Raw genomic sequence first — 56,578 nt, forward strand, 5'->3', positions numbered from 1 at the left:
CTTCCAGCAGCAAGATATCATAGAGCCTCACGAAGGCCGGCAGCTCAGCGAGCATCTTCTTACGCACTTTCTTCCGGCCAAGTCGCTGTTGCAAGGCGTTGAAGCTGGCCGCGCCGCCTGCCTCGCCGCCTTGGACTGAGCCGCGCACTATCAATTCGCCATCGACCACGGCATCGATTGGCAAGACATCAAGCAATTCGGGGAAGGTCGCCGAGATATCATCGCCAGAGCGGGAATAGAGCCGCGTTTCGCCATTCACCCGCACCAATTGCACGCGAATGCCGTCCCATTTCCATTCTGCGGCATAGTGAGTGAGGTCCAATTCCTCGTCTTCTAGCGGATGGGCGAGCATGAATGGTCGGAACATCGGCCGGTTGGTGACATCCGGCGGATCACCGCCATCGGCAGCCCAGGCGAACAGCTCCGCATAGGGCGGCTCCAGCGCGTGCCAATATTCCTCCACCTCCTCGACCGAGACATCGAAGCTTTGCGCGAACGCCGTCTTCTCGAGCCGGGCGGAGACCCCGATCCGCATGCCGCCAGTCGCAAATTTGATCAGAGCAAAGCGGCCGTTCTCATCGAGCCGGTCGAGCAGTTTGGGCAGTTCGGTGGGGGCGCTGGAGCGGGTGAGGGCGGAGAGCGTCTCCACCACCTCCGCAATGCTGGGTGACTTATCAGCAGAAGCACTGCCTTCTGGCCACAGCAGGCTCGCGGTCTCAGCTGTATCACCAACGAAATCGCGGCTCAGCGTCCATAAGACCGGATCGACGCGCTCTTTTAGAAGGTTGCGGAACGTGTTTGCCTTCACCGCTGGAAAATCAACTGATCCCGTCAGAGCCGCTAATGCCCATCCGCGATCAGGGTCGGGCGTCTCACGCAAATAGGCCGCGATCAGCGCCAGCTTGCGATTGCGGCTGGTCGTATAGACAAGTGCATTGAGGAGGGCGGCGAATTCTTCCACCTATTCGCCCTCTTCCTCGCGCCCGATCATTGCCAGCGCGCGGGCTTTTCGTTGGCCCAGTTCGCACCACCGCAGCAGCGCCTCTTCGCGGCCATGAGTGATCCAGGTTTCCGCTGGATTCACCTCTCCGATGGTGTCGGTCAGCTCGTTCCAATCGGCGTGGTCAGAGATGATCAGCGGCAATTCAACGCCGCGTTGCCGCGCCCGGCCGCGTACCCGCATCCAACCGCTCGCCATGGCGGTAATTGGGTCGGGCAGCCGCCTCGACCAGCGATCGTTGAGTGCCGCCGGTGTCGCGACCACAATGTGCCCGCGCATATCATCCTTGTCCGCATCCGCGACTAGCCGCAGCTTGCCCAGATCCACGCCATGCTCTTCATAGAGGTGGCACATCTTCTCCATTGCGCCGTGGAGATAGATCGGCTGGTCATGGCCCGCCGCGCGCAGTTCTGCGATCACGCGCTGCGCCTTGCCCAAAGCATGGGCGCCCACCGCGACGCATTGGTCCGGATTGGCGGCCAGTACACCAAGCAGTTTGGCCATTTCCCGCTCAATTGGTGGGTGAACGAACACGGGCAGACCAAAGGTCGCCTCGGTGATGAACACGTCACATGGCACCACTTCGAACGGAGCGCATGTGGGGTCGTGACGCCGCTTGTAATCACCGGTGATTACCACTCGCTCTCCCGCATGCTCCAGCAGGATTTGCGCGCTGCCCAGCACATGGCCAGCCGGAATGAAGCGCGCCTTTACGCCGCCAGGCAGGCTGATCGTTTCGCCATATTGCACCGGCGTGGCCTTGGAGGGCATCTCTCCCTCACCGTTCTCGATACCAGTGCGATAGCGCAGGGCCATGATCGCCAATGTTTCCGGCGTGGCGATGGTTTCGCCGTGTCCGCCGCGTGCGTGATCGGCATGGCCGTGGGTCACCAGCGCTCGGTCAACCGCGCGGCCGGGGTCGATCCAGCAATTGGCAGGGGCGATTTGCACGCCCCAGGGCTCAGGCTGGATCCATGAGAATGGGTTGCTCATGGCTTAGATACGAAAAAGGGCGCGAACCGTATGCTGGCGCGCGCCCTTTCCTTTAATTTTGTGCAGCTTAGCCCTCGCTATCGCCGCCTCCCGTGTCGCTGCCGCCCGTATCGCTACCAGAGGCCTCGGGCTTGGTATCGCTGCTATCCTTTGCAGGCGGTGCCTTTTTTGCCGCGGGCTTTTTCTTCGCTGGCGCCTTGCGCTTCGGCTTGGCCTTGGGCGGGGCGGGGGTGAGCTCGAAGGTTGGCTTGCCGTCCTTGATCCCAACATGCACTTCACCGCCATCGGCCAGCTTACCGAACAGCAGCTCTTCGGCGAGCGGTTGCTTGATCTTATCTTGTAGCAGACGGCCCATTGGCCGTGCGCCATAGAGCTTGTCATAGCCCTTGTCGGCCAGCCAATCGCGCGCATCACCGTCAAACTGGATGTGCACGTTTTGCTCGGCCAGTTGCAGTTCGAGTTGCAGGATAAACTTGTCGACCACGCGGGCAACAGTGCTCTTGCCGAGATAGGCGAATGGCACGATCGCATCCAAACGGTTGCGGAATTCCGGCGTGAACATCTTCTTCACTGCCTCGCTGCCTGCATCTTCCTTAGACACGTCACCAAAGCCGATGCCCTGGCTCGCCATGTCGGATGCGCCGGCATTGGTCGTCATAATCAGTACGACATTGCGGAAATCGACCGTTTTGCCGTGGTGATCGGTCAGACGGCCATTATCCATCACCTGAAGCAGGATGTTGAACAGGTCCGGGTGAGCCTTCTCGATCTCATCGAGCAGCAGGACACAGTGCGGGTTCTGATCAACCGCATCGGTTAAAAGGCCCCCTTGGTCGTAACCAACATAGCCCGGAGGCGCACCGATCAGGCGCGAAACGCTGTGGCGTTCCATATATTCCGACATGTCGAAGCGCTTCAGCTCAATGCCCATGATCGAGGCGAGTTGACGCGCAACCTCGGTCTTACCAACGCCGGTTGGACCGCTGAACAGGAAGCTGCCGATTGGCTTGTCCGGATCGCGCAGACCAGCGCGGGACAGCTTCATGGCCGTCGAAAGGCGGTGGATTGCCTCATCTTGGCCAAACACGACGTGCTTCAGATCGCGTTCGAGGTTCTCGAGCGCCTTCTTGTCGTCCTTGCTGACTGATTTCGGTGGGATGCGCGCCATAGTTGCGATCACTTGCTCAATCTCGCGCGCAGTGATCTTCTTCTTGCGGCGGCTGGGCGGCAGCAGCATTTGCATCGCGCCCACCTCGTCGATCACGTCGATAGCCTTATCCGGCAGTTTGCGATCATTGATATAGCGCGCCGACAGCTCGACCGCAGTCTTCAGCGCGTCGGGCGTGTATTTCACATTGTGATGCTCTTCAAAGGCGGTCCGAAGCCCTTTGAGGATCTTAATGGTGTCTTCCACCGTCGGCTCATTCACATCGATTTTCTGAAACCGGCGCAGCAGCGCGCGGTCCTTTTCGAAGTGATTTCGGAATTCCTTGTAGGTGGTTGACCCGACACAGCGGATGGTGCCGCCGGACAGGGCCGGTTTTAGCAAGTTAGACGCGTCCATCGCCCCGCCGCTGGTCGCGCCTGCGCCGATAACGGTGTGAATTTCATCGATGAAGAGCACCGCATGCGGCATCCCTTCAAGCTCGGTCACAACCTGCTTCAAACGCTCCTCAAAATCACCGCGATAGCGCGTGCCAGCCAGCAAGGCGCCCATATCGAGTGAGTAGATCACCGCCTCGTTGAGCACTTCTGGCACTTCGCCTTCGACGATTTTGCGCGCAAGTCCCTCGGCAATCGCGGTTTTACCAACGCCGGGATCGCCAACGTAAAGCGGATTGTTCTTGCTGCGGCGGCACAGGATTTGGATTGTCCGATCAACTTCCGGTCCGCGGCCAATCAGCGGATCGACTTTCCCGGCCTCCGCCTTGGCATTGAGATTGACGGTGAACTGATCGAGCGCGGTTTCTTTCTTCGCCGCTTCGGCAGGCTTCTCGCCGCCTTCCGGCTGCGGTTCGTCAGAACCCTGAGCAGATTTCGCCTCCAGTTGGCGGCCGCCCTTGCCAATGCCGTGGCTGATATAGCTCACCGCATCGAGCCTGCTCATATCCTGCTGTTGCAGGAAATAGACCGCATAGCTGTCGCGCTCAGAGAACAGTGCGACCAGCACATTGGCGCCTGTGACCGTATCCTTGCCTGAGGATTGCACATGCAGAATGGCGCGCTGAATCACTCGCTGAAAACCAGCAGTTGGCTGCGGATCGGCCTCTTCCTCTGTTTTAAGTGATTGATATTCCTGATCAAGATACTGCTTCACGACCTCGCCAAGCTCAGCCAAGTCAACCCCGCATGCGGCCATCACCTGGGCTGCGTCTTCATCATCGATGAGCGCGAGCAACAGATGCTCCAGCGTGGCATATTCATGTCGCCGCTCCGACGCATGGCCAAGCGCATGATGCAGCGTTTTCTCTAGGTTCTGGGCAAAACTGGGCATGGGTCTGATTGTCTCTGGCTTTAGGCTTTAAACTGTTTGGCTAGCTGTTGATCTGCGCGAAAGCGCAGATCGGGGCGTTTGCAGCATATATGGGACGCCCTTTCATAATTGCGACTCTGCACATAGGCTAAACCCACAAGACGGCATAAATCGGGCGAGCGGTTCTGGGATAGACCTATCCGCCGGGCTTCTTAAACAACGCATCGGCCGCTTGCATATGCGCGGCTGTCTTTGCGGAATGAGAAGAAACTCGAGCGATTTCAGCTTCTAACAGAGCAATTCGCTCGTCCAATTCGTCTTGTGAATAGGGCGCCAAATCTTCCGCTGCGAGCTTGCTCGCGGCGTCTCCTTTTGTGCGTGGCAGGTCTTCTTCTTCCATATTGGTTCACAACATCGCAAGCGGGACGGCTTGCTGTCAATCCGCGCCATCGTTAATCGCCACCACTACCGAAGTTTCTCGCGTCTGACCCGGGGCAAGGGGCAGGCCAATGAAGCGTGGCAAGGGGCGAACACGATGGTCGATCACAATTCGGCGGCACTTCCGCAGCATATGCAGGCGATTGGTTTCGAGGCGCCGGGCGGACCCGATGTCCTGACGCTGGGGCAAGTGGACGTTCCGCAGCCTGGTCCACAAGACGTTCTGATCCGTGTGGCTTTTGCCGGGGTCAATCGGCCCGATTGCATTCAGCGCTCTGGCAATTATCCCGCGCCTGCTGGGGCCTCACCGATCCTTGGGTTGGAGGTTGCGGGCGAAGTGGTGGCGGTGGGGACTGATGTTCCCCCAGAAATGCTAGGCAACAGGGTTGCGGCGCTCACGCCGGGCGGCGGATACGCGGAATATTGCACCGCCCCGTGGCAGCATTGCTTGCCTGTGCCTGATGATATGCCCTTGGAAAAGGCCGCTGCTTTGCCAGAGACATTGTTCACGGTGTGGCACAATGTGTTTGAACGCGGTCTGGCATGCGATGGGGAGCGTCTGCTGGTGCATGGCGGTACCTCTGGCATTGGCACCATGGCGATCATGCTGGCCAAGGCATTTGGCGCGGAAGTGATCGTGACCTGCGGCGATGATGAGAAGTGCACCGCCGCGCGCGAGATTGGCGCGGATTTGGCGATCAATTACCGCTCGGAAGACTTCGTCGAGGTGATCAAGCAGCACACCAATGGCGAGGGCGTGAACATCGTGCTCGACATGGTTTCGGGCGATTATGTCCCGCGCAATCTCAAATGCCTGGCTGAGGATGGGCGGCATGTCACCATCGCGATCCTTGGCGGTGCCAAGGCAGAGATCAATATGGCGTTTGTGATGATGCGCCGCCTTGTGCTGACCGGATCGACCCTGCGGCCGCGCTCTGATGCATTTAAGTCGGCGCTGGCGGAAGAAATCGCGCGCCATGCCTGGCCATTGTTCGTGAGTGAAGAACTAGCCCCGATTATGGATCAGACTTTCCCCCTGGCAGAGGCCGCCGCGGCCCATGCGCGGATGGAAGCGGGCAATCACATTGGCAAAATTGTGCTGGAGGTGTGCGGTGGCTGAAACCTATCACTTGCACGAGGACCCTCGCAGCAGGAATTGCTTTAAAATCAAGCTGACCGCAGCGCTCGTCGGGCATGACATCACTGCAACTCAATATGACATTCTGAAGGGCGAAACTCGCACGCCAAGCTTTCTTCAGAACATCAATGCCAATGGCCGCATCCCGGTTCTTCAAATCCACGGAGGACAAGGCACACGCTTTCTGCCAGAGAGTAATGCGGCATGCTGGTATCTGGCTTCGGGCTCACCGCTCATCCCGCCAGACCGTTTTGCCCAAGCTGATATGCTGCGTTGGATGTTTTTCGAGCAATACAATCACGAGCCCAATGTCGCGACTCTGCGATTTTGGCTGGCAATTGTGGGCGAAACCAACCTGTCTCCAGAGCAGTCCGCTCAAATTGAGGCCAAGAGGGCTGCGGGCGAAGCGGCGATTGCGCTGATGGATCAACAATTGGGCGAGTCGGCATTCCTGTGCGGGGATGATGTGACTTTGGCCGACATTGTCTTGTTTCCATATACCCATGTCGCAGACCAAGGCGGGATCGACCTTGAGGGTTTCGGCCATGTTCGCGCCTGGATTGACCGTATCCAAGGATTGCCAGGCTTTACGCCAATGGATTGAAGCTCTGATGGGTGAGTTTTAGCGCTCAAGCCATGCCCTTATCCTGAGGAATTGCAGACTGAATTGCGAACCTGGCGACTTCATATGCTGAACTCGCTTGCTCAATGCCGCGCAATTGCCTATCTACGGTCTCGCAACGGCCGCTCCGCAAGGGGCGGCCCTTTTAATTTTTAACGGAGTTTGCCTCATGGCCAAAGCGCCAAAGGAACAACCCAAGCCGCTCATGCCGCATGCGACTGCCACTTGGTTGGTCGATCACACGGGTTTGTCGTTTGAACAGATCGCGGAGTTTTGCGGTCTGCACATTCTCGAAGTTCAAGCGATGGCGGATGATCTTGCGGGTAGCAAGTACACCGGCCGCGACCCGGTTCATGCCGGTGAGCTGACCCAAGACGAAATCGACAAAGGTCAGGCAGACGCCAATTACGCCTTGGTGATGCAGAAGGCGCCGGTCGAAGTGACTCGGACCAAAGGCCCGCGCTACACGCCAGTGTCAAAGCGTCAGGATAAGCCAGATGGGATCGCTTGGATCCTGCGCAGCCACCCAGAGGTGTCCGATGCGCAAATCTCGAAGCTAATCGGGACGACTCGCAACACGATCGGCGCGATTAAAGAGCGTTCGCACTGGAATATTCAAAACATTCAGCCGAAAGATCCGGTAACCTTGGGCCTGTGCTCGCAACGAGAGCTTGATGCGGTTGTTGCCAAAGCGGCCAAGCGCGCCGGCGTTGTTGCGGAAGAAGTGCCGACAGACGGCGATGATCGCAGCGACAAGGAAAAACTGATCGAAGAGCTGCGGGCAGAGCGTGACGCCAATGTCAAAGCCGCCGCAGAAGCTGCGCAAGAGGCGGAAGCCGAAGCATGGCTGGCCGCAAAGCGCGAAGCAGAAGAGAACGGCGATGTTGCACAGACGGTGCCTGGCTACGCAGAGGAGCCAGCGGCTGAGCCGGAGCCAGAGCCTGGTCCCGCAGCCGAAGAAGAAGAGACCAAGGACGACTGATCTCGCGCCATTTGGCTTTGGCGTTTTAGTTTGAGCCATGATGAAAGGCCGCCTGCAGGATAACCTGTGTGGCGGCCTTTTCGTATTCGCTGCGCATTTCACGCGGTAGCGACCAAAATGGCTCAAAAAGATACTGCGCACCGCGTAGAATCGCTTGTGACTTTTGGTCGGATACGTCATGCTACTGACATGAATGTCAATAACGCGCCGTATCACCATCCCACCCCATGGGATCTCGCAATTTGAGCTAATGAGCTTGCCAGCTCTGCTCGAACGCTCGGTTCGTAGTGATCCGAGCGCGCCCTTGCTGCATTTTTTGGGCCGCACGTTCTCTTATCGAGAGATTTTTACCGAGGCTCAGCGGTTCGCGGCGGGCCTTCAAGCAATGGGTATCGAAAGGGGCGACCGGGTCGGCCTGTTTCTTCCCAATGTCCCGATCTACGCCTCGGCCTATTATGGGGCGATGATGGCGGGCGCGATCGTCGTGAACTTCTCGCCACTCTACTCGGTTGAAGAACTGACCTGGCAAGTTGAGGATTCCGGCACGCGCGCGCTCGTAACGCTCGGCGTTCCAGAGCTTTATGAAACTGCTTCCAAAGTGCTCAGCGCCTCTGCGCTCGAAACGCTGATCGTCGGCTCGCTGCCTGATATGCTCACCGGTCTGAAGAGCCTCGCGCTAAAGACCCTCAGCCGCAGTAAGCTCGCCAAGGTTGAATTCAGCGCAAACGTGAAAAGCTGGGCCGAAACGCTTGGTGCATGGGATTGGAGCAGTTGGGAAGCGGGAACACCTTCGACCTTGCCGGTGATTGATCCAGCCGAGGATTTGGCGCTGCTGCAATACACCGGCGGTACGACCGGGCGGCCCAAAGGCGCGATGCTGGGCCATGCGCAGCTCGCCACAAACGCTCAGCAAGTCGCCGCAATCAACCCATTTGGCAAAGGTTCGGACGAGGTGTTCATGGGGGCACTGCCGTTCTTCCATGTCTTCGCCAACACCGCTTTGCTTAATCACGCAGTCGTGAGCGGAGCTTCAATTGCGATTGTGCCGCGATTCGAAACTAAGCAGGTGCTGCAAACCATCCAGAAATACAAAACTACGGGCTTTCCCGGCGTCCCAACCATGTTTCAGGCGCTGCTCGATCATCCAGATCTCGCCAAAACTGACGTGTCCTCACTTAAGGTCTGCATTTCTGGCGGCGCGCCGATGCCAGCGCCGGTTCATGCCAAATTCGAAGAAGTCACCGGCGTGCGCCTGGTCGAGGGTTATGGCCTCACCGAAAGCTCCGGTGTCGTGTCGGTCAATCCCTACGCGGGCACGCGCAAACGCGGTACCATTGGCCAAGTTGTGGCGGGCACCCAGATCCTACTGCTGGACAAGGAAGACCCAGCCAAACTCGCGCCGGCGGGCGAACCCGGTGAACTCGCCATTTCCGGCCCGCAGATTATGCGCGGCTATTGGAACCGGCCAGAGGCGGCGGCGGACGTATTCATTGAGCATAATGGCAAGCAATGGCTGCGCACCGGCGATGTTGCGACCTTTGATGAGGACGGTTTTCTAAAGATCGTCGACCGGATCAAGGATATGATCGCGGTTGGCGGGTTTAAGGTTTTCCCGAGCCAGGTTGAGGACGTCATTCTCGAAAACGATGCGGTGAAGGAAGCACTCGTGATCGGCATGCCTGACGACTATAAGGGCGAAGTGCCGAGGGCCTTCGTGACTTTGGCAGACATCGGCGCTAATTCGGAGAAAACCGCGGTGGAATTGCGCGATTGGCTGAATGGCCGGATCGGCAAGCACGAGCGGGTCGACAAAGTCGTGATCCGCGATGAATTACCCAAGACGATGATTGGCAAGCTCGACCGCAAGGCCTTACGAGCCGAAGTGATCACTTAGGAGCGCGCTCACCAAGCGCGATCTGGCTTTAAGCCGCCTTAAACAAAAAGGCCCCGGAAAATCCGAGGCCTCTTGCTATCGTTTGAATGTGTCGCAGCTCGCTTATTGCGCGATCTTCAGCTGCGGCTCTTCATCGCCGCTTGGCTTGGTACCGCCAGCTTTGGGCGCGGCCGGCTTTGCTTCAGGCTTGCGCCGATCGTTTGGGGCAAAGCGGCCGTCAACCTGAGCGCCTTGCTCAATCGTCAGTGCATCATAATGCACATCGCCTTCGATTTGCGCGCTCTTCAGGATCACCAATTCGCGAACATTGATTGAGCCTGTTACGCGGCCAGAAAGGCGCGCGGTCTCTGCCATGATCCCGCCGGTTACCAGCGAAGTTTCGCCTTGAACCAGCGAGGTGCATTTGATGTCGCCCTCAACCGAGCCATCGACGTGAAGGTCAGCAGAGGCGGAAACATTTCCTTTGATCGAAACGTCAGAACCGATCACCGAAAACGTTGAAGAATTGGATGGCATGGATTTTCCTCGGGGCTTGTCTTGAGGGTTAGTTTGAGGCGGTGCGGGCTGATTTGGCTCCGCGGGCTTCTTTGAGAACATTGGGGGCGGTCTCCAGGAAAGGGCGCGGATTTACCGCGTGGTCATTGATACGCACTTCAAAGTGCAGATGCGGTCCGGTCGAACGGCCAGTGCTGCCGATTGCGCCGATGGTTTCACCAGCGGCAACTTGCTCGCCTTCGACAGCATCAAACCGCGACATGTGAGCATAGCGTGTCATCATGCCATTGCCATGGCTTACTTCAACCACTTTGCCATAGCCAGACTTACGGCCCACGAACGTTACGACGCCTTTGGCCGCTGAATAGATCGGTGTTCCAGATGGCCCTTTGAAATCAAGGCCGCCATGCATCGCGCCGCCGCCGTTGAAGGGGTCGCGGCGATAGCCAAAGCCTGATGAAACTGTGGTTTTCGACAGATCTGTTGGCGTAAATTGCGGGACTGATTCCAGGCCGCGTTCAAGCGCTGCCATGCGGGCAAGACTTAGGCCGAGGCGTTCAAACCGTGGATCAATGCCGCCATCAGCAGAGGTGGCGAGGATTTCCAGCGGACCACCCATCGCTTCAATATCGGCGCTATCAACCATCGACTTGGGATCAAGGCCGAGTTTGCGAAGTGCATTCTGCGTGCGTTTGGCGCGCTCATCAGCAAATCGTGTTACTCGCTCGACATAAGCCAATTGGCGCGCTTCGATTTTGGCCAATGTCACTGCTTCGGGGAACGAAGCGCTGACTTTTTCGATCATCTCTGTCGTTTCAGAGGTCGAATCGGTGACCGTGCCGCTGGTATCTTTCACATCAGCGGGCAGCGCCTCGGTCATTTGTTCGATGAAATTTTGCCGCGCAGTCAAATCTTCTGCAACGGCGCTCAGATCATCGCCATATGTATCCAAGCGCTCTTGCGCGGTGGCCACTTTGGCTGCGTTTTCGAGTAGAGAAAGCCGGTCCACATCTGCCTGATATTTAGACCATGCCATGGCCGCCATTGTGACGGCCCAACCAACAACCAGCACCACGATTGTCGCCGCTGCAATTTTCTGCATGCGCGATGTGAATGTGATGAAGCGGACCTGACCTTGCGAGCGCATAAAGAACTCACGGTCAGGAAACCACTTATCCAGCTGGTCACGCCAGCTGGCGGTGGAACCTTCTTTTAGCAAGGCGAACCCTTTTTTCTCTCTGCCCCAATTCAATTGATCGCGGCGCTACCAAGCGGGCTGCCTAAGGTCGAGATCTAAGTGTTAACGGACCGGGCGAAGTGTGAACTTAACGCGATGAAACGTTCATCTGGGTGAAATATTACCGCTAGGCCGCCGTTTTCCGTGGGTTATCGCCTGGGGATTCGCACTGAGAGAATCGCCCAAATTGGACGATTTCGGCTTGCATTTACGCCCGATTCGCTTGGGTTTAGACCTTGACGTCAGCGGACCTGACAGGGCTGTTTCACAGTGCTATTACCGCTGGATTATGACAGCAATTTCTCCCACTTTGCCTCAGCAAGTCAGCGCTAATGAAATCGTCACAGAGCTGGCAAACTCAGCCCGCTCGGCGCAGCGTCAACTTGCCTCCATGCCGAGCGAAGCGCGTGCTGCCGCTCTGCACCACGCCGCCGATCAATTGCGCCGTGACGTCAGCGTGATCCTGGAAGCGAATGCGAAGGATCTTGCCGCCGGTAAAACGGCAAGCCTGCCAGATGCGATGCTTGACCGATTAGCGTTGGATGAGGTGCGGGTTGAGGGCATTGCTGCAGGCGTGGATGCGGTTGCGCAGCTATCTGATCCGGTAGGCCAGATTGTTGACACCAGCGAGCGGCCCAATGGATTACAGTTGTCGCGGATACGCGTGCCGATTGGCGTCATTGGACTGATCTACGAAAGCCGCCCGAATGTGACGGCTGATGCAGCGGCCCTGTGCGTGCGGGCCGGGAATGCCGCCCTGCTGCGCGGTGGTAGCGAGGCAGTCCACTCGAATCACGCAATCCACGCCGCAATTACGTCAGGTCTTGTCCAAGGCGGCGTGCCAGCGGCGTCAGTGCAGATTATGCCAACACAAGACCGGGCTATGGTCGGCGCAATGCTGAGCGCCAGCGGACTCATCGATATGATTGTGCCGCGCGGCGGCAAGGGATTGGTTGCACGGGTTCAGGCCGATGCCCGTGTCCCGGTGCTCGCCCATCTTGATGGCATTTGCCACACCTATGTTCATGCCGACGCGAACCCTGCAATGGCGCAAGAGATCGTCCTCAATGCCAAGATGCGGCGTACAGGGATCTGCGGTGCGATGGAGACACTGCTGATTGATGCGCACTTCTCCAAGGCGGCGGACCTCGTCAAAGCTCTGCTGGCTTCAGGCTGTGAAGTGCGCGGCGATGGCCGGGCGCAAAGCCTTGATCCACGCATAGAACCTGCCGGGCCGGAGGATTGGGATACCGAATATCTCGACGCCGTCGTTTCCGCTGCGATTGTCGACAATATGGGCGAGGCACTCTCGCATATTGCGGAGCATTCCAGCGCGCATACCGATGCGATCATCACAGAAGATCATTCGGCGGCAGAACGGTTTTTTGCCAATGTCGACAGCGCGATTGTAATGCACAATGCTTCGTCGCAATTTGCTGATGGGGCTGAATTTGGCCTGGGCGCAGAGATTGGCATTGCCACCGGGCGGCTGCACGCTCGTGGGCCTGTCGCGTTGGAGGGTCTGACCACTTACAAATGGCTGGTGCGCGGCACTGGCCAGGCGCGGCCATAAGCCGATCGCAAGCGGTATGCGCAAAGGCCTGCGAACTGGTCTGCTGGGTGGCAGTTTCAATCCCGCGCACGGCGGGCATCGGCGAATCACGCTGTTTACGATTGATGCGCTGGGCCTGGATGAGGCCTGGTGGCTTGTCTCGCCCGGCAATCCGCTAAAACCGCGCAAGGGTATGGCGCCGCTCTCGGCCCGCGTCCAATCGGCGCAAAAACAAGCACGCCGGGCGCGGATCGTGCCGACCGCCATCGAACAGCAGCTCGGCACGCGCTTCACGCTCGATACTTTGCGCGCGCTCAAGCGCCGCTATCCCAAGCGCGAATTTATCTGGCTGATGGGTTCGGACAATCTGGCGCAATTCCACCGGTGGAAGGCCTGGCGCGATATAGCGCGCACAATGCCGATTGCGGTGATCGCACGGCCCGGCTATACTGGCCAGGCTATGGCGAGCCCCGCTATGGCCTGGCTCAGGCGCTACCGAGTGCCCGCCGCCAGTTTTCAAAAACGGGGGCGATGGAGCGCACCTGCACTGGTGTTATTGCGTTTCGATCCTGACACGCGTTCGGCCACGGCAATTCGCCGTGCCAATGCGGATTGGGCGGCGCAATATTCGCAGGCAGGCGTGCGAGACCGGCTGACGTTCAGGCGGATTCAGGCATCGGAGGGAGTATGAGGCGCATATTCGGCGTTTCTGATCCTGCATTTACCCACCCCAGTATCTGGAGTTCTATATTCGCCTATGAATCAGGCACAAACTTCCGCGTCCAATGCCAATGTGGCCCCGCCAGCAGGCGGTGCAGCTGATATGGCGAAGCACGAATTGCACGAATTGGTGATGCGTCAGCTGGACGATGATCAGGCTCAGGAAATCGTTTCGATCCCGCTTGAGGGAAAGAGCTCGATTGCTGATTACATGGTGATTGCATCGGGTCGCTCGACCCGGCAAGTGGCCGCTATCGCTCAGAAATTGGCTGAAACGGTTAAGCAGACTGGGCATGGCCCGGTACGCATTGAAGGCTTGCCAGCGGCCGATTGGGTGCTGGTCGATGTAGGCGATGTGGTGGTGCATCTGTTCCGTCCAGAAGTGCGCAGTTTCTACAATCTGGAACGGATGTGGGCGTTCGACGGCGAAGTCGGCATGGGTAAAGCTTAGCTTTCTGACTTCAAGCGCCAGCGGCGGTATCCGCCGCCTTGGCTATCCTCGCTCACGCGATCAAAGATCGCATCGCTGCGGGCGGCCTCTTGGCCTTGCTGCCCGTTGTAGGGGCCTGATCGTTGCGGCGTCGCATAGCTTTCGTGCTTTACAACACTTCCTTCCACCAATGGGAGCTCTGACCATTCTCCTCCATGTCGTCGCTCGCGGAAAGATCGCCCGCTCGCCCGAGGCGGAGCTGGTAGCGCGCTATGAAAAACGGCTGACGTGGCCGGTGAAACTCACCGAATTGCCGGAAACTGGCGGGAAAGTGCCTGATCCTCAAGCGCCGCTTAAGACCGTGCTGCTCGATGAGCGCGGCAAAACCATGAGTTCCGAAGATTTCGCCGCACTGCTTGGCCGCTGGCGCGATGACGGCATTCGCGAGGCCCGCTTTGTACTTGGCGCTGCGGATGGGCACAGCCGCGAAGAGCGCGCCGAGGCGGATTTGTTGCTGGCGTTTGGTCCCGCGACATGGCCACATTTGCTTGCCCGCGCGATGTTGATGGAGCAGCTCTACCGCGCCTCAACCATTCTTGCAGGTCACCCCTATCATCGCTCGTAATGATCGGGCAAAAGGGCGCGCATGAAGAGGCAGATCTCAGCTACCGCAGGCGCTATGGCACTGGCGATTGCGGGTTTTGCGGCGCTTGTCCCTGATGGCAATGCTCAGCGCGATATTGCGCTGCTTGATCCGGCTGAGGCGCGCCAGCAATTGGCCCGCGCTCAGCGCGCGGCGGCGGATGCGCAAAAACGCGCTGCTGAACTGACGGAAACGGCGGAGAACTCTGCGCTTGCTGCGGAAAAGACAGCAAGTGAGGCTGCGGCCTTGGCGGCGCAGGTCCAACAATCCGAAGCGGAGATTGCGGCGGCTCAGGCGCGCTATTCTCTGGCACAAACGCGGCGCGAGGAACTCGGTGCACGCTTGGCGGAGCGGCAAGAGCCCTTGGTGCGCTTAACCGGCGCGCTGCAGGCGATGTCTCGCAGGCCGCTGGCGCTTTCTGCATTGCAGCCCGGCTCTCTGCGTGAAACGGTTTATGTGCGCGCGGTTCTCGACAGCGCCGTGCCGCAAGTGCGCGCTCGCACCGCTGCCTTGCGCAGCGATCTGGACGAAGGCCGCGCGCTGGAAGATCAAGCACGCGAATCGCTCGCTGATCTGCGCGGTAGCGAAGGCGTTTTGCAGGAACGCAGAGCCGCGCTCACCCAATTGGAGGCGCGTCAGCGACGGGACTCGAGCGAAGCCCGCGCTATTGCCGCGAGGGAGAATGAACGCGCATTGGCGCTGGCGGAGGACGCACGCGATCTCGATGGTCTGATCGGCGAACTGGGTAATGCGAGTGAATTGCGCCGCGAGCTTGCGGCATTATCCGGACCGGTCCTACGGCCCGCTCAGCCAAGCGCATCTCAGGTGTCGATCGAGCCATCGCCGACCCCGTCCCAGGATGCCGATGAAATCGCCCCACCGGCGGATTTTCAGCTCCCTGTTCAAGGCCGCACGGTTGCTGGCTTTGGCGCGCTTCGCGACAGCGGATCTCGCAGCACCGGCGTGGTGATTGCGCCCGCTGCCGGAGCGCAAGTGATCGCACCTGCTGCTGGCCGAGTGGCGTTTTCGGGACCGTATCGGGGATTCGGGCGAATCGTTATTATTGAGCACGAAAATGGCTGGACCAGCCTGGTCACTGGCCTTGCGACCAGTGATGCGGAGGTTGGCGATCAGCTGGTTAGCGGCAGTCCGTTGGGCGTCGCCGCCAATCAGGATCCGGCAATAACGATTGAGCTGAGGCGCGCCGGAAAGCCGGTTAACCCACTGCAATTTCTGTAAGAATTGTAGGGCATAGGCCTGCCGAGCCGCCGCCCTACCACTTGCTCATCCCACGTAGAATCGCGCGATGTGATGCACAAAATTCATGTGGTCGCTCTCATCTGGCATTCAGACAGTTTGCGCGATACACATGGCATATTACGCCAAAGGAGCCCTGCGTGCCCAAGAAGTTTATCGCCCTGCTGCAAAGTGCAGCGCTCGTGACCACCATCGCGCTTATCCCAACCGCCACGGCCAGCATGGCTCAAGTGGAAGGCCGCGCTGGTCCAGAATTTTCGAAATTGTTCGCCACCTATCAACGGATCAAGGCGAGCTATGTCGAGGATGTCGAGGACGAAGTGCTGGTTCGCGGTGCGATTGACGGGATGCTGGCGGCACTTGATCCGCATTCGGCATATCTCGATGGCAGCAGCCTGCAGCGCCTCAACACCTTGATCGATGGCAATTACTCCGGTCTTGGCCTGTCCGTAGTGATGGAAGACGGCGCGGTTAAAGTGATCTCGCCATTCCGTGGCAGTCCCGCAGAAGGCGCCGGCATTAAGGCTGGCGATTTCATTACGCACCTTGACGGCGATCTTATTTATGGCGGTGACTTGGACGATGCCGTTGCACGGATGCGCGGCGAGGCTGGCACTTCGATTGAGCTAACGATCTTCAGGGCAGGGCGTGAAGAACCGCTGGAGGTGTCCGTCACACGCGGCGTGATTGAGCTAGAGCCGGTCACGCACAAGCTGGAGGCGGGCAATGTCGGCGTAATTTCGGTCAACGAATTCTCCGCCGATGTTGGCCAGGACGTGTTCAATGCATGGCAAGCCATCCAGACCGAAGCGACCGGCCGGGTCAGCGGCCTGATCCTTGATCTGCGCTCCAACCCGGGTGGCAGTCTGGACGAGGCAGTCGCCTTGTCCGACCTGTTCCTCGACAAGGGTCGGATCGTATCGCAGCGCGGCCGCGCTCGCGGTGAAACCCTGCTGTATGATGCCGAAACCGTGTTCCGCGGCGATATGGCAGAGGGCACTCCGGTCATCGTGCTGATCGATGCGGGCTCTGCATCGGCTTCTGAAATTGTCGCAGGCGCTTTGCAAGATCATCGCCGTGCGCTGGTGATGGGCGATCGCAGCTTTGGTAAAGGCAGCGTCCAATCGTTGCTGCCGCTGGGCCGTGACACCGCGCTTAAGCTGACCACTGCGCGTTATTACACGCCGTCGGGTCATTCGGTGCAAGAAGGCGGGATCAAGCCGGATATCACCGTGCCGCAATTGTCTGATCCCGATTATGCGCTGCGCAGCAAATATGTGACGCGTGAGAGCGATCTGCGCGGGCATCTGGTCAATGAGCTGGGCCTCAAGGACGACGAACTTGAAGGCGATAAGATCGATGATCCGCGCTTCAAACTGACCGCTGAACAGCTGGAGGAACAGGGCGTTGAGGACTTCCAATTGCACTATGCGTTGGAGACTTTGCGCCGCACGACAGCAAGTTCGGTGGCGCTGCGGGAATAAGCCGCCTAAAGCGGGCGAGTTATGGCTGATTTCTCGCGGTTGAAGGCCGCTCAAACTCTGGCATTTGCGCTCCCGGCGGGTTTGCTGGGCGGTGCATACGTCTCGCAATATGGCTTTGACCTGTTTCCGTGTGAAATGTGCTGGTGGCAGCGCTGGCCCCATTTTGCGGCGCTCGGCTTTGCGATTCTGGGGTTCTTTGCCGCGCCAAAGCGGCTGTGGCTTAGCCTGGCTGGACTGGCTGTAATCATCTCAGGATTGATCGGCGGATTTCATGCGGGCGTTGAATATGGCTGGTGGGAAGGCATCACCGGCTGCGCGACCATTCCTTCGGGGCCGGGAGCAGCGGCGTCGGTTATGGACACCAGCACACCTCTGGTGCGCTGTGATGTTGCGCCGTGGAGCCTTTTTGGCGTTTCGCTAGCGGGTTGGAACTTCCTCTTTTCATGTCTCGGTGGGATCACCATCTTGGCACTGATAGCCAAGCAGGAGCGAGCATGAAACGCGAAGACATCCACCGCATGATCCGCGTTGATCAAGCCGGAGAATTCGGCGCGACGCGGATCTATGAAGGTCAGCTGGCAGTCATGGGCGATCGCGGGCCGCACAGCCAGGAAATCGCGCATATGGCAGAGCAAGAGAGGGTTCACCGCGAGAAATTCGACGCTTTGATGGCAAAGCGCGGCGTGCGGCCGACCGTGCTGCAACCGTTCTGGTCGATGGCAGGCTATGCTTTGGGTGCTGGCACAGCCTTGCTCGGCCCAGAGGCGGCGATGGCCTGCACTGCGGCGGTCGAAACCGAGATCGATAAGCATTACTCGGATCAGCTCGACGAACTTGAGGCAGACAATGCTGACCCAGAGCTGGCTGAAATGATTGAGAAATTCCGCGAGGAAGAGCGCGAGCATCACGATGCGGCGATTGCCCATGGGGCGGAAAAAGCGCCTGCTTACGGACTGCTCTCAGGCGCGATCCGATTGGGCTGCCGCGCGGCGATCAAGATCAGCGAGCGTATTTAGCCTGCGCTTGATGTACTAGGCCGCCCTTCAGCCATGGTTCACGGCGAATGGTGTGATATAGCGCTCAGAAATTCATGTGAGGAACATTCGATGACGTCGCTGCCCCGTAAGACCCTGATCGCCAGTCTCACGCTTGGTGTGTCCGCCATGCTTGTGGCTGCGCCTGCCTCGGCTCAGGAGGGTGAGGCGCTGCCCGATGATGTGCAAACCGCCTATGTTTACGGCGATGACGATGCCCCGCCGTGCCCCGAGGGTACGATTTGCGTGATCGCTAGGCTGCCGGAAGATGATCGGTTCCGTATTCCGCCCGCCTTGCGCTTTTCGGATAATCCGCAAAATACGGCTTGGTCGCGCAGGGTGGAAAGCCTTGAATTGGTTGGCGCTTTTGGCACTTTGTCGTGCAGCCCAACCGGCGCAGGCGGTCTGACCGGCTGTACGCAGCAATTGATCAACGATGCGTACAAGGACAGGGCAGAGGGCCAGGATGTTCGCTTTAGCGAGCTGATCGAGCAAGCGCGCCAAGAGCGTTTGTCGAACATTGATGTTGATGCCGCCGCCGAGCAGAGCCGGGTCGAACAGATCGAGCGTGAGTATCTTGAGCGGCTGGAGCGGGAGCGCTCGCAGGCACTGCCAGGCGAAGAGGGACCGCCTGCTTTGACTGAGTCAGAGCCGAATGAAGCGGCCTCCACACAATCGGCTGAAGCACCCGCTGAGGAAGCGCCGCAAGGCTGAATTCTTGGGTGAGCAGCCAGCGCGCTCGACTCTAGATTTTGTAATAGTCGCGGTACCAGTCAACAAACTGACTGACGCCCTCTCGCACATCCGTTTTCGGTACGTAACCGGTCAGCTTTTTCAGCAAGGTTGCGTCCGCCCAAGTGGCAGGAACATCGCCCTTTTGCATGGGCATAAAGTTCTTGATCGCCTTGCGCTCGCAAGCACTCTCGATCGCCTCCACGAAGTCCATGAGGCGAACCTTGTCATTGTTGCCGATGTTAACGACGCGATACGGCGCGGCCGGTGACAAGCTGTCATACTCAGCGATATCATCCGCGCTGCTGGACCGCTCTGGTGGGGTGTCGATCAGCAAACGAATGCCGCGCACCAGATCTGAGACAAAGGTGAAGTCGCGGTACATGTTACCATTGTTGTAAATGTCGATCGGTTCGTCAGCTAAAATGGCTTTCGTAAACTTAAAAAAGGCCATATCTGGCTAAGCCCCATGGACCGTAGACAGTGAAAAATCGGAACATAGTTGTCGGCAGATTCCACAAGTGCGCATAGGAATGCCCCATAGCTTCATTTGCTTTTTTGCTCGCTGCGTAAAAGGTTAGCGGAGTATCGCATTTCTGGCGTTCGCCGAACGGCATGCTTTCATTCGCGCCGTATACTGAGCTGGTTGACGCCATTAGTAGGTGGTCAACTTCGAGTTTGTGCGCGATCTCCATTACATTGAACGTGCCAGTGACGTTCGATTCTAGGTAGGCTCGAGGATTTTCTAAGCTGTAGCGCACCCCAGCTTGAGCGGCGAGGTGAACGATAACATCGGGCTGCTCCTTGAGCGCGAAAGTTTGCAGGGTATCAAAATCCTCCAGCCTGCCAATTCTGCAGCTAAAGTTCGAATTTTTTTGCAAAATCTCGTGGCGTCGCTCTTTCAGGCGGACGTCGTAGTAATCGGTGAGGCCGTCGTAGCCGACGACTGCGAAGCCTTCGTCCAACAGCAATTGGGACAAGTGAAAACCAATAAATCCGGCGCTGCCAGTGATAAGAATTTTGCGCATGTGGTCTCCTGGGCAATTCGTGCATCCATAGGCGGCTATCGGAAGATGGTCACCTGCATAGATTAGAATGACAGATTTGACCTCTCGCGGTGCCTTCTGATCTGCGGCGATCTACGACGCCAAATAACGACCACATGAAAGGTGTCAGTGCTTATTGAATCCGAGCACCTCTGCTGAAACTCGAAAGGGCGTGAACGAACCTAGCGTTGACAGATTGATTTATGGCTTGAATAGGGCGCAATCAATGCCGCAACTATATTGCTTCTAACTGTCGGTAAGCACGGCGCACGTGACGGTATGTGTAGGGTGGGATGCGGGATCTTCGCAGAGTGAATTGCGCTGAAAGAAAGCCGCCCCCTTCACCGCTGTGACAATTGGCAGGAATTTCCTTAAAGGGTGGGTTTGACCGCTTGCTCCCAGATCATTGAAAGGACGAAAATGGCTACTCGCCTACCGGTTGCTGCAAATGCGCAACTGATCGAAAAGCTGGAAGGCCGTGAAGCCGTTATCGGTATCCTTGGCATGGGCTATGTTGGCCAGCCATTGGCGCTTCGTTACAGTCAGCTCGGCTACAAAGTAATCGGATTTGAAGTCGATGTCACAAAAGTTGATGCGCTGAACGCTGGGCAGTCGCATATTGAGCACATCAGCGATGCTGATGTTGCTGCTGCCAATGCTGCAGGAATGGAGTGCACCACTGATTTCATCAGAGCATCGGAGGCGGATGCTCTCATTTTATGTGTGCCCACCCCCTTGAACAAGCACCGTGAACCTGACCTCAGTTTTGTTGTCCAGACCACTGAGTCGGTCGTTCCGTATTTACGGGCGGGCCAAGTGGTCTCTCTGGAAAGCACAACCTATCCAGGCACCACCGAAGAAGAATTGCTACCTCGTATCACGTCTGGCGGTCTGGTGGTCGGCGAAAACATTTTCTTGGTCTATTCGCCTGAACGCGAAGATCCAGGCAATGCCAACTTTACAACGAACACGATACCTAAGGTGGTAGGGGGACACACTCCGAACTGTTTGGCGGTTGGTGAAGCTCTTTACGGCCAAGCGATCGACCGGGTTGTGCCAGTATCATCCACCAAGGCTGCAGAAATGACCAAGCTTCTTGAGAATATTCATCGCGCGGTGAACATCGGCTTGGTGAATGAGATGAAGATCGTGGCTGATCGCATGGGCATCGACATATTTGAAGTGATTGACGCCGCAGCAACTAAGCCGTTTGGTTTCACGCCATATTATCCCGGGCCAGGTCTAGGCGGACACTGCATTCCAATTGATCCTTTCTATCTCACGTGGAAGGCGAGAGAGTATGGCCTGCATACCAGATTCATTGAATTGTCTGGCGAGATCAACCAAGCAATGCCAGATTATGTTGTTAGCAAGGTGATGGGTGCCTTGAACGATAATCGCCAGGCTCTGCGCGGTAGCCGGATACTTGTCCTGGGTATCGCCTATAAGAAGAATGTTGATGATATGCGCGAAAGCCCTTCTGTCGAAGTCATGGAAAGGCTTCGCGATTCAGGCGCGCAGGTCGAATATTCGGATCCGCACGTTCCAGCCTTTCCAAAGATGCGGAACCACAATTTTGATCTAAGGTCGGTGGATCTAACGCCAGACACAATTGCTAAATTTGATGTACTAGTATTGACGACCGATCATACCAGTTTCGACTACGAGATGATCCGCGAAAACGCGAAGCTACTAGTCGACACTCGTGGTGTGTATCGTGTACCCGCAAACAATATCGTTAAGGCCTGAATCAATGAAGAATTTTGCCCTCATTGGTGCCGCTGGTTACATCGCACCTCGCCATATGAAAGCGATCCGTGACACAGGCAATGATCTGGTTGCTGCGATGGATGCTAGCGATTCCGTTGGCATTATTGATAGTCATTTTCCTGATGCTCAGTTCTTTACTGACTTCGAAATGTTTGATGCGCACTTGAGTGGCAAGCGCCGTGCGGGTTCTGCGCTCGATTACGTATCAATTGCCTCGCCTAATTTCCTGCATTCAGCTCACATGCAATGGGCTTTGCGCGCGGGTTCGGATGCAATTTGCGAAAAGCCTCTGGTGTTGCATCCGGAAGACATGGACGAGCTAAAGGCTGTGGAAGCGGACACAGGTCAAAAAATCCATACGATTCTGCAATTGCGGCTGCATCCGGCAATTTTGGCCTTGCGTGACCGTGTCGCCAGGACTCCTGATAAGCGCAAGATTGAGGTTGATTTAACCTACATCACTTCTCGCGGAAATTGGTATCTAAAGAGCTGGAAGGGTGCACAAGATAAGTCTGGCGGAATTGCCACCAATATCGGCGTCCACTTTTTTGATATGCTGCATTTTGTATACGGCAAATTGCAAGAGAGCGTTGTTCATCTAAACACCCCGAAAAAGGCTGCTGGGTATCTCGAATATGAACGTGCGCGCGTTCGGTGGTTTCTCTCCCTTGACTGCAATGATGTGCCTTCTGAGGAGCGAGCAAAGGGTAAACGTACCTATCGTTCGGTCCTGGCTGATGGAGAGACATTGGAGTTCTCTGAAGGTTTCACTGAACTCCACACTAAGATTTACGAGGACATCCTGGCCGGAGGCGGTTTTGGTGTTGAGGAAAACCGGGTCGCTATTGAAACGGTTGCGGACATCCGAAATGCCTCAATTTCGCCGATCAGCGACCTGACTCACAGATTTGTGGAGCGGTGATATGTTTACTGGCAATACCACTTCTTTGAAAACTATAGATGTCGACGGATTGGCCGTCGCACGTGATTGTGACTTCGCATATGTTGGGAAGATCCCAACAACTTTGGAAAAGCGCGTTGTGCCTGCCAGCAAGCCCGCTCATGTTGCAGCTGCATTAGAGCAATCTGGCATCGTCGGAATAATCACGCTGCCAAATCTGGCGGAAACAATTCCCGACCAGATGGGGCTGGCACTAGCAGATAATCCTGTGGCTGCGAGTTTGATGATCCAGCGCAAAATCGCTCAACGAGCTGATTTTCAATGGGAATCGTTTCCAAGCCGGATCCATCCCACAGCGACAGTGTATTCCGGTGCATATGTAGCTGATCACGATGTTGAAATCGGTCCTGGATCAGTTGTGTTTCCCAATGCGGTCGTAATGCCGCGCTCGATCATAGGCGCTAACTGCTCCATCGGCCCAGGCACGATCGTGGGATGTGATGCGTTTGAAGTCGATATGGCGTCGGAACCTCGGACAATAGTCGCTCAATCAGGCGGCGTTCGCATGCATGATAATGTGGATGTCCAGGCGAAATGCACATTGGTCAGAGCAACCTTCGGTGGCTTTACAGAATTGGGCAGCGGAACGAAACTTGATTGCCAAATCCATGTTGCGCATGACTGCGAAATTGGTCCCAATGTCCGGATAGCGGCTTGCGCAGAAATCTCAGGGCGTGTGGTAATTGGTCGTGACACTTTTGTCGGACCCAACTCGTCCATATCTAATGGTATTGTCATTGGCTCGAACGCTCAGATCACACTTGGAGCAGTCGTCACTCGTGATGTTGCTGAAGAAGTAAAAGTGACTGGCAATTTTGCTGTTCCTCACCGTAAATGGCTTACATTCATGAGAACTCTAAAGTGATACCATTCGTAGATCTGGCCGCCCAACAGGCTCGTTTGCGCGAGGAGATTGACGCAGGCATCGCTCGCGTGTTGAGCCATGGAAAGTATATTCTCGGGCCCGAAGTCTCTGAGCTTGAGGAGAAGCTGGCTGCCTACACTGGCGCGAGCGAGTGCATCACTGTTGCCAATGGTACGGATGCATTGCAAATCGCCCTCATGGCGCTTGGTGTGGGGCCTGGCGATGAAGTGATTACGCCAGGTTTCAGCTACATAGCTACCGCTGAAACCACCGCAGTGCTGGGCGCAAAGATAGTCTACGTTGATACAGATCCTGTGACTTTCAACATGCAACCTGCCTTGCTCGAAGCGGCGATCACATCAAGAACGAAAGCTATCATTCCGGTTTCACTCTACGGCCAGCTAAGCCGACTTTGACGCCATCAATACCATCGCAGAGAAACACGGCTTGCCGGTTATCGAGGATGGCGCTCAGAGTTTTGGCGCCAGCCAAAATGGCCGTAAGAGCTGCAATCTCTCCACGATTGCGTGCACGAGCTTTTTTCCTTCAAAGCCGCTGGGCTGTTACGGTGATGGAGGGGCTATTTTCACCTCTGATCCCGAGCTTGGGAAGCAGCTGCGCAAGATTGCGCGGCATGGCCAGACGAAAAGGTATTACCATGAGATTGTCGGGGTAAACTCTCGGCTGGACACTCTACAAGCGGCGATTTTATTGCCCAAGTTGGCGATCTTGGACGATGAGATTGCCGCTCGGCAACGCGTGGCAGACATTTATGCTGAGCAATTGGGCGGCCAAAACTGCTTGCGGCTGCCCACGATCACGTTTGGAAATACATCTGCTTGGGCTCAGTTCACCGTCCGGGTGGATAACCGCGAGGATATTCAGGCGCAACTAAAGGAGCTCGGCGTGCCCACAGCGGTTCATTACCCACTCCCTCTCAACCGGCAACCTGCTGTCGCCGATCATAATGTCTCGCTTGTTGAGGGAGACCGGGCCGCTGAGGAAGTGATGAGTTTACCGATCCACCCGTATTTGACTGATGACGACATCGCCAAGATCGCCGATGCACTTTTAAAAGTTCTGAATACCAACAGGCCTGCAATGGAGGGCGTGTCATGAAATGGCTCGCCTTGCTCCTGTTCTACTCCACTCGCGTCTGGGCCATGGTTGACCGGAAGTTTTGGCAGTGGACTACGGGAGCTTTTCTCGCACACAAGAGTAAGTCGTGCGGTTCCATTTTCGTTAGTGGGCGCGGACGGTTTGCTAATGCTCACGGTCTCACAATTGGGAACAATGTACAGGTTAATTTCGGCGCTAACTGGGTTTGCGATGGTGGCCTTACCATAGGTGACAATGTTCACATCAGCTCCAATTGCACGATCTATACTCGCAATCACAATATACGAGGCACTGCTCTCCCTTACGATGATGAGAACATTCCTCGACCGGTTACAATTGGTCGGAATGTTTGGATTGGTGTCAATGTAACGATTGCGCCTGGCACGGAGATTGGTGAGGGCGCAATCATTGGGTCCGGCGCAGTTGTCCATGGAAAGATCGCACCTCTCGCGATTGTAGGCGCTGCCGCCTCGGTTGCGTTTAGCGCTAGAGACAAAGCACATTATGATCGCCTTGATCAGGAGGGGCGGTATCACCTGCTCTAAGAGCACTGGACGTTTTAATGGTCGGCGCCGCTTTCGTTGCACTCGATCATTAGTAGTGCCTCGGCTGGCCAGCGGAATTAGTGGCAGACAATCACCCAATTTTTTCTCAGCTAGGCAGCGGGCGTGAAATCAAGCTTTTCGTACGCGACACGCGAGTATGTTGAGTATATAATAGACAGAAATGAGCTTAGACATTCCCACCGCCGCTGAAGGCTCATCTGCCTCATCCTTATTCGAGTTGGATACAAGCCTTTGTTCTGCAGAAGTGTTTTTTAAATGCTTCTTAAAGCTCCAGGCCAAGCGGTAATTGATAGGTTGCAGGGCGAGAGGTTGCAATTGGGCGCGGCAAGTGCCCTGATTCAAGGAGCAAACCTTGCGCTGTTGCTGCTTGCTAAAGTGGTGTTACCGACTGAGGGCTTTGCTTTTTTCCTCACGCAATTGGCGGTTGTCGGCATAGTCGGTTCGGTCGCGAGTATGCGGTTCGAGATTTTGGTTTTTCAAGAACATGCACGCATCTCCGCAGCCGCAGTTGTGATGCCACTTACCGCCTTGGTGTTGGTTGTTTTGCTTGCCATTTTGGGGTCTGGGCTTGTTTCTGGCCTTTTTCCCAGTTTCCCTTCACTCTCGATTTTTGGCATTCCGATGATTGTGGGGCTAGGTCTCAGCGAGGTTTTGAGTTTTCTCTTGGTCCAATCAAAGAGAATTCGAGCATTGTTGTTAATGCGCAGCATGCAGGTCGCAATTCTTGCAGTTTTAATGGGCGCTATGGCTCTTGGGTTGGAGGGCTTTAGCGGTGAGCTCGTGTTGCTTTTTGCAGGTCTAGGTTTTGGAATTCCCGCCCTAATCTGGATTGGCCATTTGCTGTTGAACTTACGCCTGGAAGGCGACAATCTCCCGCTGCTCTACACGCCGACGCCCGATATGATCAAACGGTCTGCTTGGCTCACTGTTTCAACGGGTGTGAACTCCGTTTATGTGAATTTGCCACTACTTGCAGCAGCCGCGACGCAAACGCCGCAATTCGTTGCTGATTTTGGCCTGATCATGCGCATGTTCACTGCTCCGATCACGCTAATCTATCAAGTAATTGGCAGACTATTTCTGGCCGAAGCAATGCGATGGTCGGTTATTCGGGAAAGGCAGACCTATAGCTTATCTCTCCTGATAGCACGAACCATGGTTCAAAGCGTTGGTTTATATGTGCTTCTGGCGCCCGTTTTATTCGGGCTGCTCTATGTTTTTCGCGAACCTTTGGATTTGGAGCATTTAGGAATTGCTGTATTTTTGTTTCTCGCGGCGTTAGGGCAGTGTGCTATAAATCCGGTTGCACAGGTGCGAATTGCACTCAGCGATGAAGGGGCTTTTCTAGGCTTTGACGCTATGCGCCTCGTAGTCCTCGCCCTTGCTTTGTATTTCGCTTCGCTGATCATTCCATTTGAAATGGCTTTCGGATTGACCGCACTTGGCCTCTACGCAAGCTATATATTTTTTATACGATATCGCGTGGCGCGGAGCGTTGCCTCAATATAAAGCTTGGCGTATTTTTTCGTGCTTCGGTCGTGTGCGAAGATAGCGCTTGACGATTTTGTTAAATCCTTGGCAGTAGCGCCGCTTTGCCCAAGCCGGGTGATCGGTTGAAGAGTGACCATACCATTGAAGATCGCAATAACCGGGGCGTCCGGGTTTATCGGTCGGCAGCTCGTTCCGCTCCTAAGGAACGACGATCATGAGTTGCTCGTGATTGGACGAGATACTGCGCGCTTGTCGCAAGTATTTCCGGATGTTTCAGCATCTTCCTATTCTGAGCTCACCGGTAAGGCGAAGGGCTATGATATCCTCTTGCATTTGGCGGTGGCAAACAATGATAGCGATTTGCCTGAGGCTGAGGTTTTTGAAGTAAACGTCGACTTCATGCTTCAGGTAGCACTCCAAGCGAAAGCTGCGGGCATAGAGGAATTCGTATTTAGCTCATCGGTGCATGCATTGGATGAAGCGAACAATTCAGCCTATTCCAAGAGCAAAAGGGCCGGGGCAAGAGAGCTCGAGGCAATTGAAGGTTTGCGATCGACAGCTATTTTCTTGCCCGCGATGTATGGAACACAGTGGGCTTAGCCGTTTGTCGTTTCTCAATCACCTTCCAGCAGTGATTTCTCGCGGTCTGTTCTCGGCGGTGGCCGCATTGCAACCGACGGGACATGTTCAGCTCTTAGCCGATCACATCGTTGATCGCGGACGCTCAGAAAGTGCTGAAACCCCTGTCATCCTGTCCGATGATAAGGGCAAGAACCTGATGTATAGCTGTGTGCGCTGGCTGATCGATAAAGCATTTGCGGTTGCTGTGATTGCATTGCTCTGGTGGTTGCTGATCGCCTTCTGGACGGCCATAAAACTGGACAGCAAAGGCCCAGGCATTTTTGCCCAAACCAGGATGGGACGTCAGGGCAAGCCGTTCACATGTTACAAATTTCGAACCATGACGCTTGGAACCAAGCAGGCTGGCACCCACGAGGTTTCTGCCGCGTCTATAACGAAAATCGGAGCGTTCATGCGGCGGACTAAGGTGGATGAATTGCCGCAGGTGCTTAATATTCTCAAAGGTGAAATCAGCCTTATTGGCCCGCGACCCTGCCTGCCCATTCAAACTGAGTTGATCGAAGCGAGGCGCGAGCGCGGCGTACTCGGCCTCTTGCCGGGCATAACTGGCCTGTCGCAGATTCATGATATCGATATGTCAGAGCCACAAAGGCTGGCGATATCCGATCAGCAATATGTCAAATTGCGGTGTTTGGCACTAGATGCAAAGATTGCGCTCGCAACGGCCTTTGGACGTGGACAAGGTGACAAGGTGGCGAAGTAATAGGTCAAAGCCGGATGAGCGAGATTTTGAGATTTCCCACGCCAAAGCGCAGTCACGGAGGGATGGTCTGCCACGAAAGCTATGGACGCCGCCGCACCGATAAGTTAGCTGCTCTCTTTCAATGATTGGGTGTGCAGAAACTACTGACGCTCGACTGGTAACAAATCTGCTTCGCGGTCTCGGCGGATCAAACTCCACCTTCCCCTGGCTTTAGAATAGGGCGAACGAGGTTTGGATAATTGCACAAGGCAACCATGATCCGAATTGCTGTTCTGCTGGCTTCCTATAATGGCGCTGAGCATATTGAGGCTCAGTTGGACTCAGTCTTCTCTAACGAGGGCTTCGATATTGAAGTCTTCGTAAGCGATGATGGATCCACAGACCGTACGTGTGAAATTGTTGGCGCTTATAAGCGGGGCAAAGTGACCTTGTTACAAGGCCCTAAAGTGGGTTCAGCTGGGCAAAATTTCATCTCTTTGATGCGAACTGCTCCGTGGGATGACTTCAACTACATCGCCCTTTGCGACCAAGATGATCTGTGGCTCGAAGATAAGCTATCCCGCTCGATTCAGGCTCTTATCAGCCACAAGGCAGATGCAGTGTCATCTGATGTCGAGGCCTTTTGGCCGGACGGGCGAACGCTTTTGATTAAGAAGTCTTATCCGCAGACACCGTTTGACCACTTCTTTGAGGCGGCGGGTCCTGGCTGCACATATGTCTTTACCAGAGCAATCGCGACCGAATTGCGGCACTTTATCAATGAACAGTGGGATACCGTTTCTAAAGTTAGTGCCCATGATTGGCTGTTCTATGCGTTCACAAGGGCTAGTGGTAGAACGTGGTATATTTTACCAAGTTCGACAATGCGTTACCGGCAACATAGCAATAACGTTGTTGGAGCGAATGAGGGCATTGGTGCGGCTTGGCAGCGGTTAAAATTACTCGATGGAGGCTGGTATTCGAGTGATATGCAGAAAATTATGGAGCTCATGAGTGCTCCCGCATTTCTCAAGGCTGCGAGGCATCCAAGCGGTTGGGGCGGATTGGTTCGCCTTCTTTCTCAGTCCCGTCACCTTCGACGTAGACCAAAAGAGAAATTGACGATTATTCTGGTGTTGATCCTGATGTACCTGAAGCAAAAACGATTGCTTGAAGGATCGCGGGCATAATGGTCCTGCACAGGAAGGATCAGTTGCAAATCGTCGTTTTGGCGATCTTGTTTGGGTTGTTGTTCCGCTTTGCCTTGGCCCCGACTGATGAGCCGGATTTTATAATCCGCGTGCTTGGCGTATTTGGCTCCGAAGTGAGGCAATTCTCGCCTTATGTTCTCGTCCCAGACTCAGCTGAAATCAAATTACGTTCACTGTTTTGCGCGCCAGAGGCACACGTACCTGGATTGTACTACGATCTTAAAGGCGTCCACTGCAGGTCTTCGACTAGCCTAACTATGATGCGTTTCGCTGTTTATGCGGCGCATGTGCTATTTTTGGCGCTTGCGATCCATGTGATAGCTCGCAATCACCACCCTGTCCCAGGGTACATCGGCAGTAAATCGATGCTGCAGGCAACCCTACTTACGCTGCTCTTGCCTGCCTACATCTACTATTTGATGGTCTTCTCACAGGAAACCTGGGTTGTAGCGCTCTCCACTTTAGCCATCTTTTTCTTCAATAGACCTTTGATATTCCTATTAATTTTTTCTGCCGCTTTTGTGTTTGATAGCGGCAATGCGATTTTGTTGTTACTGTTTTGGGGTTTTAGACTCTCCACGCGATTTATGTTCCATAATGTGGGCTTGCGGACTACTATTGCTGCATTCTTGATTGCTCTATTGATATTATATGCGTTTGGGACTGAGTTCATCCAGAATATTGGATCGATTGTATCATTTAGTACTGAATTATCAGCAGTTTCCGCCGCGTATAACAGCGAGCGAGGATTGGAGGTAATTGAGAAATACCCTCTTTTCCTGAGGCCTGGCATCACGTTCATGACGTTCACCTTCATGACGCCTTCCGGAGTTGTCTTCGCCCCTTTAGTTCTAATTTTCGGATTTCTACTTATAAAGGAAATAATTCGATCGATTAAATTCTTTAAGAATATCGACAGATCAGATTATTTTAGAAAAGATTTATACTTTGAATTTTACTGTGCTTTGGCCTTTATAATTTCTGTCGTTTTTGTTTTGCCTGGATATACAAACGCGAAATATTACGTGTTTTTGACACCAATTCTCTTGGGTCCATTTGTTCAGCACTATGGGCTTAGGAGGGTCGGCAGCACACTGATTTTGGCCAACGTTATTCTCGGGGTCGGCTTGCTCGTTTCCAATATTTAATCTGTGTCCGGCCTTGAACGGTGGGCCCTTCAGCGTCATGAGCGATTTGGGATTGAGGACGTTTTTGTACCTTGATGCCAATTTGCTTGGTCAAGTGAAGCGGTCACGGCGAACAAGCATTGAGAGCGAAGGACGAAAGGCTCTAGCAGTGATTACCTATCTTACCTGGGGTGAAACGCCGCGCTCCTATGGGGTGTTCGGTTCGCAGCCTATTGGTCAATTTCTCCATAACAGCGCCGCAGCGCCTGAATTTGAATATCAGTTTGTTGCTGGCGTGCCGATCATCCATAGCGGGCTTGTGCGAGAGAGGTTTGGTTACCGCAACGAATTGAGAACAATTGCCGAGAAGCTGGATAACATACCATTTTCGGTTGTTTGGGTGCGCACAATACAAAGCGACATCAATTCAGATGAACGTAAGTTCTATCGTTTGCAGCCAAGCAGCGCTCATCGAGCGCTTGCGGAGAAGCTGAAGACTAGCACAGTTGTTCACTGCCGTTCGTATCATGCTGCCTATGCGGCGCTCAAAGCTCGAGAGACGTATTCGCTGTCCTATTCAATTATATTCGATGCTCGCGGACTGTGGCCGGAGGAGGTTGCCTATCGCCTCAACTACAACGAGAAAATTTCGGCGCTTTTGTTTCGCAAAAAAATTGAGAAAATTCTGGTCGAAGCCACAGACTGCGTGGTGTCCGTTTCCAAGCCTATGCAAGAATATATGGCAGAGATCGGTGGCACAGATTCAGAGTGTGTGTTGCTTAGCTGCGATACGAAACTTTCAAGGGAGTTTCCAAAAGCTCGCGACCCCAACAAAACTGGCTTCACATTGAGCTATTGTGGGGCCCTAGGCCATTCAACGTGGCACGATCCAAATACGCTCGCTGCGCTCTATGCAAAATTCAAGGCTGAGTTGGGCAACACGCGTCTGCAATTGATTACGACCAGTTCAAAGTCAGATTTCGCCAACGCTTTCTCAGACTTATCTGGCGAGGAACTATCAATAACACCTGCGCCTTCTGTTCGTCAGGTGTATGAATACCTCTCTCAGGGCGACTTCTATGCGCTAGCCTATCGGATCCCAAAAAATGAAATTGAGCGCCGCCTAGCCACCCCTGTTTTGGCGACCAAGACGGCGGAATACAGTGCATTTGGGCGAACACTGCTGTGCAATAATTATTGCGGCGGTGCTGCTAGGATCATTGAGGACAATAGGTTGGGTATCGCCTATGATCCGCACACCCACAATGAAATTACTCGAGATAGCCTACTTGCCGCTTATTCGTTGGAGCCTGATCTTGCGTTGGTTGAGGACCTATTCTCGTTTGAGAGTCATGCAAAGCAATATGCCGATATGTATCGCCGGTTGAGTAAGCAGGCCGCTCGACCTTAGTTATGGGGCAGTAATCCTTCGAGATATTGACCATATGCATTCTTGCCAAAGGCACTAGCGCGCTCCGCCAGTTCTCGATCAGAAATCCACCCTTGCGAGAAAGCTATCTCATCCAGGCTACCAGTTTGCATTCCTTGGCGTTGCTCAAGCGTACGCACAAAGTTGCCAGCATCAAGTAAGCTCGCGTGAGTTCCTGTGTCCAACCACGCGAAGCCTCGCCCCATAAGGCTAACGTTGAGAAGATCATCTTCCAGATAGCTCTCAAGCAACGTCGTGATTTCGAGTTCGCCGCGCTCAGATGGCTTCACTTTAGCTGCACGTTCAGGTGCACTACCATCCAGAAAGTACAGTCCAGTCACAGCATAATTTGATGCTGGATGGGTTGGCTTTTCAACAATTGATCGGACAGAACCGTCATTGGCAAAATCGACAACGCCATAACGTTCCGGATCAGCAACGTGATAACCAAACACTGTTCCACCTTTCGATTGTGCGGAGGCCTGCAGCAATAACTCCGGCAAGCTATGGCCGAAAAAGATATTGTCTCCGAGCACCATCGCTGATGGGGCACCGCCGAGGAATTCGTCGGCAAGCGTATAGGCCTGCGCCAGTCCATCTGGGCTTGGTTGTTCGATATAGGTAAGGCTGATGCCCCATTGGCTACCATCGCCGAGGGTGCGCTTGAATTGCGCTTGATCCTCTGGGGTTGTGATCATTGCGATTTCACGGATGCCAGACAGCATGAGCACGCTCAGCGGGTAATAGATCATTGGCTTGTCATAGATCGGCAAGAGCTGCTTCGATACGCCCACAGTTACCGGATAGAGCCTAGTGCCCGATCCACCGGCCAAAACGATACCTTTGCGTTGCATTTCGCTACACTTTCTCTTCTGAAATTTCTGTCAAAACCATACGCAAATGTTCCCGCCAATCTGGTTGATGAATGCCGAACACTGACCTTGTGGTTGCACAATCAAGTTGCGAATTATGGGGTCGAACAGCTTTGGTTGGATAGTCTGCGCTTTTGATGTCGATCACCTCACATGGTAGATTTGCTTGAGCAAATATCTCTCGTGCAAAATCAGCCCAGGATACATCAGGCGCACCAGACAAATGATACGTGCCAGATTTCGAGATGTCGGTGCCCAATTGTTTCGCGATGCTAATAGATGCGGCTGCGATTGCTAGCGCTGGCGTTGGCCCGCCAATCTGGTCGGAAACAATGGTCAATTTGTCCCGTTCCGATCCGAGCCGGAGCATGGATTTGACGAAGTTTTGGCCGTGTGATGCGAAAACCCACGAGGTGCGGAGAATGGCATGGCGACTACAGTTGCGCACAATTGCGTGTTCGCTTAGCCAGTTTGGTTCTGCCATATGCAGAAGTGGGTCCGGTGGAATCGTTTGTTTGCCATGGTCGATTACCACTTCCATCAAACACATAGTCGGTGGATATATGGACCAAAGGGATGTCTAGCGCGGCGCATGCGCGTGCCATGGCAGCTTAGCGCTTCGGTGTTTATCTGAGCCGCTAATTCCTCCTCATCCTCAGCTTTATCGACTGCCGTGTAAGCGGCTGCATTGATCACTGCTGAGGGTGCGCGGTGACTGATCGCGGCGGTACATGCTTCGCTATCTTGCAAATCAACGTCCTCCCGGCTGAGCACTATCAGATGCTCATCACTAGATGCGATAGCCTGAAGGCAGCGCGCAACCTGACCGGTCTTGCCAAAAACTAGAAGACTCATACCACTCTTCTACTTGCTTGAACCAAGGCGTTCACCAACACCTTTGCGACTCATCAAGGGTCGCCACCAATCCTCATTATCCAGATACCACCGAACGGTGCGCTCAAGGCCTTCTTCGACCGTCACTGATGGCCTCCAACCCAATTCATCGCGAATTCGACTTGGGTCGATTGCATATCGGGCATCATGACCTGGACGGTCAGCGACGAAAGTGATTAAGTTATTGTACGAACTGCCATCTTCAAGTGGCCGTAGTCGGTCCAATATCTGGCAGATCGTCTTCACGAGTGTGAGGTTGCTACACTCATTCTCTCCGCCAATATTGTACGTGCGTCCGATATCACCCCTCTCCAATACGACCAGCAGCGCGTCGGCGTGGTCTTCCACGAATAACCAATCACGTACGTTCGAGCCGTCACCATAGATTGGCAATGGCTTCCCATGCAGCGCGTTGATCGTGACCACGGGAATGAGTTTTTCAGGGAAGTGGTAGGGGCCATAATTGTTTGAGCAATTTGTCACCAAGACGGGGAGATTATACGTCTCCGCCCAGGCCCGAACCAAATGGTCTGAACTGGCTTTTGAAGCTGAATAAGGGCTCCGCGGATCGTAAGGTGTGTCTTCGGTGAATTGGACTTCTGGATCAGCCGGGAGTGATCCATACACTTCATCCGTGCTGATATGATGAAAACGGAAATTCCCCGGTTTTCCTCGTTCAAGCCAATACGTGTGCGCCGCATCCAGCATGTTGAAAGTACCGAGTATGTTCGTCGCGATGAATTCTGCTGGGCCATCAATCGAGCGATCGACATGACTCTCTGCTGCGAGATGCATCACTACGTCCGGCTGATGATGAGAGAAAATGCGCCTCAGATCACCACGGTTGCGAATATCGGCATGTTCAAAAGTGTACTGCTCGCTCTCCGTCACGCTTGCTAGATTATCCAAGCATGCAGCATATGTCAGAGCGTCGAGGTTGACGACGTTATGGCCGCGCGAAATGGCCAGTCGTATTACTGCTGAGCCAATGAAGCCAGCTCCGCCTGTAACAAGTATTTTCACAGTCAGTTTCCATATACAAAAGGGGAATTCCAACTTTCAAAAGCGTCCGCGTTGGCGTCTTTATCTGATAGGAGCGGTTCGGTGGACAACTTCCAGTCAATGCCTAAGCTATCCCAACGCACGGAGCCATCGCTGTTGGCGGCATAAACGTCGGTCACTTTGTATTGCACTTCGGTGTTGGGCAAACGCGTAACGAACCCGTGCAGAAAACCCGTTGGTACTAAGAGCTGCTTACTGTTCTCAGCGGTCAATTCTACCCCAATCCACTCCCCGAAGCTTGGCGACCCAACGCGGACATCGACCGCCACATCAAATATTGCACCGCTAGTGCAGCGAATCAGCTTATCTTGCGCATACGGCGGCGCTTGATAGTGCAAACCTCGCAACGTACCGGCTGTAGCTGAAAAGGAATGATTATCCTGAACAAAGTTGAGCGTCAGACCTACCTCCATCATCGCGCTAGCTTTCCAGGTTTCAGAAAACCAACCGCGTTGGTCGCCGAAACGTTTCGGCGATATAATGAAGACGCCTTCTAATTTAGTCTTTTCGAATTGCATGATTGCCTATGAGGTTGAAGGGCTGAGCGAAGTGGGTTCTAGCCCAGCTCTAAGCAGACCATGGCCCTATAACGATCTTGTTTGGCAATGAAAAGCAGTGCTGCTACATTGCTAGACGACGTTTTTAAGCCCACCAAGGTTTGACTTGCCAAGGCCTTCAGTAACACCCTATTGCTTGCGTCCTACTTAGCCGACTGTCGGCATAGAGAAAAGAATTTGCCCCCTTCCGTTCGAAACACTTTTTCGCCGCTAGATAGATCGCGCGCTAAGGCTTGGGGTGCGTTGGGTCTATTGGCATTCGTTGCGGCCGCGTTCGGGGGAACTTCGCGTGAGGATCTCTCGCAGGTGGTCGCTCTGCGTCCGCTTGCGGCCTTTATGCTAATTCCTGCACTGTATTGGCTCACGTGGGAAAAGACGAAGCCGTTGCGATTTTTGCTTGGATTGATCGGGCTCTTGTTTTTGTGGATGACGATTCAATTGATCCCCTTGCTAGGCATGGGCTTGGCAATCATTGCCTGGCCGGGATCCAATCACAGAATTGGACGCATTAATGGGGCAGAGTGATCTGTGGCGGCCAATATCGCTTGCGCTCGAGCGAGAAGTTGGAATGCATTGGCAAGCCTGATCATTCCAATAGTAGGTTTGCTGATGGTCGCGAGCGTGCAGGCTAGGTCTCGCATGGTACTACTCGTAATCGCTGGACTTGGTCTGATCGATGCAATGCTAGGCTTGCTGCAACTGGCCGCTCCAGGAGATGCGCTATATTTTTATCGGATTACAAATGAAGGCGGTCCGGTCGGCTTGTTTGCGAACGAGAATCACTCTGCTGCTTTTTCTGCCATATGCTTGCTGGTGGTAAGCTATCTTGCGATCGGATCTTCAAAATCCAATGATCCAGTTTGGCTGCGCTTTGTCTATCCTCCAGCCTTCATCCTCATATTGCTGGTTATCTTGGTCAATGGATCTCGCGCTGGATTGATTTTTGGTTTGTTTGCGCTGCTCGTTTCTTTGCTGATGTTTCGACCAGCAAGACAGCAGGTCCGCCATCAGAAAACACGCAAATTTGGTCAGTTTGAAATGAGTAGGGAAAAGGCGACTCAATGGGCGTTTTCCGCTATGCTGGTCATTCTCGGTGCGATGATAGCCGTATTTGTATTCTTCAATGATGTGCCTGCATTGCAGCAATTGCTCAACAATGAGCCATTTGACGATTTGCGAGCAGATTTGTTTCCAGTCCTTAGTAAGATGTTGGCTACGTTTTGGTTTTTTGGGGTGGGCTTTGGCGCCTTTAAGGACGCCTATCACCAGTTTGAGCCCACTGATTTACTGATGCCAAATTATGTCAATCAAGCGCACAATGATTGGATGCAAACCGTTATTGAAGGTGGTTTACCGGCCGCTCTCTTACTTATTGCTATGCTGCTTTGGATCGGATCAAATCTCGTCAAGCTTGCTAAGCGACAGGGTTTGTGGGCGAAGCCTACCTTACTTTGGGCAGCGGCTGTCGCGATACTGGGGGTGGCCTCGGTAATTGACTATCCCTTACGTGCCCCCTTGATGCAGTTGGTTGGCGTTTGGCTTTTAGCGAGCTTGGCTCTAAAGAATTTTGAACTTTCGGGATATGCGCGAAGCGCGAAGGAAAAGTGAGCAATTGTGACGCCTGATATCTCAACCTCTTCATGCAAAGCTCTGCTTTCAATGATTGATCTCAAACGGCTATTGGTATGCTTGATGGCTGCTTCGCTTGTTAGCGCTTGCAGTTCTCAGCGCACTTACGGTGCGGCGAGCAATATCGAGGTAACCGATCTCCAAACACTGCCCATTCCGCAAGAAAACTTTTTTTATGCGATTGGGCCTCAGCAATTGTTGAACATTACGGTCACGAATTCTGAATTGCTGACTGGCACGTTTCTGACCGACGGTGCCAGCCGGATAGATTACCCGCTTATTGGTTCAGTTGAGCTTGCTGGCGAGACGCCAGGTTCTGCTGCACGGTTGATAGCCAGTAAGTTGCAGGGGCGGGTCGTGAAGAACCCTCAGGTAACGGTAATTCCAGAAGAAATTGAGCCGCTCACCTTTTCCATTGGTGGGCAGGTCGACAATCCAGGTACTTATCCCGCCAGCAACAATTTAACGCTCATGCGTGCATTCAACGCGGCTGGCGGTCAGACTGAATATTCTGACTTGAAGGAAGTGCTGGTGTTCCGCGATATCGGCCCGCAAACATATATTGGGGTGTACAATCTTCAGGCCATTCGTGGGGGTAATATTGAGGATCCCAAGCTCTACCCTAACGATGTGGTCATGGTCGGGGATTCGGCGGCTAGGCGCAGACTCGAAACGATACTCGCACTATTGCCTAGTGTTATTAACGCAGCCATTTTGATTGATCGCCTGGGAACTGAAAATTGAGCAATAGTGAGCAGTCGTCAGTTGGGCAGACCCCCTCTACCTTTGTTAATGGCGATGGTGGCGGTTATGACTATGGCGCCGACAGCGGTGAGCTGTCGATCGATTTTGAGCGCTATTGGAACGAAGCCCTAGCCATAAAATACTGGTTGGCCAGCTTGGTAATTGGCGGGCTTTTGCTTGGAGTCATCGTAACTCTGCTTAGTACCCCACTGTACAAAGCCAACTCAAGGATCGAAGTCTCCCAAGCAGTGGCCAATGTCACTGACCTTGACCCGCTCAGCGCAGAGAGCAACATTTCTGAGTTACAATACCTCAACACTCAGTACGAGTTGCTGGTTTCGCGTTTCATGGCAGAGCGAGCGAACGAAGCGGGTAATTTGGAGCGCGATGAGGAATTTCTTGAGGCGTTCGGGTTCGGTGAAGATGGATCAACAACGACTCAGCAGGTTTTGGATACTCTGCTTGAAAACATCTCGGTTGAGCCCATTGAGCAGTCGAGTTTGGTCGATATTGGTTTTTCCAGCTCATCTCCGCGCATCTCAGAGCAAATCACCAATCTTTGGGCGCAAGAATTTATCGCGGCGAACTACGAAAAGCGCTTTGGCGACAATATTGAGGCAAGAGAATTTCTGCGGGATCAAATTGATGAGTTGCGCGATCAACTCGCTGTGTCGGAACAAGAGTTGGTGGAATATGCCAGTGCCAACGGTATTTTGGTTCTAAGCCGTGGTTCATCTGACGCTGCAGGCTCTGAATCAGCCAGTCAAACGCTAACCGGCGCAGAATTAAGTGCGTTTAATGAGGCGTTGGCTGCGGCGGTTGCAGAGCGTATTGCCGCTGAATCTGAATTGAGCTCAGTCGGAACAGACAGAGCGGTTACGCTTCCTGTTTTGACCGACCGTTTGGCCCTCGCCAGAGCTGAAATGGCTGAACTTTCGGCAAACTTCGGACCAGAATATCCACCCCTGAGAGAGGCAGCCGCAAAAGTCGCCTCATTGGAAAAGGTCATTTCCGAAAGCAACGATGAAGTGAACTCAGGTTCACGGGCGACTGCACTCGCCAAACTTGAGGCGGCACGTGCTCAGGAAATCCAGCTTCGTCAGCAGCTTCGCTCGGTCAAATCAAGCTTTCTTACACAACAAGACCAGGGGATTCGCTACGGCATTCTCAAGCGCGAGGTGGATACAAACAGAGAGCTGTACGACAGTTTATTGCAGCGCTTGAAAGAGTTGGAAGCGGCGGGCGCAGGCCAGAATAATATCAAGCTTATTGATGCGGCAGAGACCCCTCAGTTTGCCTATTCGCCCTCGTGGCCACTGAACCTGGCAATTGCGCTTTTCGGTTCCTTGGGCATTGCTGCCCTGCTGCTGTTCGTCAGAGTGGCCATGAGTCAAACCTTGCGCGATCCGCAAAATGTCAAATCGGAATTGGGTATTGCATTGCTTGGTGCAATTCCACGAAACGATAATCCCGAACTTGTCAGTCAAGTGGCTGAGCGTTCATCCGAAGTCAGCGAGGCTTATGCTTCGGTTCGTACGAGCTTGACATTCTTGACAGAGAATGGCGCACCAAAGACCTTGATGCTGACATCATCAGTGCCTTCAGAAGGCAAGTCATTCTCGTCATTGGCACTAGCTGCGAGCTTTGTTCACCTAGGTAAGAAGACCCTCTTGCTTGACGCTGATTTGCGCAAATCGGTGTTGGCAACCACGCTCAACGTAACCCCAAGACACCCACAGGGTTTAGCTGGTCTTCTTTCCGGGCAATTGAACAATCTTCGTGACAGCGTTGAGCGCTCCGAGGAATTTGGTTTTGATTATCTATTGGCTGGTCCGGTGCCGCCCAATCCGGTTGAACTGTTGGCTGGTAATAGGCTTCAGGAGGTCCTTGACGATGCAAGGACTCAGTATGATCAAGTCATTATTGATGGGGCGCCGGTTTTGGCGCTTGCTGACGCGCTTGAACTTTCCAAATCTGTTGATGGATTGATCTATGTGATCGAAGCGGACCGGGTCAAGGTACGTGCAATCAGTCGAGCGCTTGATCGCCTACGTTCAGCTGGGGCAGACATAAAGGGTGGGATTGTCACGAAGATCGATCATCGCCAGTCAGCTTACGGATACGGAGAGGGTTATGGCTATGGTTACGGCTATGGCCGCGACGACGCGGATCAATAGTTTTCATAATTTGGGGTCTTGAGATCATCGCTATGAACAACTTGCGTTGGGAGCGCTTGCTACCGATCAGTGTTTTGGGGATTGTACTTGCGGTTCTTTTGGCGCTGCAGGCGGCAAGCGGGGTTTTGTTACGCTCTAATCCGGCATTGTCGCTTCAGCTCAATCCTAGCAATGGCGCAGCTATGAGCCGGTTAGCAATGCAAAGGCTGGCTGAAAGGCAGGGAGGACGGCAATCGGACGAAGGTGATCAAGTTCAAGAGCAAAACGTATCGGCTATCGGGATGGAAATTTCCAAACTGAGAACAGAAGCGCGTGATTTGCTGCCGCTCGCACACAAAGCGTTTGAGAGCGATCCAATCAATCCAAGCGCGTTGGCGCTTATTGCACTGGTACAAAATAGCGATACATCGCGACGCGCGTTTTTGACGTCGGCAATAAAGCTACATCGTCGCTCACTCTCTCTCCAAGGTGTTGCACTGGACCAGCACGGTAGAGACGATAATGTGCCACGGTTTGTTGAGACGCTTGACCAAATATTGCGAGTGCATCCAGAGCGTTTGGCCGAGTTCGGTCCGGCATTGAGGCAAGCATTATCAAACCCCGACGGAGTCTCTGTTTTTGCTTTTGCATTTCGAAATAATTCGACCTGGCATCAGCAGTTTTTGCAGATAGCTGCTGCTGATCCTAATGCGGTAGTCAACGCGGCCTTGCTCAGCCAACAAATTTCCTATCAAAGTGATGCTTTGGACCAGCTGCTGATCGATCGGTTGGTCGCACGTGGCTTTGTGGCTGAGGCGCAAGCGCACCTTGAGTGGGTTCGAGATACCAAACGCGTTGTGCAAAGAGGCGAATGGCCGACAATGTACGCTCCCCTCGATTGGCGCTTTGCCGACAGTAAGGACTTACGAGCTCAGCTCAGTCGAGATGAGAGTGCTGTGGAGGTCTTTGTTCGATCTGGCAGTGGCGGAGTGTTGATGTCGCGGACAATTCCTAGACCACGCTCGCTTAGCGTGCTCCAAATTGCTCACTCGATTGAACCTAAAGATCAGTTGGAGGCTATTCGACTGCGTCTATACTGCGATCCCGGCAGAACGCCGTTTGTTGACCGCAGTTTCGCTGATCTCCGCCGCGGCGTCAGTTTGAATGACATGCCACAAGATTGCCAATTTATGACAATCCGAATCCACGGACGTTCTTTCACTGGGCGGCCTGCGATTAAGGGCAAAATTGAGAGTGTTAAAGTTCAGAGCAGCTCAACAATTCGTGCCAGAATCTAGGAATGTTTTCGTTCCGTTAGCAAGTCGATGATCGTGTGACTTGTTGGTCACAAGCAATATGATCCAATACCGCCTTATGTTCCGGATTTCGCGGCAGGGTTATCGCCTTTAAAAGTAAACTCTGGAACCACCCGACGCAGCAGTGCAATCAAGTCTTGGCCCTCTTCTAATTGTCCCAATTGTTCAACGACTTCATTGATTTCTGGCCACGAAAGGAAGTTCTCGTGAGCTTTGAAAATTCGGGTGTGATTAGTGGCTTGAGCTTCGTCTGAAATTAACAATTCTTCGAACAGTTTTTCGCCTGGCCGCAGGCCTACCTCTTGTACTTCAATGTCGCCTTCTGGATTATCTTCATCACAGACCTTTAAGCCGGACAGCTCGATCATTGTTCGAGCAAGGTCATAAATCTTTATCGGCTGTCCCATGTCCAACAGGAAAACTTCTCCGCCCTTTGCCATACCAGCCGCTTGGATCACCAGATTGGCCGCCTCTGGGATGGTCATGAAAAACCTGGTAATGGCCTTGTCTGTGAGAGTGATTGGACCTCCTGCCGCGATCTGGGCTTTGAAGCGAGGGACCACCGATCCGCTGGATCCTAAAACGTTTCCGAATCGTACCATTGAGCAGCACATATCACTTTGCTCTTCAGCAAACGCTTGCACTACCAGTTCGGCCGTGCGCTTTGTTGCTCCCATAACATTGGTTGGACGGACTGCCTTGTCAGTGCTGACCAAAGTAAAGCTCTTAACGCCCGAACGGCTGGCCGCTTTCATCACTTCCAATGTTCCGGAAATATTGTTGCGAGCTCCCTCGAGCGGATTGGCTTCGACCAACGGCACGTGCTTGTATGCAGCGGCATGGTAGACGGTATCAATGTCATAGTTTGCAAATATATATGCCAATCGCTCAGGATTGGTGACTGAGCCCAAAAGCGGGATGATGTCGCAGGGGACAGCTTGGGCGATTGGTTGCTGAGCATGCAGTTCATCGTCGATGCTATAAAGAGCAAACTCATTCTGATCGAACAGCAGGAGCCGCCGTGCGCCAATCTCGACTGCTTGACGACAGAGTTCGCTTCCGATCGACCCGCCAGCTCCTGTGATCAAAACCGTTTTTCCGACGATCGTGCGACTGAGTAGTAGCTCGTTGGGCTTAACAGGCTCGCGGCCTAACAGGTCGTCAATCTCGACTGGCCGAATGTCACTCAATGAGATTTGGCCGTCCACTATATCCCGAGCCCGCGGTAAAATTTTCACATCCACGTCAAATTCTCGCAAATACCGCAATATCTCTTGTTGCCGTTGACGTGAAATGCGCGGCAGAGCGAGAAGAATATCCGTAATCTGTCTGCGCTCGATCAGGACGCTTAACCTGCTGCTAGCAAACACGAGAGCACCGTCGAGCCGTTGCCCGACCAACCGGATATCATCATCGATAAATCCAACCGTTTGCATAAGCGGATCAGAACGGATGGAACTCGCGAGTTGCTGTCCGGCACGCCCAGCTCCGTAGATCAGAACTTTGCGCACTTCACCTTGGGTGTTTCCGCGCTCCAAGATGTCGATAAAGAAATAGCGTGCAGCGATCCGTGAACCAACCACCAAGAGAAAGAATGTAAGCGGCTGAAGCAAACCCATGGTTCGAGGCACACCGGCAAAGCCAAAGACCATGAATGCACCGAACATCGCGGCCGTGTAAATTGAGAACGGGGGAGCAAGCGTGCGCATCATGCCCACACCAGCATACCGGAAGATAGTGTTGTAAACGCCCGACGACCAAAAGATCGGCACCATTAGCGCAACACCGCCCGCGAGCAATCGGAGGATAGGGTCCGAAAATAACTCCCATTGCCCAACACGAAGTGAATAGGCAATCCAGACTGACAAAACGAGCAAGACCAGGTCTTGAGTGAACACCATGGTTCGCTTTCGAGCGCGTGACCATTGTGACATCTTTTCAAGCATGCCGACAACTATGGTGATCAATATTTGCATGAGGTTTACGCTTGGCTCGCTCGCTTTTCTAGGATTTGGCGTGCTTATACCTCAGTCGCCCAAGCTGCAATAAATTGACGTGTCAATGCTTTCGGTCGATTCTCGCCCAGCTAAATTAAAGCAGCGCTCATTCAACAAGGTGCTTATGTGGGTATTCGTCTTTTCTAGGAAGTATTCCGCCATGCACTGCGCAATTTTTGAGCGATCACTAGGTGATTGTTTACCTGGAACTGTGATAGAGCGCGTTCGCCCGTAGAACCTAAAAGACAAAGCAAAGAGCACTGATTTGGCCCAAGAAACTGCCCCCAAAGTTCTCGTCATCTTTGGCACGCGGCCAGAGGCCATTAAGCTATTTCCGGTCGTCCATGCTTTGTCAGCGACCGGCGGTTTAGAACCGATTGTGTGTGTTACAGCGCAGCACCGCGCGATCCTTGATCAGGTCCTCGAGATTGGTCAGATTACGCCCGACTTTGATCTTGATATCATGCAGCCTGATCAGACACTTGATGCGTTAACATCGCGGCTCTTGCTGAAAATTGGCGGCGTGATGGACGAGGTCAAGCCTGACCGCGTGCTCGTCCAAGGAGATACGGCGACCGCGATGGTCGGAGCACTTGCCGCCTATTACCGGAAAATCCCGGTTGGCCACGTCGAGGCGGGTCTGCGCAGCTACAACATCTATCACCCATGGCCGGAAGAGGTGAACCGCAAGATGATCGGTACCATTGCAAATTTGCACTTTGCGCCAACACAAACCTCGGCTGAGGCCTTGATGCGAGAGGCCGTCCCTGAGAAGCAGGTTCACATTACAGGCAATACTGTGATCGACGCCTTGCACTGGGTGACGCAGCGTATTGCTGATAATCCCGGCCTCGTCAGCGGTTTGGATGAGCTGAAGCAGCGATTTGCTGGCAAGCGTATTATTGGAGTGACCAGTCATCGGCGTGAAAACTTTGGCGGAGGGTTGGAGAATATCGCTGGGGCAATTGCCGACTTGGCACAGCGTGATGACACCGCGCTGATCTTTCCGGTCCATCCGAACCCCAACGTGCGAGCTGTGATGGACCAGGAACTTCAGGGTTTGCCCAATGTCGCGATGATCGAACCGCTCGATTACCCGCACTTCGTGCATTTGCTTGAGCTGGCAGACATCATGCTGACCGATAGCGGCGGGGTTCAGGAAGAGGCCCCTGCGCTTGGCAAGCCCGTGCTGGTGATGCGGGAGACCACCGAACGTCCAGAAGGCGTTGCAGCGGGGACTGCAAAGCTGGTGGGGACCGATCGTAAGGCTATTGTTGAGGCGGCTACTGCATTGCTGGATGATCCCGCCGTCTATGCGGCGATGGCGCAGGCGCACAACCCGTTTGGCGACGGGCGCAGCAGCGCGCGGATTGCGCAATTGCTCCTAAAAGAGCACTCTTAGGCCGGTAGTGCGATGTTCAAAGAGTATCGTTACCGCTAAATTTACCTGTTTGCTCCAATGACCTCTCACTGATTTTAGTTTTGAGGCAAACTCTTTCATGCGCGGCAATGATCAACCTACAGTCTGTGTTATTGGCCTAGGATACATTGGATTGCCCACCGCAGCCGTTATTGCCCGTACGGGCATGCATGTGCACGGGGTGGATGTGTCATCGGCGGTGGTCGATACGATTAACCGCGGCGAAATTCATATCGAAGAAGTCGATCTGGACGGCTTGGTCCAAGGCGTGGTTCAACGAGGGTTTCTGAAGGCGTCGACAGAAGTCGCGAGCTCGGACGTGTTTGTGATTGCGGTGCCGACGCCATTTGCCAAAGATGGCTCGCATACGCCGGATATTTCTTATGTGCTATCGGCTGCAGAAGAGGTGGCGAAGGTCCTTAAGGGAGGCGACACGATCATTCTCGAGTCCACCTCGCCTGTGAATACAACAGAGAAAATCCGCGATCTGATCGCAGCGAAGCGTCCTGATCTAGCGATGCCGGGCCTAAGCGAGAGCACGCCGGATATCGCGATTGCCTATTGTCCAGAACGCGTCTTGCCTGGGCGAATTCTGGAAGAACTGATCAATAATGATCGCTCCATTGGCGGTATTACGCCGCGCTGCGCTCGTAAAGCGCTGGCCTTTTACAAACGTTTCGTGCGCGGCGCATGCGTCACGACGGATGCTAACTCTGCTGAAATGACGAAGCTGGTAGAAAATGCCTACCGCGATGTGAACATTGCATTTGCCAATGAACTTTCGATGATTTCTGACGCGATGAATTTGGATGTTTGGGAGGTTATAAAGCTTGCCAATCGCCATCCACGCGTAAACATCCTGCAACCTGGGCCTGGTGTGGGCGGGCATTGCATTGCGGTGGATCCGTGGTTCATCGTGAACGGTGCACCTGATGAAAGTCCGCTCATCCGAACTGCGCGGCACGTCAACGACGGCAAGATTCATCATGTGATCGCTCAAGCGCAAGCTCTCGTCAAAGCCAATCCCAACGCAAAAATTGCCTGCCTAGGCTTGGCGTTCAAAGCCAATATTGACGATCTGCGAGAGAGCCCTGCTCGGCTGGTGGCGTCTACTTTGGCCCGCGAATATCGAGAGCGTGTCTATATTGTTGAACCATATATCGCTGAACTTCCGCCCGAGCTTATGGGCACAGACGCGCGGCTTTGTGACATCGATACCGCGATTGAAGAATGCGATGTGATGATCGTGCTGGTCGACCACGATCTTTTCAAATCTGTGCCCTTGGCGGAACGTGCGCAAAAACAGGTTTATGATACGCGCGGGATATGGCCTGACCAGCCTTAGGGGCTATTGCCAGTCGCCGCGCCTTGTCACATCGCAGTCCCTCAGCGCCCCCTAAGACACAGTAATATCGGGCGCGTCTTCTTGTTTCATGCCGACCACGTGATAGCTCAGCGTCCACGTGCTGGACCTCGCCGGTTACGCCGCTGGATAGGTCGGACAGGAAATAGAGCGCTGATCCGCCAACCTCGTCGATGGTGACGTTGCGGCGCAGCGGCGCATTATACTCATTCCATTTAAGGATATAGCGGAAATCACCAATCCCGCTTGCAGCCAGCGTTTTAATCGGTCCCGCACTGATCGCGTTCACCCGGATGCCTAGCTGGCCCCAGATCATTGGCGAGATATTGCACGCTGGTCTCCAGCGCCGCCTTGGCCACGCCCATCACGTTGTAATGCGGGATGACCTTTTCCGCGCCATAGTACGTCAGCGTCAGAATACTGCCGCCCCCAGAGCCATCCTCTTGCAATGGCAGCATCATTTCTGCCGCGCGCTTGGTAACGGCGACCAGCGAATAGGCCGAGATGTTCATCGTCATCAGGAAGTTATCGAGGCTGGTGTCGACATATTTGCCGCGCAGTTCCGATTTGTCGGAAAAGCCGATTGCATGCACCACGAAATCCAGCGTGTCCCAGCGCTGTTTGAGTGTGTCGAAGGCGCTATCGAGCGAGGCCATATCCGACACATCGCACTCAAACACAAAGTCGCTGCCGAGCTGTTCAGCAAGCGGTATAACACGTTTTGCCAGCGCATCACCTTGATAGGAAAATGCCAGCTCAGCGCCTTGCTCAGCCAGTTGCTTGGCAATGCCCCAGGCAATCGACTTGTCATTCGCCAGGCCCATAATCAGCCCGCGCTTGCCCTGCATCAGACCCTGACCAGCCGTTCCCATTGCATCCTCCTCGTCACTCTTTCACTGCGTCTTGCGCGCCGCCGTCTTCGCCCACAGGCCTGCTGTCACTGTCAGGCTCTGCAAGGGCCGCATTCAATTCCGCGCCGATCACCAGCCCTAGCCCCACCAGCCAGAAAAAGAAAAGCGCGATCATGATCCCGGCAAAACTGCCGTAGGTGAGATTGTAGGTGAAAAAGCTGCGTAGGATCGGTGGCAGCGCGCTGGAGACGCCCAGCCACCAGGCAGCGGTGAACAAAGCGCCGGGCCATTTGGGATACGCCTTTGTGCGGTAGGCGGCCGGGGTCAGCGTGTAGAACAGCAAATAGAGCGAGCCGAACAGGCCAAAGGCCGGGATAATGCGCGACAGGCGCAAAGTGCCCACCGCCTCGGTCAATTGCGGGAAGCGCGCATCGATCACCTGCTGGGCCGCGCCAATTGCGACCTGCGCAAAGAGCGAAACCATCAGCAGCACGACCGCGCCCAGTATCAATCCGGCGGACAGCAGGCGGTATTTCCAAAACGCATGGCTGGCGACCGTGCCGTAGGCGCGGCGCAGAATGTCGCGAATGGTCTCAACCAGGCTGGATACCGTCCACAGCGCAATCCCGGCGCCAATCCACAACAACCAGCCGCTGCGCGCGCCCATCGTATTGTTGGCGACCGGCGCGATAGTGTCAGCGACGATCGGCGGCATCGCGTTAAGGACGGTTGCGATCAACCCAGCGCTGTTTCCCTCGCCGCCAACCAGCTCAAACAAAGCCGCGCCAAGGATAAAGAACGGGAAAATGGCCAGCATGGACAGATAGGCAAGATTCCCGGCGTGGATAAAGCCATCATTATATGTGCCGATTACGGTCCGTTTCACGACTGTGAATGCGCGTGAGCCCGGACCAAGCACGCCCAATACTTTGCCGCGCACTGATAGAGGTGCCTCGTCGGTGCTCATCAGCCCTTGAGTGTCAGCCTGAGCGTTGAGGCAGGCGCGGCGCGCCTCTGGAGAGAGCGAGCGCACCTCGCGTATGTTGTGATCGGGGAGGCCTGACTGCGCGCGCATGAGTTTACGACCTAATGATCACAGGCCAAATTTCTCACGCGGTTTGTCTGGATCGCTCCAATCGCCGATCTTGTCGGACAGGGCATCAAGATCTTCGGGCAATTGGATCTCCAGCGTCACCAATTGATCGCCGCGCTTACCGCCTTTTTTGGTCCAGCCTTTACCGCCCAATCGCATAATTGTGCCGCCATTGGTGCCGGGCTTGATAGTCAGCATCACCGGACCATCGACCGTCGGGCATTTGACCTTTGCGCCGCGGATCGCCTCATCCAGAGTAAGCGGCAAGTCCATGCGGATATGATCGCCATCGCGGCGGAAGAACGGGTGGCTGCCGACCTCGACAATCACCAGACCGTCGCCTTTGCCACCGGAGCCATCGTGACCCTTGCCCCTCAGGCGCATCTGTGTGCCGTCTTCGACGCCAGCGGGCAATTTCAGATCAATCGTCTTGCCATCGGTCAGAGTGATGCGTTGGTCCACGCCCGCGGCGGCATCAATGAAGGGAACAGCCAAGCGATATTGAATGTCTGCGCCTTTCTTAGGTGGAGGCGTGGGGCGTGCGCCAAATCCGCCACGCCTTTGCCCGCCGCCCATTCCGCCTCGGGGCCGCCGCGCGGCTTTCCACCGCCAAACAGGCCTTCGAACAGATCGCCAAGGTCCATATCGTCTGGGCTGAACCCGCCAAGGTCATCCGCACTGTAGCTGCGCCGTCCGCCGCCGCCAAATCCGCCGCCCGGGCCGCCACTGAACCCGCCAAAGGGGTTTGTGGGGTTGCCCTCCATATCAATTTCGCCGCGATCAAACTGGGCACGTTTGGCGCTGTCAGACAGCAGATCATACGCCTTGGTCGCATCGGAAAAGCGCTCCGAGGCTTTGGGATTGTCCTTGTTGCGGTCAGGATGAAGCTCTTTGGCGAGCTTGCGATATGCGCTCTTTATCTCCTTTTCGGAGGCGGTGCGGGCAATGCCAAGGGTGCTATACGGGTCAGCCATCGCGTATTAGCTAAGTGTAACAGTCCCCCGGCGCAAGCGTGGACGTGCGCTTGTCCCGAGTGATGCCAGAGGCGCATGGCGCTTGGCCTACCTTTTTGATGTAAGTGCTGAATTTCACTGGGCCGTGCATTTATTGCGATGAAAGACAATAGAAAACGAGTCGACCAAGTGAATGTTAACCACCATTCACTATATTGTAATGTAAGTTGCACAATAGCAGTTTCGTTATTTCTAAATGAGGGTCACTCAGATGGTTAAGAAGAATGTTTTTGCAGCTTTGGCTGTTCTCGGCCTGGCAAGCGCGCCAGTGATGGCGCAGGTTGCTGCACCGGTAGAAGCTGAAAGCGAACTGGGCGGCGGCAGCGCTGGTATTGTGGCTGCTGGCTTGATTGCTGGTATTATCGCAATTGGTGTTTTCGCCTTTGCTGACGACGATGATGCGCCAGTTAGTCCATAACACGCTTTAGCGTTTTAAAGATTGTCGGCCCGGCCTCCATTGCGGAAGTCGGGCCGTTTTCATTTGCGTATGAGAAGCGCGTTTCGCGCCTTTGCGGCATTGCGCTTTCCTACTTGCGTGCGGGGCTGTAATTCTCGTTGCATGATGGCCCAAACATCCCACATGATTGCCATGCGAAGTGGTACTGTTTCTAGACTGGCGAGGCCGAGAGGTTTTTGCCTCTGGACAGTGTTCCAGGTGTTCCAAGCGTGGCTGAGGTGCGGTGAAGCGAGTGGGAAGTGCAATGAGTGATATGGCTTTGAATGCAGCGCAATTGGCGGATAGCGCGATCCCCTCTGGCGCGGATCCCTACGCCCTGTTCGACGATTGGTTTGCGCTTGCCAAAGCGAGCGAGCCGAACGATCCCAATGCGGTGGCAATAGCGACTGCGAGCGCTGATGCTGCGCCATCGGTCCGGATGGTCTTGCTGAAAGAGCATGGGCCGCAGGATGCACCGGCCGAGATCGGAGGCGGCGGCTTCACCTTCTACACCAATACACAAAGCCGAAAAGGCAGCGAAATTCTCGCCAATGCTCAGGCGAGCATGCTGTTTCATTGGAAGAGCCAGCGCCGCCAAATCCGTATCGAAGGGCGCCTTTACGAGGTGACGCCTGAGCGCGCCGATGCCTACTTCCACTCGCGCCCGTTCAAGAGCCAGGTTGGCTCTGCCGCCAGTGAGCAGTCACGCCCGCTCCCCAATAGGCAGGCCTATGTTGATCGTGTTGAGCAATTGCGCGAGGAGCACGAGGCAGACGGAATAGTGCCGCGTCCGGCGCATTGGACTGGCTTTACGCTGGTGCCCAGCCGGATTGAGTTCTGGCTCGACCGCGACAATCGCCTGCATGACCGCCGCCTGTTTGAGCGCATGCCAGCGGGCGGCTGGTCCGACACACTGCTCTATCCGTAAGGGGCCACGTAATGACGCAGACAATACCCTATTGGCATGTTGACGCCTTCGCAGCTGACGCCTTTGGCGGCAATCAGGCTGCGGTCATGGTTCTGGATGAGTGGCTGCCGGATGATGTGCTCGTCAAAATTGGCGGTGAGAACATGTTCGCGGAAACCGCCTTTGTGGTGCGCGATGAGACTGGTGAAGCAGATTGGGAGCTGCGCTGGTGCACGCCAACCTATGAGATCGCGCTGTGCGGCCACGCGACCTTGGCGGCTGGTCACGTGCTGCTGTCTCATCACGAATGGGGAGGCGAGAACGGCGGGCGCGATGCCGTCACCTTCCGCACGCGCAAGTCAGGCATTCTTGAGGTTAAGCGGGCAGGCGAGGGCTACGAAGTGGCGCTACCCGCGATCCGGACCGAGCCTCGTCCGCATCCGGAGGCGGTCAGGATGCTCGGCGCAGAGCCGCTGCTCGTCCATCGTAATGACACGCTTTACAATATCTTCCTCTATGAAAATGAAGCGCAGGTCCGAGCACTGAAGCCTGACCTGAAAGCGTTAGGCGCTCTGGGCGTGGACCAGTTCGATTGCACAGCGCCGGGCGACAACAGCGACATTGTGAGCCGGGTGTTTGTGCCCGGTGCAGGCGTGGATGAGGACAGCGTAACCGGCTCGGCTCACGCAGCGCTGACGCCGTTCTGGGCCGAGCGGTTGGGCCGCGACAGCTTCACCGCGCATCAGGCATCGGAGCGCGGCGGTGACCTAACTTGTCGGCTTGATGGGGAGCGTGTCTGGCTGGGTGGGCCATGCGTAACCGTGGCGGAGGGTGTGTTCTACGTTTGAGTGTCTTGTCCGTGTGTTGTGCCACCCGCTCCCTAGGCCAGCGTGACTAGCGCACGGGATACAATGCCAGCACATCGGCGGCTTGTTCAAGCATCGGCGGGCGTTCCTCCGATGTGGAATGACCGAGGCGGACCAGAGTCACTCGCTGCTCCGGTGAGACAAGCACATATTGACCCATATGCCCGATCAGCGAAAACAGGCTAGCGGGCGCGCGGTCTGGAAACAGCGGGTGGGGAAGGCCGCCGCTTGCATCGCCCATCGGGCGGTTGAGCCAGGTTTGCAGGCCGTAATGCGGGCTCGCTGGGCTAGGGGTGACCATCGCCTCGACATAGCGGCGCGGGACCAAGCGCTCGCCATTGGGCGCGCGGCCCTTGGCGCGCAGGAACTCGCCAAACTTGGCCCAATCGCGCGCGGTGGCATGCATCAAGCTGCCGCCGATCATCGTGCCAGAGGCGTCGAACTCCAGCACCATTGAGTCCATGCCGAGCGGGTCAAACAAACGCTCACTCAAATACTCGCTCACTGCCTTGCGCCGCATATCTGGATCATCGCTCTCGGTCAGCGCGCGGGTCGCGATATCGGCGAGGATCACGGTGGTGTTGGATGAATATTCGAAGGTCTCACCCGGCTCCGCCTCAAGCGGTTGCTCCTTCGCCCAGCGCGCCATGTCGTCGCGTCCATCGAGGAACAGCATGCGCACCTCAGAGGATCTCGTACGGCGGATCTCCAGCCTCAGTATGGCGCAGTCCGCTGCGCATCTGGAGCAATTGCCGCAAGGTGATCTCTGCGCGCGGATCGCCGGGGCGCTGCCACATGGGCACTGGCGCGGCCTCGTCCAGGCGCAAACGCCCATCTGCAACCAGCATGCCGACCATTACTGCTGTTACAGTTTTCGCCATGGACCAGCTGATATGCCGGGTTTCTGCATCGTAACCCTCGCCATAGCGCTCTGCGGCGAGCTCTCCATCCGCCACAACTACGACGGCGCGGGTCTCGCCGATCCCTTCGGCATTGAACAATTCGTCGACCTCGCGGGCTAGCTCTTCGCGCGGGGCACCAGCTTGTTCAGTGACTGCGGCCAGGGCCTCGTCGCTGAGCGGTGCGGGTCCAGCGGGCGGAGCGTCGCCGCATGCAGAAAGCAGCATCAAAGGGGCTGACAGAAGCGCAAGAGCAGCGTTAGAGGGGATGTGACGCACAGACATTTGACTCTCAATTCCCCAAGGATCACTGTTTAGCAATGGCAAATTCAACGCGCCCGCGCGCCAAGCGACCATCGCGAGTGGGACTGTGGCTTTTCCTCCTCATCATTGTCGCTTTGGCCGTCACTGCATGGGTCTATCGCGAGCCGGTGCGCGGCTATGCGAACGCCGGTACGACCTACGCTGCACGGATTGCCTGCTCATGCCGTTTTGTGGCGGGGCGCAGCCTGGAGGATTGCAAGAAAGACAAGCTTGCCGGGATGGAGCTGATCACTCTGGTCGATAATGTTGAGGTGAAAAGCGTAACCGCGCGCTTCCCATTGATCACCGATGCAACCGCGACCCACCGCGAAGGCTATGGTTGTGTGTTGGAGAAGTGGGAGGGCTGAAAGCAGATCACCTAATTCTAAGCTGCCGCGGTTGTCCCATCGATCCAACCACCGCCGACCACTCTCTCTCCGCAATAGATCACGGCGGCCTGGCCGGGCGCGACGCCAAATTCTGGCTCGGCAAATCGGATGGAGCAGATCGCGCTATCGCCCAGCTCACCGATCAGCTCAATCGGCACAGGTTTGGCAAGGCTGCGCACCTTCGCGGTCAGCGGAGCGTCTGGCAGCGGGCCAATCCGGTTGGTCTCAATGACCTTTGCCTCGCTCACCGCCAGCATGACTTTCGGGCCGACGCGGACTTCGCGGCTGTCAGCGTCCAGGCCAACGACATAGAGCGGCTCTGGCTGTCCGCCGATATCCAGCCCCTTGCGCTGGCCAACAGTGAAATGGACGATCCCCTTGTGCATGCCCAGGGTCTCGCCAGTTTGTGCGTGCACGATGCCGCCCGGGATGCCGCCTTCTGGCCGCAGCGATTTCACGATCTTGGCGTAATTGCCATCCGGGACGAAGCAGATGTCTTGGCTGTCAGGCTTCGCCGCATTGCGCAATGCCGCCGTTTCCGCAAGCTCGCGCACCTGCGTCTTGGGCAGACCGCCCAGCGGAAAACGGATATAGTCCAATTGCTCCTGCGTGGTCGCATAGAGGAAATAGGATTGATCGCGTGAAGGATCGACCGCACGGTAAAGCTCCGGCCCGCCGCCTTCCATTACCCGCCGGACATAGTGACCGGTGGCGAGGCAGTCAGCGCCCAGCTCGCGCGCCATGCGAAACAGATCGGTGAACTTAGGCCCCATATTGCAACGGATGCAGGGCACCGGTGTGCGGCCCGCCAGATATTCATCGGCGAACTGCTCGACGACGTCTTCGCGAAAGGCGCTTTCATGATCGAATACGTAATGGGCAATGCCCAGACGGTCGCACACCGCTCTGGCATCTTGAATGTCATCACCAGCGCAGCATGCGCCTTTGCGGCCCGTCGCAGCGCCATAATCATAAAGCTGCAATGTGATCCCAATCACTTCCGCGCCTGTGTCCGCGGCCAATGCCGCGACCACAGAGGAATCGACTCCGCCGCTCATCGCCACGACGATGCGCGATTCGCTCGCTGGTTTCGGCAAGTCGAACAGGGCGGTGCTATCGAGCTCGAAGACCGGGCCGGCATCAAGAATTGTGTTTTCAGTCATTGCAGAGGGCGCCTTTACACCCGCTTTGCTGCGGGTTCCAGTGCTTTGCGAGACCCGCTCCAAGGCCGGGCGGCGGGCTGAAACGCGCACCGCGAGAACTTGCGAATACTTGAATGCGCACCCGCCAATAGTCCTAAGAGCAGGTAAATGTGAGTTTTACCTCATGTTGACATGCTTGCCTTAGAGACGAGCGAATGTTCGAAAACGTTTCACCGATTCACAGCGCTCAGATGCAGGCGGAGCTGGCCGCAGCTGGTATCGCCGTGCCGACATCGCTGACCCTGATCGACGCCGGTGCCAATGGCATGGACGATGATCGGGCTGGCGATGCTCTGCGTGCAATCGGATGGAATGAACTGACCGCACGGATCAACGCAGCGCATGACCTTCGCGCCGTATTGCGCCGTGATGCGGTTCATGGATCTGTTAGCGTCGCGAGCTTTGGAGATGCGGCAGCAAGTTATTTTGCTGCGATTGGAGAAAGCGAACGGCCCGTTAACCCTATTGATTTAGAGGGTTGCAAAGCCTCAGCCACTATAAGGCTTCAACACGAAGAGAACGCGGTAAGAGGCGATCGAGAGACTATAAATGATTGAAAATCAGGACATCCGCCCCGCGCAGGTCATTGGTCCACTTGGTGAACCATTGACAATTGATGACTTGCCTTCGCCCAAAACGAAGCGTTGGGTTGTGCGTCGCAAGGCTGAAGTCGTGGCTGCAGTTAACGGCGGTCTCTTGACCATTGACGAAGTGCTGGAGCGCTATGGGCTGACTCTGGAAGAGTTCGCATCTTGGCAGCGCGCGGTTGATCGTTCGGGCATGCAAGGCCTGCGGGTGACCCGCATTCAGCATTACCGCGACCTCTACGAGCGTCAGCTTAAATACTGACCTTTAGACGCGCGCTCCTGAGCCTTTTCCGGGGCCAGATTCGCACAAACTTGTAAAACCTCCTAGCATCCTGTCGTTCTCGCGCTTTAAATAGCGCGGGACGCAGTGGATTCGCGCCTTGGCCGGATCGCTGCTGATAAAGAAAACCTCAGGAGGGATCATTATGGGTTGGATTATTGCTCTTATCGTCGGCGGCGTGGCCGGTTGGCTCGCTAGCTTGGTTATGAACCGCGATGCTTCAATGGGCATCTTTTGGAACATTGTCGTGGGCTGTGTTGGCTCGGTGGTCGGCAATGCAATCGTTGGCCCGCTTTTGGGCATTAGCGGTAGCGTCCAAGAGTTCTCATTGATCGGTCTGGGCGTTGCTGTTGTCGGCGCCGTCGTGCTGCTCGGCATTGTTAACCTGATCAAGCGTGGCAGCGTGCGCTAAAAGAGCCACGGTCAAATAGCATTATTGGAGCGGGGTAGCGGTGGCTGCCTCGCTCTTTTTCGTGTGTGCTTAGGAACTTATGCGTCATGCCGCTCGTCTATGCTCAAAGTCATCAGTCGAACCGCGCATTGCCCGATAGCTTACAGCGGCGTATGAGGGATTGCACAAGGTGACTTATGAGTATAACACACCTGTGCGATACACTTGAGGTTTAGCCATGAATTACGAAAGTTCCATCACTGCAGAGGCTGCCGATAGCGTGCCGACGGACTTGTCTGGCGCCGCTGCGGATAAGTCGCGCGTGTCGCGCCCAGTGGTGCTGATCGGGATCGGGATCATTGGCTTGCTACTGGCCATTGCCGCCTATGTAGTGCTGACCTCTGACGACGGTGTGGGGGCGGGCGATGACAATGCTCAGGCGCCGGTCGTAACCGTGGTTGCGCCGGGCAAAACCACTGTAGAAGGTGTGATCTCTGCGCCCGGCACTTTGGCCGCGCGGCGCGAGATGCCGGTTGGTGTGGTTGGCGAAGGCGGCCGAGTTGTCTCCGTTCCAGTGGATGCGGGTGATTGGGTGCGTCAGGGCCAAGTGCTAGCCGTGATCGATCGTTCGGTCCAATCACAGCAGGCTCAGGCGCAATCGGCCCAGATCGGCGTTGCCAAGGCGGATGCGCAATTGGCCCAGGCCAATCTCGACCGTGCGTTGCAATTGGTTGAGCGCGGATTTGTTTCCAAGGCTGACGTAGATCGCCTTACCGCAACCCGCGATTCTGCAAATGCCAGGGTTCAAGTGGCTGAGGCGCAATTGCGTGAGCTGCGCGCGCGGGCCGCGCGTCTCAATATCGTCGCTCCGGCGGCGGGCCTGCTGCTTGAGCGCAATGTTGAACCGGGACAAACGGTTTCTGCTGGCACGCCAAGCCTGTTCCGGATCGCGCGTGGCGGCGAGATGGAAATGCTCGCTCAGCTGAGTCAGGAACAAATCGCAGTTTTGGGTCAGGGCGTAGCGGCCACTGTTGTTCCAACCGGATCGAGCAAGAGTTTCACGGGTCAAGTGTGGCAAGTCTCCCCGGTTATCGATCCGCAAAACCGCCAAGGTATCGCCCGCGTCGCATTGTCTTATGCGCCGGAACTGCGGCCTGGCGGCTTTGCCACGGCGGAAATCAAAAGTGGCACTGTAGTCGCCACGATTTTGCCAGAGAGCTCTGTCTTGGCCGATAGCGAAGGCAGCTATGTCTACATCGTCAGTGACGAGAAGAAGGCGGAGCGGCGCGCGATCAAGACCGGCATGGTTACGCCTGAT

At 55.1% G+C, this 56,578-nt stretch carries 56 protein-coding genes and 4 pseudogenes (2 of these 60 cut by a window edge); 39 read left to right on the forward strand and 21 right to left on the reverse strand.

Annotated features, from left to right (window positions below; genetic code table 11):
* The 4 genes from AC0V6Z_RS04800 to AC0V6Z_RS04815 all read right to left on the reverse strand — a co-directional run.
* Nucleotides 1–961: the 5' portion of a cisplatin damage response ATP-dependent DNA ligase gene (locus tag AC0V6Z_RS04800; protein ID WP_472640242.1), read on the reverse strand. 635 nt of this gene lie to the left of the window's left edge; 961 of the gene's 1,596 nt are visible here — the first part of the coding sequence; it begins with the start codon at nt 959–961; its stop codon lies beyond the left edge, outside the window.
* Complete coding sequence (locus AC0V6Z_RS04805) at nt 962–1,993, reverse strand: ligase-associated DNA damage response exonuclease (protein ID WP_472640243.1); 1,032 nt, start codon at nt 1,991–1,993, stop codon at nt 962–964.
* A gap of 67 nt (nt 1,994–2,060) precedes the next feature.
* Nucleotides 2,061–4,487, reverse strand: a complete 2,427-nt coding sequence (clpA, locus tag AC0V6Z_RS04810) for an ATP-dependent Clp protease ATP-binding subunit ClpA (protein WP_472640244.1) — start codon at nt 4,485–4,487, stop codon at nt 2,061–2,063.
* A 175-nt stretch (nt 4,488–4,662) separates the two neighbouring features.
* Nucleotides 4,663–4,866 (reverse strand): DUF1192 domain-containing protein, encoded by a 204-nt coding sequence (locus AC0V6Z_RS04815; protein ID WP_472640245.1) that lies wholly within the window; start codon nt 4,864–4,866, stop codon nt 4,663–4,665.
* Nucleotides 4,867–5,037: 171 nt separating this feature from the next.
* Here AC0V6Z_RS04815 and AC0V6Z_RS04820 point away from each other — a divergent pair, with 171 nt between their 5' ends.
* The 4 genes and pseudogenes from AC0V6Z_RS04820 (at nt 5,038) to AC0V6Z_RS04835 (ending at nt 9,540) form a co-directional block, all read left to right on the forward strand.
* Nucleotides 5,038–6,024: an NAD(P)H-quinone oxidoreductase gene (locus AC0V6Z_RS04820; RefSeq protein WP_472640846.1), complete on the forward strand. Its 987-nt coding sequence runs from the start codon at nt 5,038–5,040 to the stop codon at nt 6,022–6,024.
* The gene (locus tag AC0V6Z_RS04825; RefSeq protein WP_472640246.1) at nt 6,017–6,646 is read left to right on the forward strand and encodes a glutathione S-transferase family protein; all 630 of its coding nucleotides are present in this window, start codon (nt 6,017–6,019) and stop codon (nt 6,644–6,646) included. Before AC0V6Z_RS04820 ends, AC0V6Z_RS04825 begins: the two co-directional genes overlap by 8 nt.
* Nucleotides 6,647–6,833: 187 nt before the next feature.
* Nucleotides 6,834–7,646, forward strand: coding sequence for a cell cycle transcriptional regulator TrcR (locus tag AC0V6Z_RS04830; protein WP_472640247.1), 813 nt, complete (start codon nt 6,834–6,836; stop codon nt 7,644–7,646).
* 189 nt (nt 7,647–7,835) lie between these two features.
* Nucleotides 7,836–9,540: pseudogene (locus tag AC0V6Z_RS04835) on the forward strand (long-chain-fatty-acid--CoA ligase).
* Between the two features lie 102 nt (nt 9,541–9,642).
* On the opposite strand, the gene AC0V6Z_RS04840 reads toward AC0V6Z_RS04835, so the two are convergent.
* Nucleotides 9,643–10,056 (reverse strand): bactofilin family protein, encoded by a 414-nt coding sequence (locus tag AC0V6Z_RS04840; RefSeq protein WP_472640248.1) that lies wholly within the window; start codon nt 10,054–10,056, stop codon nt 9,643–9,645.
* A gap of 28 nt (nt 10,057–10,084) precedes the next feature.
* The gene (locus AC0V6Z_RS04845; protein WP_472640249.1) at nt 10,085–11,254 is read right to left on the reverse strand and encodes a M23 family metallopeptidase; all 1,170 of its coding nucleotides are present in this window, start codon (nt 11,252–11,254) and stop codon (nt 10,085–10,087) included.
* A gap of 307 nt (nt 11,255–11,561) precedes the next feature.
* On the opposite strand from AC0V6Z_RS04845, the gene AC0V6Z_RS04850 reads away from it, so the two are divergent.
* The 3 genes from AC0V6Z_RS04850 (at nt 11,562) to rsfS (ending at nt 13,995) form a co-directional block, all read left to right on the forward strand.
* Complete coding sequence (locus AC0V6Z_RS04850) at nt 11,562–12,845, forward strand: glutamate-5-semialdehyde dehydrogenase (RefSeq protein WP_472640250.1); 1,284 nt, start codon at nt 11,562–11,564, stop codon at nt 12,843–12,845.
* A 16-nt stretch (nt 12,846–12,861) separates the two neighbouring features.
* The gene (locus AC0V6Z_RS04855; protein ID WP_472640251.1) at nt 12,862–13,515 is read left to right on the forward strand and encodes a nicotinate-nucleotide adenylyltransferase; all 654 of its coding nucleotides are present in this window, start codon (nt 12,862–12,864) and stop codon (nt 13,513–13,515) included.
* Between the two features lie 132 nt (nt 13,516–13,647).
* Entirely contained in the window at nt 13,648–13,995 is a 348-nt protein-coding gene (rsfS, locus tag AC0V6Z_RS04860; protein WP_472640847.1) for a ribosome silencing factor, read from the forward strand.
* On the opposite strand, the gene AC0V6Z_RS04865 is transcribed toward rsfS, so the two are convergent.
* Entirely contained in the window at nt 13,992–14,165 is a 174-nt protein-coding gene (locus tag AC0V6Z_RS04865; protein WP_486176438.1) for a hypothetical protein, read from the reverse strand. The two genes, rsfS and AC0V6Z_RS04865, sit on opposite strands and share 4 nt — an antisense overlap.
* A gap of 14 nt (nt 14,166–14,179) precedes the next feature.
* Here AC0V6Z_RS04865 and AC0V6Z_RS04870 point away from each other — a divergent pair, with 14 nt between their 5' ends.
* The 6 genes from AC0V6Z_RS04870 (at nt 14,180) to AC0V6Z_RS04895 (ending at nt 19,106) form a co-directional block, all read left to right on the forward strand.
* Nucleotides 14,180–14,599: a 23S rRNA (pseudouridine(1915)-N(3))-methyltransferase RlmH gene (locus AC0V6Z_RS04870; RefSeq protein ID WP_472640848.1), complete on the forward strand. Its 420-nt coding sequence runs from the start codon at nt 14,180–14,182 to the stop codon at nt 14,597–14,599.
* Between the two features lie 21 nt (nt 14,600–14,620).
* Nucleotides 14,621–15,856, forward strand: coding sequence for a murein hydrolase activator EnvC family protein (locus AC0V6Z_RS04875; protein WP_472640253.1), 1,236 nt, complete (start codon nt 14,621–14,623; stop codon nt 15,854–15,856).
* 158 nt (nt 15,857–16,014) lie between these two features.
* On the forward strand, nt 16,015–17,358 hold the full coding sequence (locus AC0V6Z_RS04880) for a S41 family peptidase (RefSeq protein WP_472640254.1): 1,344 nt from the start codon (nt 16,015–16,017) through the stop codon (nt 17,356–17,358).
* 21 nt (nt 17,359–17,379) lie between these two features.
* Complete coding sequence (locus tag AC0V6Z_RS04885; RefSeq protein ID WP_472640255.1) at nt 17,380–17,856, forward strand: disulfide bond formation protein B; 477 nt, start codon at nt 17,380–17,382, stop codon at nt 17,854–17,856.
* Entirely contained in the window at nt 17,853–18,374 is a 522-nt protein-coding gene (locus tag AC0V6Z_RS04890) for a demethoxyubiquinone hydroxylase family protein (RefSeq protein WP_472640256.1), read from the forward strand. The genes AC0V6Z_RS04885 and AC0V6Z_RS04890 overlap by 4 nt, the downstream gene beginning before the upstream one ends.
* 90 nt (nt 18,375–18,464) lie before the next feature.
* A complete protein-coding gene (locus tag AC0V6Z_RS04895) occupies nt 18,465–19,106 on the forward strand; it encodes a hypothetical protein (RefSeq protein WP_472640257.1) in 642 nt (213 codons plus the stop codon).
* Between the two features lie 31 nt (nt 19,107–19,137).
* Here the strand turns inward: AC0V6Z_RS04895 and AC0V6Z_RS04900 are convergent, their stop codons facing one another.
* Complete coding sequence (locus AC0V6Z_RS04900) at nt 19,138–19,578, reverse strand: GDP-mannose 4,6-dehydratase (protein WP_472640258.1); 441 nt, start codon at nt 19,576–19,578, stop codon at nt 19,138–19,140.
* Nucleotides 19,565–20,152 carry a GDP-mannose 4,6-dehydratase gene (locus AC0V6Z_RS04905; protein ID WP_472640259.1) on the reverse strand — a complete coding sequence of 196 codons (588 nt, stop codon included), beginning with the start codon at nt 20,150–20,152 and terminating at the stop codon, nt 19,565–19,567. The genes AC0V6Z_RS04900 and AC0V6Z_RS04905 overlap by 14 nt, the downstream gene beginning before the upstream one ends.
* 438 nt (nt 20,153–20,590) lie before the next feature.
* Here AC0V6Z_RS04905 and AC0V6Z_RS04910 point away from each other — a divergent pair, with 438 nt between their 5' ends.
* The 12 genes from AC0V6Z_RS04910 (at nt 20,591) to AC0V6Z_RS04965 (ending at nt 32,015) form a co-directional block, all read left to right on the forward strand.
* Nucleotides 20,591–21,919: a nucleotide sugar dehydrogenase gene (locus AC0V6Z_RS04910; RefSeq protein WP_472640260.1), complete on the forward strand. Its 1,329-nt coding sequence runs from the start codon at nt 20,591–20,593 to the stop codon at nt 21,917–21,919.
* Nucleotides 21,920–21,923: 4 nt separating this feature from the next.
* Complete coding sequence (locus AC0V6Z_RS04915) at nt 21,924–22,862, forward strand: Gfo/Idh/MocA family protein (RefSeq protein WP_472640261.1); 939 nt, start codon at nt 21,924–21,926, stop codon at nt 22,860–22,862.
* A 1-nt stretch (nt 22,863) separates the two neighbouring features.
* Nucleotides 22,864–23,766 carry an LbetaH domain-containing protein gene (locus tag AC0V6Z_RS04920; protein ID WP_472640262.1) on the forward strand — a complete coding sequence of 301 codons (903 nt, stop codon included), beginning with the start codon at nt 22,864–22,866 and terminating at the stop codon, nt 23,764–23,766.
* Nucleotides 23,763–24,182, forward strand: a complete 420-nt coding sequence (locus AC0V6Z_RS04925; protein ID WP_472640263.1) for a DegT/DnrJ/EryC1/StrS family aminotransferase — start codon at nt 23,763–23,765, stop codon at nt 24,180–24,182. Before AC0V6Z_RS04920 ends, AC0V6Z_RS04925 begins: the two co-directional genes overlap by 4 nt.
* Nucleotides 24,183–24,213: 31 nt before the next feature.
* Nucleotides 24,214–24,885, forward strand: coding sequence for a DegT/DnrJ/EryC1/StrS family aminotransferase (locus AC0V6Z_RS04930; protein ID WP_472640264.1), 672 nt, complete (start codon nt 24,214–24,216; stop codon nt 24,883–24,885).
* Nucleotides 24,886–24,929: 44 nt separating this feature from the next.
* Complete coding sequence (locus AC0V6Z_RS04935) at nt 24,930–25,430, forward strand: acyltransferase (RefSeq protein ID WP_472640849.1); 501 nt, start codon at nt 24,930–24,932, stop codon at nt 25,428–25,430.
* Between the two features lie 276 nt (nt 25,431–25,706).
* Complete coding sequence (locus AC0V6Z_RS04940; protein ID WP_472640265.1) at nt 25,707–26,960, forward strand: hypothetical protein; 1,254 nt, start codon at nt 25,707–25,709, stop codon at nt 26,958–26,960.
* A 123-nt stretch (nt 26,961–27,083) separates the two neighbouring features.
* Entirely contained in the window at nt 27,084–27,542 is a 459-nt protein-coding gene (locus AC0V6Z_RS04945) for an NAD-dependent epimerase/dehydratase family protein (protein WP_472640266.1), read from the forward strand.
* Between the two features lie 4 nt (nt 27,543–27,546).
* Complete coding sequence (locus AC0V6Z_RS04950) at nt 27,547–28,287, forward strand: sugar transferase (protein ID WP_472640267.1); 741 nt, start codon at nt 27,547–27,549, stop codon at nt 28,285–28,287.
* Nucleotides 28,288–28,526: 239 nt separating this feature from the next.
* Nucleotides 28,527–29,456 carry a glycosyltransferase gene (locus AC0V6Z_RS04955; RefSeq protein WP_472640268.1) on the forward strand — a complete coding sequence of 310 codons (930 nt, stop codon included), beginning with the start codon at nt 28,527–28,529 and terminating at the stop codon, nt 29,454–29,456.
* Nucleotides 29,456–30,625, forward strand: a complete 1,170-nt coding sequence (locus AC0V6Z_RS04960; RefSeq protein WP_472640269.1) for a hypothetical protein — start codon at nt 29,456–29,458, stop codon at nt 30,623–30,625. The genes AC0V6Z_RS04955 and AC0V6Z_RS04960 overlap by 1 nt, the downstream gene beginning before the upstream one ends.
* 37 nt (nt 30,626–30,662) lie before the next feature.
* Nucleotides 30,663–32,015 (forward strand): glycosyltransferase, encoded by a 1,353-nt coding sequence (locus AC0V6Z_RS04965; RefSeq protein WP_472640270.1) that lies wholly within the window; start codon nt 30,663–30,665, stop codon nt 32,013–32,015.
* Here the strand turns inward: AC0V6Z_RS04965 and rfbA are convergent.
* From rfbA to rfbC, 6 genes are read right to left on the reverse strand one after another with little or no spacing between them, the layout of a single operon-like run.
* Complete coding sequence (gene rfbA, locus AC0V6Z_RS04970) at nt 32,012–32,887, reverse strand: glucose-1-phosphate thymidylyltransferase RfbA (RefSeq protein WP_472640271.1); 876 nt, start codon at nt 32,885–32,887, stop codon at nt 32,012–32,014. The genes AC0V6Z_RS04965 and rfbA overlap by 4 nt on opposite strands.
* A gap of 4 nt (nt 32,888–32,891) precedes the next feature.
* Nucleotides 32,892–33,389, reverse strand: a complete 498-nt coding sequence (locus tag AC0V6Z_RS04975) for an SDR family oxidoreductase (protein WP_472640272.1) — start codon at nt 33,387–33,389, stop codon at nt 32,892–32,894.
* Nucleotides 33,340–33,510, reverse strand: a complete 171-nt coding sequence (locus AC0V6Z_RS04980) for a sugar nucleotide-binding protein (RefSeq protein ID WP_472640273.1) — start codon at nt 33,508–33,510, stop codon at nt 33,340–33,342. The genes AC0V6Z_RS04975 and AC0V6Z_RS04980 overlap by 50 nt, the downstream gene beginning before the upstream one ends.
* Complete coding sequence (locus AC0V6Z_RS04985; RefSeq protein ID WP_472640274.1) at nt 33,446–33,760, reverse strand: sugar nucleotide-binding protein; 315 nt, start codon at nt 33,758–33,760, stop codon at nt 33,446–33,448. Before AC0V6Z_RS04985 ends, AC0V6Z_RS04980 begins: the two co-directional genes overlap by 65 nt.
* A gap of 9 nt (nt 33,761–33,769) precedes the next feature.
* On the reverse strand, nt 33,770–34,822 hold the full coding sequence (gene rfbB / locus AC0V6Z_RS04990; protein ID WP_472640275.1) for a dTDP-glucose 4,6-dehydratase: 1,053 nt from the start codon (nt 34,820–34,822) through the stop codon (nt 33,770–33,772).
* A 2-nt stretch (nt 34,823–34,824) separates the two neighbouring features.
* A complete protein-coding gene (gene rfbC, locus AC0V6Z_RS04995; protein ID WP_472640276.1) occupies nt 34,825–35,379 on the reverse strand; it encodes a dTDP-4-dehydrorhamnose 3,5-epimerase in 555 nt (184 codons plus the stop codon).
* Between the two features lie 612 nt (nt 35,380–35,991).
* Here rfbC and AC0V6Z_RS05000 point away from each other — a divergent pair.
* From AC0V6Z_RS05000 to AC0V6Z_RS05015, 4 genes are read left to right on the forward strand one after another with little or no spacing between them, the layout of a single operon-like run.
* Nucleotides 35,992–37,026, forward strand: a complete 1,035-nt coding sequence (locus AC0V6Z_RS05000) for an O-antigen ligase family protein (RefSeq protein ID WP_472640277.1) — start codon at nt 35,992–35,994, stop codon at nt 37,024–37,026.
* A 51-nt stretch (nt 37,027–37,077) separates the two neighbouring features.
* Complete coding sequence (locus AC0V6Z_RS05005) at nt 37,078–37,791, forward strand: polysaccharide biosynthesis/export family protein (protein WP_472640278.1); 714 nt, start codon at nt 37,078–37,080, stop codon at nt 37,789–37,791.
* Nucleotides 37,788–39,968: a GumC family protein gene (locus AC0V6Z_RS05010; protein WP_472640279.1), complete on the forward strand. Its 2,181-nt coding sequence runs from the start codon at nt 37,788–37,790 to the stop codon at nt 39,966–39,968. Before AC0V6Z_RS05005 ends, AC0V6Z_RS05010 begins: the two co-directional genes overlap by 4 nt.
* A gap of 32 nt (nt 39,969–40,000) precedes the next feature.
* A complete protein-coding gene (locus AC0V6Z_RS05015; protein ID WP_472640280.1) occupies nt 40,001–41,245 on the forward strand; it encodes a hypothetical protein in 1,245 nt (414 codons plus the stop codon).
* A 74-nt stretch (nt 41,246–41,319) separates the two neighbouring features.
* Here the strand turns inward: AC0V6Z_RS05015 and AC0V6Z_RS05020 are convergent, their stop codons facing one another.
* Nucleotides 41,320–43,239: a polysaccharide biosynthesis protein gene (locus AC0V6Z_RS05020; protein ID WP_472640281.1), complete on the reverse strand. Its 1,920-nt coding sequence runs from the start codon at nt 43,237–43,239 to the stop codon at nt 41,320–41,322.
* A 286-nt stretch (nt 43,240–43,525) separates the two neighbouring features.
* Between AC0V6Z_RS05020 and wecB the strand changes: the two genes are divergently transcribed.
* Together wecB and wecC are read left to right on the forward strand one after the other, a co-directional pair.
* Nucleotides 43,526–44,662, forward strand: coding sequence for a non-hydrolyzing UDP-N-acetylglucosamine 2-epimerase (wecB, locus tag AC0V6Z_RS05025; RefSeq protein WP_472640282.1), 1,137 nt, complete (start codon nt 43,526–43,528; stop codon nt 44,660–44,662).
* A 97-nt stretch (nt 44,663–44,759) separates the two neighbouring features.
* Nucleotides 44,760–46,025 (forward strand): UDP-N-acetyl-D-mannosamine dehydrogenase, encoded by a 1,266-nt coding sequence (wecC, locus tag AC0V6Z_RS05030; RefSeq protein WP_472640283.1) that lies wholly within the window; start codon nt 44,760–44,762, stop codon nt 46,023–46,025.
* A 51-nt stretch (nt 46,026–46,076) separates the two neighbouring features.
* Here wecC and fabI read toward each other — a convergent pair.
* From fabI to AC0V6Z_RS05045, 3 genes and pseudogenes are all read right to left on the reverse strand, one after another.
* Nucleotides 46,077–46,891: pseudogene (gene fabI, locus AC0V6Z_RS05035) on the reverse strand (enoyl-ACP reductase FabI).
* 37 nt (nt 46,892–46,928) lie between these two features.
* Nucleotides 46,929–47,969 carry a YihY/virulence factor BrkB family protein gene (locus tag AC0V6Z_RS05040; RefSeq protein ID WP_472640284.1) on the reverse strand — a complete coding sequence of 347 codons (1,041 nt, stop codon included), beginning with the start codon at nt 47,967–47,969 and terminating at the stop codon, nt 46,929–46,931.
* 18 nt (nt 47,970–47,987) lie between these two features.
* Nucleotides 47,988–48,961: pseudogene (locus AC0V6Z_RS05045) on the reverse strand (DnaJ C-terminal domain-containing protein).
* 250 nt (nt 48,962–49,211) lie between these two features.
* Here AC0V6Z_RS05045 and AC0V6Z_RS05050 point away from each other — a divergent pair.
* The 3 genes from AC0V6Z_RS05050 to AC0V6Z_RS05060 all read left to right on the forward strand — a co-directional run bounded on the left by AC0V6Z_RS05050 (nt 49,212) and on the right by AC0V6Z_RS05060 (nt 51,191).
* Nucleotides 49,212–49,418, forward strand: coding sequence for a hypothetical protein (locus tag AC0V6Z_RS05050; RefSeq protein WP_472640285.1), 207 nt, complete (start codon nt 49,212–49,214; stop codon nt 49,416–49,418).
* 283 nt (nt 49,419–49,701) lie between these two features.
* Nucleotides 49,702–50,364 (forward strand): pyridoxamine 5'-phosphate oxidase, encoded by a 663-nt coding sequence (pdxH, locus tag AC0V6Z_RS05055; protein WP_472640286.1) that lies wholly within the window; start codon nt 49,702–49,704, stop codon nt 50,362–50,364.
* Between the two features lie 11 nt (nt 50,365–50,375).
* Nucleotides 50,376–51,191: a PhzF family phenazine biosynthesis protein gene (locus AC0V6Z_RS05060; RefSeq protein ID WP_472640287.1), complete on the forward strand. Its 816-nt coding sequence runs from the start codon at nt 50,376–50,378 to the stop codon at nt 51,189–51,191.
* Nucleotides 51,192–51,237: 46 nt separating this feature from the next.
* Here the strand turns inward: AC0V6Z_RS05060 and AC0V6Z_RS05065 are convergent.
* Nucleotides 51,238–52,393, reverse strand: a pseudogene (locus AC0V6Z_RS05065) (serine hydrolase domain-containing protein).
* A 35-nt stretch (nt 52,394–52,428) separates the two neighbouring features.
* Here AC0V6Z_RS05065 and AC0V6Z_RS05070 point away from each other — a divergent pair.
* Nucleotides 52,429–52,779, forward strand: coding sequence for a flagellar basal body-associated FliL family protein (locus AC0V6Z_RS05070; RefSeq protein ID WP_472640288.1), 351 nt, complete (start codon nt 52,429–52,431; stop codon nt 52,777–52,779).
* Between the two features lie 17 nt (nt 52,780–52,796).
* On the opposite strand, the gene mnmA is transcribed toward AC0V6Z_RS05070, so the two are convergent.
* Nucleotides 52,797–53,963 carry a tRNA 2-thiouridine(34) synthase MnmA gene (gene mnmA, locus AC0V6Z_RS05075; RefSeq protein ID WP_472640289.1) on the reverse strand — a complete coding sequence of 389 codons (1,167 nt, stop codon included), beginning with the start codon at nt 53,961–53,963 and terminating at the stop codon, nt 52,797–52,799.
* Between the two features lie 194 nt (nt 53,964–54,157).
* Here mnmA and AC0V6Z_RS05080 point away from each other — a divergent pair, with 194 nt between their 5' ends.
* From AC0V6Z_RS05080 to AC0V6Z_RS05095, 4 genes are all read left to right on the forward strand, one after another.
* Entirely contained in the window at nt 54,158–54,559 is a 402-nt protein-coding gene (locus AC0V6Z_RS05080; protein WP_472640290.1) for a hypothetical protein, read from the forward strand.
* Nucleotides 54,552–54,851 carry a CtrA inhibitor SciP gene (gene sciP / locus AC0V6Z_RS05085; RefSeq protein ID WP_218316081.1) on the forward strand — a complete coding sequence of 100 codons (300 nt, stop codon included), beginning with the start codon at nt 54,552–54,554 and terminating at the stop codon, nt 54,849–54,851. The genes AC0V6Z_RS05080 and sciP overlap by 8 nt, the downstream gene beginning before the upstream one ends.
* Before the next feature lie 163 nt (nt 54,852–55,014).
* Nucleotides 55,015–55,281 (forward strand): GlsB/YeaQ/YmgE family stress response membrane protein, encoded by a 267-nt coding sequence (locus AC0V6Z_RS05090; RefSeq protein WP_472640291.1) that lies wholly within the window; start codon nt 55,015–55,017, stop codon nt 55,279–55,281.
* A gap of 217 nt (nt 55,282–55,498) precedes the next feature.
* Nucleotides 55,499–56,578: the 5' portion of an efflux RND transporter periplasmic adaptor subunit gene (locus AC0V6Z_RS05095; protein WP_472640292.1), read on the forward strand. The gene runs 69 nt beyond the window's last position; the window shows 1,080 of its 1,149 coding nt (coding positions 1–1,080); the start codon lies at nt 55,499–55,501; its stop codon lies beyond the right edge, outside the window.

Source organism: Erythrobacter sp. SN6-5 (assembly GCF_057364945.1).

Bases quoted from the DNA above. Each gene is read 5' to 3' on its own strand.
- AC0V6Z_RS04805 (WP_472640243.1), bottom strand. From the start codon at position 1,993: ATGAGCAACCCATTCTCATGGATCCAGCCTGAGCCCTGGGGCGTGCAA.
- clpA (WP_472640244.1), bottom strand. From the start codon at position 4,487: ATGCCCAGTTTTGCCCAGAACCTAGAGAAAACGCTGCATCATGCGCTT.
- AC0V6Z_RS04815 (WP_472640245.1), bottom strand. From the start codon at position 4,866: ATGGAAGAAGAAGACCTGCCACGCACAAAAGGAGACGCCGCGAGCAAG.
- AC0V6Z_RS04820 (WP_472640846.1), top strand. From the start codon at position 5,038: ATGCAGGCGATTGGTTTCGAGGCGCCGGGCGGACCCGATGTCCTGACG.
- AC0V6Z_RS04830 (WP_472640247.1), top strand. From the start codon at position 6,834: ATGGCCAAAGCGCCAAAGGAACAACCCAAGCCGCTCATGCCGCATGCG.
- AC0V6Z_RS04840 (WP_472640248.1), bottom strand. From the start codon at position 10,056: ATGCCATCCAATTCTTCAACGTTTTCGGTGATCGGTTCTGACGTTTCG.
- AC0V6Z_RS04850 (WP_472640250.1), top strand. From the start codon at position 11,562: ATGACAGCAATTTCTCCCACTTTGCCTCAGCAAGTCAGCGCTAATGAA.
- AC0V6Z_RS04855 (WP_472640251.1), top strand. From the start codon at position 12,862: ATGCGCAAAGGCCTGCGAACTGGTCTGCTGGGTGGCAGTTTCAATCCC.
- rsfS (WP_472640847.1), top strand. From the start codon at position 13,648: ATGGCGAAGCACGAATTGCACGAATTGGTGATGCGTCAGCTGGACGAT.
- AC0V6Z_RS04875 (WP_472640253.1), top strand. From the start codon at position 14,621: ATGAAGAGGCAGATCTCAGCTACCGCAGGCGCTATGGCACTGGCGATT.
- AC0V6Z_RS04885 (WP_472640255.1), top strand. From the start codon at position 17,380: ATGGCTGATTTCTCGCGGTTGAAGGCCGCTCAAACTCTGGCATTTGCG.
- AC0V6Z_RS04890 (WP_472640256.1), top strand. From the start codon at position 17,853: ATGAAACGCGAAGACATCCACCGCATGATCCGCGTTGATCAAGCCGGA.
- AC0V6Z_RS04895 (WP_472640257.1), top strand. From the start codon at position 18,465: ATGACGTCGCTGCCCCGTAAGACCCTGATCGCCAGTCTCACGCTTGGT.
- AC0V6Z_RS04900 (WP_472640258.1), bottom strand. From the start codon at position 19,578: ATGGCCTTTTTTAAGTTTACGAAAGCCATTTTAGCTGACGAACCGATC.
- AC0V6Z_RS04905 (WP_472640259.1), bottom strand. From the start codon at position 20,152: ATGCGCAAAATTCTTATCACTGGCAGCGCCGGATTTATTGGTTTTCAC.
- AC0V6Z_RS04910 (WP_472640260.1), top strand. From the start codon at position 20,591: ATGGCTACTCGCCTACCGGTTGCTGCAAATGCGCAACTGATCGAAAAG.
- AC0V6Z_RS04915 (WP_472640261.1), top strand. From the start codon at position 21,924: ATGAAGAATTTTGCCCTCATTGGTGCCGCTGGTTACATCGCACCTCGC.
- AC0V6Z_RS04920 (WP_472640262.1), top strand. From the start codon at position 22,864: ATGTTTACTGGCAATACCACTTCTTTGAAAACTATAGATGTCGACGGA.
- AC0V6Z_RS04935 (WP_472640849.1), top strand. From the start codon at position 24,930: ATGGTTGACCGGAAGTTTTGGCAGTGGACTACGGGAGCTTTTCTCGCA.
- AC0V6Z_RS04940 (WP_472640265.1), top strand. From the start codon at position 25,707: ATGCTTCTTAAAGCTCCAGGCCAAGCGGTAATTGATAGGTTGCAGGGC.
- AC0V6Z_RS04960 (WP_472640269.1), top strand. From the start codon at position 29,456: ATGGTCCTGCACAGGAAGGATCAGTTGCAAATCGTCGTTTTGGCGATC.
- AC0V6Z_RS04965 (WP_472640270.1), top strand. From the start codon at position 30,663: ATGAGCGATTTGGGATTGAGGACGTTTTTGTACCTTGATGCCAATTTG.
- rfbA (WP_472640271.1), bottom strand. From the start codon at position 32,887: ATGCAACGCAAAGGTATCGTTTTGGCCGGTGGATCGGGCACTAGGCTC.
- AC0V6Z_RS04975 (WP_472640272.1), bottom strand. From the start codon at position 33,389: ATGGCAGAACCAAACTGGCTAAGCGAACACGCAATTGTGCGCAACTGT.
- AC0V6Z_RS04980 (WP_472640273.1), bottom strand. From the start codon at position 33,510: ATGGCACGCGCATGCGCCGCGCTAGACATCCCTTTGGTCCATATATCC.
- AC0V6Z_RS04985 (WP_472640274.1), bottom strand. From the start codon at position 33,760: ATGAGTCTTCTAGTTTTTGGCAAGACCGGTCAGGTTGCGCGCTGCCTT.
- rfbC (WP_472640276.1), bottom strand. From the start codon at position 35,379: ATGCAATTCGAAAAGACTAAATTAGAAGGCGTCTTCATTATATCGCCG.
- AC0V6Z_RS05005 (WP_472640278.1), top strand. From the start codon at position 37,078: ATGATTGATCTCAAACGGCTATTGGTATGCTTGATGGCTGCTTCGCTT.
- AC0V6Z_RS05015 (WP_472640280.1), top strand. From the start codon at position 40,001: ATGAACAACTTGCGTTGGGAGCGCTTGCTACCGATCAGTGTTTTGGGG.
- AC0V6Z_RS05020 (WP_472640281.1), bottom strand. From the start codon at position 43,239: ATGCAAATATTGATCACCATAGTTGTCGGCATGCTTGAAAAGATGTCA.
- wecC (WP_472640283.1), top strand. From the start codon at position 44,760: ATGCGCGGCAATGATCAACCTACAGTCTGTGTTATTGGCCTAGGATAC.
- AC0V6Z_RS05040 (WP_472640284.1), bottom strand. From the start codon at position 47,969: ATGCGCGCGCAGTCAGGCCTCCCCGATCACAACATACGCGAGGTGCGC.
- AC0V6Z_RS05050 (WP_472640285.1), top strand. From the start codon at position 49,212: ATGGTTAAGAAGAATGTTTTTGCAGCTTTGGCTGTTCTCGGCCTGGCA.
- pdxH (WP_472640286.1), top strand. From the start codon at position 49,702: ATGAGTGATATGGCTTTGAATGCAGCGCAATTGGCGGATAGCGCGATC.
- AC0V6Z_RS05060 (WP_472640287.1), top strand. From the start codon at position 50,376: ATGACGCAGACAATACCCTATTGGCATGTTGACGCCTTCGCAGCTGAC.
- AC0V6Z_RS05070 (WP_472640288.1), top strand. From the start codon at position 52,429: ATGGCAAATTCAACGCGCCCGCGCGCCAAGCGACCATCGCGAGTGGGA.
- mnmA (WP_472640289.1), bottom strand. From the start codon at position 53,963: ATGACTGAAAACACAATTCTTGATGCCGGCCCGGTCTTCGAGCTCGAT.
- AC0V6Z_RS05080 (WP_472640290.1), top strand. From the start codon at position 54,158: ATGTTCGAAAACGTTTCACCGATTCACAGCGCTCAGATGCAGGCGGAG.
- sciP (WP_218316081.1), top strand. From the start codon at position 54,552: ATGATTGAAAATCAGGACATCCGCCCCGCGCAGGTCATTGGTCCACTT.
- AC0V6Z_RS05090 (WP_472640291.1), top strand. From the start codon at position 55,015: ATGGGTTGGATTATTGCTCTTATCGTCGGCGGCGTGGCCGGTTGGCTC.